The organism is Streptomyces hesseae, from assembly GCF_031845785.1.
Lineage (GTDB): Bacteria > Actinomycetota > Actinomycetes > Streptomycetales > Streptomycetaceae > Streptomyces > Streptomyces hesseae.
Genome location: NZ_JAVRFI010000038.1, coordinates 1 through 43,892, shown reverse-complemented (window position 1 = coordinate 43,892; position 43,892 = coordinate 1). Strand labels below are relative to the sequence as shown.

General features: G+C 70.2%; 35 protein-coding genes. 10 read left to right on the top strand and 25 right to left on the bottom strand.

The genetic code is table 11. From position 1 onward, the window contains the following. Positions 1 to 113: 113 nt before the first annotated feature. The 14 genes from RM609_RS32990 to hemA form a co-directional block, all read right to left on the bottom strand. The gene (locus RM609_RS32990) at positions 114 to 899 is read right to left on the bottom strand and encodes a 2OG-Fe dioxygenase family protein (protein ID WP_311616118.1); all 786 of its coding nucleotides are present in this window, start codon (positions 897 to 899) and stop codon (positions 114 to 116) included. A gap of 306 nt (positions 900 to 1,205) precedes the next feature. Then, on the bottom strand, positions 1,206 to 2,354 hold the full coding sequence (locus RM609_RS32985) for an ABC transporter ATP-binding protein (RefSeq protein ID WP_311616116.1): 1,149 nt from the start codon (positions 2,352 to 2,354) through the stop codon (positions 1,206 to 1,208). Continuing rightward, the gene (locus tag RM609_RS32980; RefSeq protein WP_311616114.1) at positions 2,347 to 3,405 is read right to left on the bottom strand and encodes an ABC transporter ATP-binding protein; all 1,059 of its coding nucleotides are present in this window, start codon (positions 3,403 to 3,405) and stop codon (positions 2,347 to 2,349) included. The genes RM609_RS32985 and RM609_RS32980 overlap by 8 nt, the downstream gene beginning before the upstream one ends. 11 nt (positions 3,406 to 3,416) lie before the next feature. Then, on the bottom strand, positions 3,417 to 4,379 hold the full coding sequence (locus tag RM609_RS32975) for an ABC transporter permease (RefSeq protein WP_311616113.1): 963 nt from the start codon (positions 4,377 to 4,379) through the stop codon (positions 3,417 to 3,419). Beyond that, positions 4,372 to 5,298 carry an ABC transporter permease gene (locus RM609_RS32970; protein WP_311616111.1) on the bottom strand — a complete coding sequence of 309 codons (927 nt, stop codon included), beginning with the start codon at positions 5,296 to 5,298 and terminating at the stop codon, positions 4,372 to 4,374. Before RM609_RS32970 ends, RM609_RS32975 begins: the two co-directional genes overlap by 8 nt. Positions 5,299 to 5,463: 165 nt before the next feature. Then, entirely contained in the window at positions 5,464 to 7,107 is a 1,644-nt protein-coding gene (locus tag RM609_RS32965; RefSeq protein WP_311616109.1) for a peptide ABC transporter substrate-binding protein, read from the bottom strand. Between the two features lie 347 nt (positions 7,108 to 7,454). Continuing rightward, a complete protein-coding gene (locus RM609_RS32960) occupies positions 7,455 to 8,192 on the bottom strand; it encodes a hypothetical protein (RefSeq protein ID WP_311616107.1) in 738 nt (245 codons plus the stop codon). A gap of 24 nt (positions 8,193 to 8,216) precedes the next feature. Then, positions 8,217 to 9,218: an NADP-dependent oxidoreductase gene (locus RM609_RS32955; protein WP_311616105.1), complete on the bottom strand. Its 1,002-nt coding sequence runs from the start codon at positions 9,216 to 9,218 to the stop codon at positions 8,217 to 8,219. A gap of 10 nt (positions 9,219 to 9,228) precedes the next feature. Next, entirely contained in the window at positions 9,229 to 10,830 is a 1,602-nt protein-coding gene (locus RM609_RS32950) for a peptide ABC transporter substrate-binding protein (RefSeq protein WP_311616103.1), read from the bottom strand. 57 nt (positions 10,831 to 10,887) lie between these two features. Next, the gene (locus RM609_RS32945) at positions 10,888 to 12,111 is read right to left on the bottom strand and encodes an MFS transporter (protein WP_311616100.1); all 1,224 of its coding nucleotides are present in this window, start codon (positions 12,109 to 12,111) and stop codon (positions 10,888 to 10,890) included. A gap of 1 nt (position 12,112) precedes the next feature. Continuing rightward, a complete protein-coding gene (locus RM609_RS32940) occupies positions 12,113 to 13,342 on the bottom strand; it encodes an ATP-grasp domain-containing protein (RefSeq protein WP_311616099.1) in 1,230 nt (409 codons plus the stop codon). After that, positions 13,339 to 14,298, bottom strand: a complete 960-nt coding sequence (locus RM609_RS32935; protein WP_311616097.1) for a 3-oxoacyl-ACP synthase III family protein — start codon at positions 14,296 to 14,298, stop codon at positions 13,339 to 13,341. Before RM609_RS32935 ends, RM609_RS32940 begins: the two co-directional genes overlap by 4 nt. A gap of 3 nt (positions 14,299 to 14,301) precedes the next feature. Next, positions 14,302 to 15,144 (bottom strand): TauD/TfdA dioxygenase family protein, encoded by an 843-nt coding sequence (locus tag RM609_RS32930; RefSeq protein WP_311616096.1) that lies wholly within the window; start codon positions 15,142 to 15,144, stop codon positions 14,302 to 14,304. Positions 15,145 to 15,154: 10 nt separating this feature from the next. Continuing rightward, entirely contained in the window at positions 15,155 to 16,330 is a 1,176-nt protein-coding gene (gene hemA, locus RM609_RS32925) for a 5-aminolevulinate synthase (RefSeq protein WP_311616094.1), read from the bottom strand. Positions 16,331 to 16,701: 371 nt separating this feature from the next. On the opposite strand from hemA, the gene RM609_RS32920 reads away from it, so the two are divergent. After that, the gene (locus RM609_RS32920; RefSeq protein ID WP_311616091.1) at positions 16,702 to 17,727 is read left to right on the top strand and encodes a helix-turn-helix transcriptional regulator; all 1,026 of its coding nucleotides are present in this window, start codon (positions 16,702 to 16,704) and stop codon (positions 17,725 to 17,727) included. Positions 17,728 to 17,788: 61 nt separating this feature from the next. Here RM609_RS32920 and typA read toward each other — a convergent pair whose 3' ends face one another. Then, positions 17,789 to 19,696, bottom strand: a complete 1,908-nt coding sequence (typA, locus tag RM609_RS32915) for a translational GTPase TypA (RefSeq protein WP_311616089.1) — start codon at positions 19,694 to 19,696, stop codon at positions 17,789 to 17,791. A 186-nt stretch (positions 19,697 to 19,882) separates the two neighbouring features. Beyond that, positions 19,883 to 22,045: an ABC transporter family substrate-binding protein gene (locus RM609_RS32910; protein WP_311616087.1), complete on the bottom strand. Its 2,163-nt coding sequence runs from the start codon at positions 22,043 to 22,045 to the stop codon at positions 19,883 to 19,885. 302 nt (positions 22,046 to 22,347) lie between these two features. Here RM609_RS32910 and RM609_RS32905 point away from each other — a divergent pair, with 302 nt between their 5' ends. The 5 genes from RM609_RS32905 (at position 22,348) to RM609_RS32885 (ending at position 28,438) form a co-directional block, all read left to right on the top strand. Then, the gene (locus RM609_RS32905) at positions 22,348 to 22,650 is read left to right on the top strand and encodes an Rv0250c family protein (protein WP_311616086.1); all 303 of its coding nucleotides are present in this window, start codon (positions 22,348 to 22,350) and stop codon (positions 22,648 to 22,650) included. A 51-nt stretch (positions 22,651 to 22,701) separates the two neighbouring features. Then, positions 22,702 to 23,553 carry a succinate dehydrogenase subunit SdhC gene (sdhC, locus tag RM609_RS32900; protein ID WP_438828594.1) on the top strand — a complete coding sequence of 284 codons (852 nt, stop codon included), beginning with the start codon at positions 22,702 to 22,704 and terminating at the stop codon, positions 23,551 to 23,553. 72 nt (positions 23,554 to 23,625) lie between these two features. Further along, positions 23,626 to 25,575, top strand: coding sequence for a fumarate reductase/succinate dehydrogenase flavoprotein subunit (locus RM609_RS32895; protein ID WP_311616084.1), 1,950 nt, complete (start codon positions 23,626 to 23,628; stop codon positions 25,573 to 25,575). Beyond that, the gene (locus RM609_RS32890) at positions 25,572 to 26,339 is read left to right on the top strand and encodes a succinate dehydrogenase/fumarate reductase iron-sulfur subunit (protein ID WP_311616082.1); all 768 of its coding nucleotides are present in this window, start codon (positions 25,572 to 25,574) and stop codon (positions 26,337 to 26,339) included. Before RM609_RS32895 ends, RM609_RS32890 begins: the two co-directional genes overlap by 4 nt. Positions 26,340 to 26,527: 188 nt before the next feature. Further along, positions 26,528 to 28,438: a TPM domain-containing protein gene (locus tag RM609_RS32885; protein WP_311616080.1), complete on the top strand. Its 1,911-nt coding sequence runs from the start codon at positions 26,528 to 26,530 to the stop codon at positions 28,436 to 28,438. 80 nt (positions 28,439 to 28,518) lie between these two features. Here the strand turns inward: RM609_RS32885 and RM609_RS32880 are convergent, their stop codons facing one another. From RM609_RS32880 to RM609_RS32855, 6 genes are all read right to left on the bottom strand, one after another. Further along, positions 28,519 to 31,041: a SpoIIE family protein phosphatase gene (locus tag RM609_RS32880; protein WP_311616121.1), complete on the bottom strand. Its 2,523-nt coding sequence runs from the start codon at positions 31,039 to 31,041 to the stop codon at positions 28,519 to 28,521. A gap of 188 nt (positions 31,042 to 31,229) precedes the next feature. Further along, positions 31,230 to 31,649 carry an ATP-binding protein gene (locus RM609_RS32875; protein ID WP_311616078.1) on the bottom strand — a complete coding sequence of 140 codons (420 nt, stop codon included), beginning with the start codon at positions 31,647 to 31,649 and terminating at the stop codon, positions 31,230 to 31,232. Positions 31,650 to 31,771: 122 nt separating this feature from the next. Next, entirely contained in the window at positions 31,772 to 32,179 is a 408-nt protein-coding gene (locus tag RM609_RS32870; protein WP_311616076.1) for a (deoxy)nucleoside triphosphate pyrophosphohydrolase, read from the bottom strand. Between the two features lie 76 nt (positions 32,180 to 32,255). Then, positions 32,256 to 32,435: an SPOR domain-containing protein gene (locus RM609_RS32865; protein WP_311616074.1), complete on the bottom strand. Its 180-nt coding sequence runs from the start codon at positions 32,433 to 32,435 to the stop codon at positions 32,256 to 32,258. A 165-nt stretch (positions 32,436 to 32,600) separates the two neighbouring features. Next, a complete protein-coding gene (locus RM609_RS32860; RefSeq protein ID WP_311616072.1) occupies positions 32,601 to 34,244 on the bottom strand; it encodes an APC family permease in 1,644 nt (547 codons plus the stop codon). A gap of 269 nt (positions 34,245 to 34,513) precedes the next feature. Next, entirely contained in the window at positions 34,514 to 35,266 is a 753-nt protein-coding gene (locus RM609_RS32855; RefSeq protein WP_311616119.1) for a GntR family transcriptional regulator, read from the bottom strand. 256 nt (positions 35,267 to 35,522) lie between these two features. Here RM609_RS32855 and RM609_RS32850 point away from each other — a divergent pair, with 256 nt between their 5' ends. After that, positions 35,523 to 38,141, top strand: coding sequence for a DUF6185 family protein (locus RM609_RS32850; protein WP_311616069.1), 2,619 nt, complete (start codon positions 35,523 to 35,525; stop codon positions 38,139 to 38,141). A gap of 100 nt (positions 38,142 to 38,241) precedes the next feature. After that, entirely contained in the window at positions 38,242 to 38,823 is a 582-nt protein-coding gene (locus RM609_RS32845; protein ID WP_311616067.1) for a Uma2 family endonuclease, read from the top strand. A 77-nt stretch (positions 38,824 to 38,900) separates the two neighbouring features. On the opposite strand, the gene ychF is transcribed toward RM609_RS32845, so the two are convergent. Next, on the bottom strand, positions 38,901 to 39,989 hold the full coding sequence (gene ychF / locus RM609_RS32840; RefSeq protein ID WP_311616065.1) for a redox-regulated ATPase YchF: 1,089 nt from the start codon (positions 39,987 to 39,989) through the stop codon (positions 38,901 to 38,903). A 185-nt stretch (positions 39,990 to 40,174) separates the two neighbouring features. Between ychF and RM609_RS32835 the strand changes: the two genes are divergently transcribed. Next, entirely contained in the window at positions 40,175 to 40,774 is a 600-nt protein-coding gene (locus tag RM609_RS32835) for a DUF6542 domain-containing protein (RefSeq protein WP_311616063.1), read from the top strand. Here RM609_RS32835 and ppgK read toward each other — a convergent pair. Continuing rightward, on the bottom strand, positions 40,671 to 41,435 hold the full coding sequence (ppgK, locus tag RM609_RS32830; protein WP_311616060.1) for a polyphosphate--glucose phosphotransferase: 765 nt from the start codon (positions 41,433 to 41,435) through the stop codon (positions 40,671 to 40,673). The two genes, RM609_RS32835 and ppgK, sit on opposite strands and share 104 nt — an antisense overlap. 56 nt (positions 41,436 to 41,491) lie before the next feature. Then, positions 41,492 to 42,481 (bottom strand): 4-hydroxy-3-methylbut-2-enyl diphosphate reductase, encoded by a 990-nt coding sequence (locus RM609_RS32825; RefSeq protein ID WP_438828593.1) that lies wholly within the window; start codon positions 42,479 to 42,481, stop codon positions 41,492 to 41,494. A 67-nt stretch (positions 42,482 to 42,548) separates the two neighbouring features. Between RM609_RS32825 and RM609_RS32820 the strand changes: the two genes are divergently transcribed. Further along, positions 42,549 to 43,892, top strand: a 1,344-nt coding sequence (locus RM609_RS32820; protein ID WP_311616056.1) for an APC family permease, incomplete at its 3' end; no start/stop codon positions are given.

The window sequence follows — 43,892 nt, the reverse complement described above, 5'->3', positions numbered from 1 at the left end:
GTGTGTCGGGCGACGGCTCGATGTTCGGCATTGGCGCCATTTCGGGGGGGTTGGGGGGGGGGCCGTGGCGTGGTGGGGCCGTCGTGACCGGTCACGACGGCCCCACCGGCGGCTCACGGCTTGTGGCGGTAGGTGATCACCAGGACGTCCCGGACGGCGGGCCGGCCGCTGTCCAGCTGCTCGATGGGGCTGACGCCGTGGAAGACACGCTCGTCATTCACGATCGCCATGTCGAGCGGCTGGTCGAGGGTGAACTTCTCCAGCGGGTTCTTTTCGAGGTTGTAGATCGTGCTTTCGCCGTTGACCGTGTTGCTGCGCTTGGCCATCAGCATCATCACGAACGTCACACCGTCGCGGTGCACGCCCTCGGGGGTCGGCTTGCCGACCTCCCGCGCGTCGGCGCCGGTGCCGGTGACCTCGATACGGAACTGGTGGGCCTCGATGTGCCACGCCGAGTAGGGCGCGAGCCGGCCGAAGAGGTCGCCGCCGAGGGTCAGCAGGCCGGTCATGGTGGGGCCGTGCAGCACCGACTCCTGGATGGGCTCGTAGTGGCGCGCGACGCCACCGTTGAGCGTGTTGTAGTCGACGGTCTGATAGTGCGGCTGGTGGGCCTCGACCTGGAAGGAGCCGCCGCCACGGGGCGCGCTCAGTGTGGCGTGACGCCGCCGCCGATAGCGACCGCCGTCGGCCATATAGCCGTCCAGCGGCATGCCGTCCCAGCCGCTCTGGAAGTCCTGGAAATCCCGCAGGGCATTGTCGTCACGACGGTGGAGCAGTTCGCTCACACGCGCGCCCGGCATAAAGAAGTAGCTCTTGCTCGAAACGGCTTCACAAATTTCTTCGACACCGGCGGAGTAGGTCGGAATGGCCGAGTCCCCCGCGGTCTGTGCGCTGACCATGCTCGATAATTCCATCTCGTTGATCACTACAAGTACCCGAGAAAGCATGCGGGACTTGACCTGACATCGTCAAGATCAGTAAGAATTCAAAACAAGCCAGTTTTATAGCCGATGGCCGGAATCATTCGGTGGACATTCTGCGCGCAATCACCCTTGCCATTACTTTGTGTAGGTTACATAGAAAATGTGGGTTACATAGAAAATAAGGAAGGGCTGGGACGGACAGGCGCGCATACGAAAGCGCCCGGGCCGATCGGTGATCGATCGACCCGGGCGCTCGACAGCGAGCAGACGAACAGACAGCGGCTACGCCGCGCCCACCACGTCCTTCTCCTCCGCGAAGTGGCACGCCGACTCATGCGCCGCCGGCGTCGACTTGCCCGCGAAGACCTCCGGCACCGCCAGCAGCGGCACCTCCTCCGCGCACTTGTCCTGCGCCTTCCAGCAGCGCGTACGGAAGCGGCAGCCCGACGGCGGGTTGGCCGGGGACGGCACGTCGCCCGTCAGGATGATCCGCTCGCGGCGCTCGCGCGCCTCCGGGTCCGGGACCGGGACGGCGGAGAGCAGCGCCTGGGTGTAGGGGTGCGTCGGGTGGTCGTAGATCTCGGTGTCCGTGCCGATCTCCGCCATCTTGCCCAGGTACATCACGCCCACGCGGTCCGAGATGTGCCGGACGATGGACAGGTCGTGGGCGATGAAGAGGTAGGAGAGGTTGAACTCGTCCTGGAGCTTCTCCATCAGGTTGATGACCTGCGCCTGCACCGAGACGTCCAGCGCCGAGACGGGCTCGTCGCAGATGATGATCTCGGGGTTGAGGGCCAGGCCGCGCGCGATGCCGATGCGCTGGCGCTGGCCGCCCGAGAACTGGTGCGGATAGCGGTTGATGTACTCGGGGTTGAGGCCCACGACGTCCAGGAGCTCCTGGACCCGCTTGCGGCGGTCGCCCTTGGGGGCCACCTCGGGGTGGATCTCGAAGGGCTCCCCGATGATGTCGCCCACCGTCATACGCGGGTTGAGCGAGGTGTACGGGTCCTGGAAGACCATCTGGATGTTGCGGCGGACCGCCTTCAGCGCGCGCCCGGACAGCTTGGTGATGTCCTGGCCCTTGTAGAAGACCTCGCCGGAGGTGGCCGTCTCCAGTGTCATCAGCAGCTTGGCGACGGTGGACTTGCCACAGCCGGACTCGCCGACGATGCCGAGGGTCTCGCCCTGGTAGAGGTCGAAGGAGATCCCGTCGACGGCCTTGACCGCGCCGACCTGCTTCTTGAAGAGGATGCCCTGGGTCAGCGGGAAGTGCTTGACCAGGTTGCGCACCTGGAGGATCGGCTCACCGCGCTCGACGGGGGCGTCGAGGACGGCCTCCACCTCCTGGGTCGTGGACGCGTCGCTGACGTGCACCTCGGAGACGTTCGGGGTCGCGTCCGCGGCCTCGTCCTTCTTACCGGTCTCAGCCATGGATCGTCTCCTTCCAGAAGTGGCACGCGCTGCCGCGGCCGGCGAGCTCCGCGCCGTCCCGCTCGGTCACCTGGTGGAGGACCGGGACGTCCGTGCGGCAGGCGTCCTGCGCCATGGGGCAGCGCGGGTTGAACGCGCAACCGGCGGGGATGCGCAGCAGGTTGGGCGGCAGGCCCTTGATCGCGTAGAGCTCCTGGCCCTTCTGGTCCAGGCGCGGGATGGAGTCGAGCAGGCCCTTGGTGTACGGGTGGGCCGGGCGCTTGTAGAGCTCGTGGACCGGGGCGGTCTCGACGATCCGGCCCGCGTACATCACCGCGATCTTGTCGGCGACGTCGGCGACGACTCCCAGGTCATGGGTGATCAGGATCAGGCCCATGTTGAACTCCTGCTGGAGCTCCGCCAGCAGGTCCATCACCTGGGCCTGGACGGTGACGTCCAGGGCGGTGGTCGGCTCGTCGGCGATGATCAGGTCCGGCTCCAGGGCCAGCGCCATCGCGATCATGATGCGCTGACGCATACCGCCCGAGAACTGGTGGGGGTAGTCGTCGACGCGCTGCTTGGCGGCCGGGATGCGGACCCGGTCCATCAGCTCGATGGCCTTGGCCTTGGCCTCCTTCTTGGAAAGGCCCTGGTGCACCCGGTACATCTCGCCGAGCTGGTAGCCGACGCTGAGGACGGGGTTCAGCGAGGACAGGGCGTCCTGGAAGATCATGGCGATCTTCCGGCCGCGGATCTTCCGCCGCTCGTCGGCGGACATGGCGAGCATGTCCTGGCCGCGGAAGAGGATCTGGCCCTGCGGGATCTTACCGGGGGGCATGTCGAGGATGCCCATGATGGCCTGCGCGGTCACGGACTTGCCGGAACCGGACTCGCCGAGCACGGCGAGGGTCTCACCGGCGTCGACGGTGTAGTTGACGCCGTTGACGGCCTTGGCGACGCCCTCGCGGGTGTGGAACTCCACATGGAGGTCGCGCACTTCGAGCAGCGGGGTGCTCTTGTCGCCGTCGGTCCCCTGCTCGGGAACGTTCGCGGTCTTATCGGTCGTGGTCACGTACGCCTCCCTCAGCGCAGCTTGGGGTCGAGGGCGTCGCGCACCGCGTCGCCGAGCATGATGAACGCGAGCACGGTGACGCAGAGCATGCCGGCGGGGAAGAACATCACATGCGGGTTGTCCCGGATGGAGTCCTTGGCGTCCGAGATGTCGATGCCCCACGAGATCGTCGGCTCGGAGAGGCCGAGACCGAGGTAGGACAGCGTGGCCTCGGCCGCGATGTAGCCACCGAGGGCGATCGTGGCGACGACGATGACGGGCGCGATGGCGTTCGGCAGGATGTGCCGGAACATGATGCGCCCGGTGCCCGCGCCCAGCGCCCGGGCGGCGGTGACGTAGTCGGACTGCTTGGTGGTGATCACCGAACCGCGCATCACGCGGGCGATCTGGGTCCAGCCCAGGAAGGCCATGGCGGCGGCCACGACCCACACCTTCCGGTCGGAGAAGCTCACCAGGATGACCATCGAGCCGAGGAAGAAGGGGATGCCGAAGAAGATGTCGGTGACGCGGGAGAGCAGCGAGTCGACCCAGCCGCCGTAGTAGCCGGCGATCATGCCGACCAGGCCGCCGAGGAGCGTCACGGCGATGGTGACGAGCACACCGACGCTGATCGAGGCGCGGGCGCCGTAGACGACACGCGCGTAGATGCTGCGGCCCTGCTTGTCGTAGCCGAACCAGTCGGCCGAGAAGACGTCGCCGTACTCCGGCTTGGTGAGGAAGTGGTGCGTGAGGTCGCCGTTGCGCGGGTTGGTGCTGGTGAACAGCGACGGCCAGACGGCCATCACCAGCAGCATCACGATCAGCAGCGCGGAGATCACGAAGAACGGGTTGCGGCGCAGGTCGCGCCAGGCGTCGCTCCACAGGCTGCGGGGCTTGCCGGCGGCCGCGGGGGCGGTGACGAGGGCCGCGACGGCGGCTCCGTCCTCGGCGGTGCCGGACGCCGCCGTACCGGGGGTCTTGGTCACGTCAGGCATACCGGATCCTCGGGTCCAGGACCGCGTAGAGCAGGTCGACGATCAGGCTGGTGAACAGGAAGACGAGGACCAGGACGGTGACGATTCCGACGGTGGTCGTGCCCTCGCCCTGATTGACGGCCCGGTAGAGCTGCTGGCCGACGCCCTGGACGTTGAAGATGCCCTCGGTCACGATCGCGCCGCCCATGAGGGCGCCGATGTCGGTGCCGAGGAAGGTCACCACGGGGATCAGCGAGTTGCGCAGCAGGTGGACACCGACGATCCGGCGCCGGGGCAGGCCCTTGGCGAGCGCGGTGCGCATGTAGTCGGAGCGCAGGTTCTCGCTGATGGTGGTGCGGGTCAGCCGCGCCACGTACGCCAGCGACAGCGAGCCGAGCACGGCGCCCGGCAGGATCAGCTGGCTGATGTCCTCGGAATCCTTGACGTTGGGGGTGACCCAGCCGAGCTCGACTCCGAAGACGGTCTGGAAGATGTAGCCGAGGACGAAGACCGGGACCGAGATCACCAGCAGGGTGAAGAGCAGTACGGCGGTGTCCAGCGCCTTGCCGGCCTTGAGGCCCGCGAAGACGCCGAGGGTGATGCCGAGGACGACCTCGAAGACGAACGCGACGATCGCCAGCCGGATCGTGACCGGGAACGCCTCGCCCATCACATCGGAGACCTGCCGGCCGCCGAAGGTCTCACCGAACTGGCCCTGGACGAGATCGACCATGTAGTTCCAGTACTGGTGCCACAGCGGCAGGTCGAAGCCGTACTTGTGGCGCAGCGCCTCGACCTGGGCCGGGTCGGGCACCTTGTCGCCCCACAGCGCCCTGATGGGGTCGCCGGGGAGCCAGTGCACCATCAGGAAAATCAGTAGCGTGGTCCCGATGAAAACCGGGATCATCTGGAGCAGTCGCCGCGCGACGTAACGCCCCATCATGCCTCCAAGTCAGTCGCAGCCCGCGACGCCGGACAGCCTGACTTCCCTTGCGTGTGGGGGGAATTGCGGTGCCGGGGATGTGCGGGAGCGCCGGTGCCGCCGACGGGGCGGCGGCACCGGCCTTGCGGGTGTACGAGTACCTGGGCGTTGTCGCCCTTGGTGTTACTTCTGCTTGACCTGGATGGCCCAGAAGAGGGGCTCGCCGTCCTGGCCGTACTTGATCTTGTCGTACACCTTGGTGGACTGACCGGAGTTCACGGCGTAGTACCACAGCGGGATGACGGGAAGCTTCTTGGTGAGGACCTTCTCGGCGTCCTGGTAGAGCTTCACCGACTCGTCGAGGGAGTTGACGTTGTCCGCCTTGGCGGCGAGCTCGTCGAACTCCTTGTTCTCGTAACCGCCCTGGTTGCCGTCGGCCTTGGAGCCGTAGAGGTCACGCAGGAAGTTGGCGTTGACCGGGTAGTCGAGGTTCCAGCCCGATCGGTACAGCGACTTGACCTGCTTCTTCTCACGGACGTCGAGGTCCGCCTTGAAGTTGGGCTTGCTGTCGCCGACGCAGTCCACACCGGTGCTGGTGCGGATGCTGTTGCAGACCGCGTCGACCCACGGCTTGTGGTTCAGGTCGGCGTTGTACTGGATGAAGATCTTGTTGCCCGGAACGCCGCCGCCCTCCTTGATGAGCTGCTTGGCCTTCTCCGGGTTGAAGGTGCAGGCCTCGCCGCAGGAGTTGGCCTGGTAGCCCAGCACGCCCTTGGCGACGAAGCTGTTCGCCGGGACACGGGTGCCGTGGAGGGTGTTCTTGGTGATCGTCTCGCGGTCGACCGCCATCGACAGGCCCTGGACGACCTTGTTGTCGATGCTCTTGAACTGGTCGGAGTAGTACGCGATGGCGACGTCCTGGATCGCGGAGTACTCGACGGTGGCGGCGCGGTCGCCCAGGTCCTGCTTGTAGGTCGTGAGCGAGGTGTCCGGGATCTGCTCGATCCAGTCGAGGTTGTCCGAGCGGAGGTCGTTGTAGGCGGCGTCGGCGGTGGTGTAGTTCTTGAAGGTGATGCCGCCGTTCTTGGCCTTGTTCGGACCCGTGTAGCCGTCGAAGCGCTTCACGACGATCTTGTCGTTGTGCGCCCACGAGTCGAACTTGTAGGGGCCGTTGCCGACCGGCTTCTCACCGAAGCCCTTGGGGTCCTTGAAGAAGGCCGTGGGCAGCGGCGCCCAGACGATGTACCCCAGCTTGTAGTTGAAGTACGGGACCTTGTTCTTGAGCGAGACCGTGAACTCGTTGTCGTTGACGACCTTCAGGCCCGACATCTTGTCCGACTTGGGCTCCGCGCCCTTCTCCGCCGGGTGGACGTCGTCGAAGCCCTCGATGTCGCTGAACCAGTTCGAGTTGATCTGGTTGTTCTTGGTGTTGGCCGACCAGTTCCAGGAGTCCACGTAGGACTGCGCGGTCACGGTCTCGCCGTTGTGGAACTTCCAGCCCGGCTTGAGCTTGACCGTCCAGTGCTGGGCGTCCGAGGACGTCACCGACTCGGCGTTGACGTTCACGATCTTGGCAGTGCCCGATTCGTACGTCACCAGCGTCGAGAACAGGGTGTTCAGCACCCGGTGTCCCTGCTGCTCCTTGGCGTTCGCCGGCTGGAGCGCGTTCTGCGGCTCGCCCGTGTGAACGGTGATCGTCCCGTTCGGGTCGACCTTTCCGTCCGTCAGACCGCCACCGCTGTCGCTCTTGTCACCGCCACAGGCCGTCGCGGCCAGAGCCACGACTATCGCGCACGTGACCCACTTGGCGCTCCTGGCACCGCGCATGGGTTTGCCTCCTCAAGAGTCCACTTTTCGCTACAAGTGAGGCGCCGGTCCCCCGCTGACACCCCTGACAGCGAAAGACGGAACCGGCACCTCGAGTGTGCTCGTGAGTCGGCGCTCCCCACAGCGCGTGACCCATTGACCCGAGCTCAGTGAACCCAACTATTGAGTACGACCGCCCTTTAAACCACACTTACAGGGTCTCGCTTTGGTCACATCGATCTTCGCCGACACCGGTAAATCCGGACAAAGCAACTACAGACAGACACGCCTGAAACGGACTGTTAACACAACATCCGGACGTGGGGGACCGACTTCCGGACAACCTCTCCCGCCACGGCGGTCCGTCCTCAGTACGCGCCGTAGTCGCGCCCCGCGCGCATCCGGAACCATTCCGGCCCGACATACGCGTCGACGGTCCACTCCAGTTGCCCCGCCCCGAGGGCCTGCCGGGCAAGCAGCGGAAGCCGTCCGGCGATTCCCGGCCGGACGCCCATCAGCCGCGGCCCGTCCGGGGTGCTTCGGAAGACGCAGTGCGCCGGGCCGGTACGTAATCGAAGGACGTCGAGCGCGGCGAAGGCGGCGTCCGCGAGCCGGTCCTGCCGCTCCCCCCGCCGGGGGAGCAGTTCCACGTCGCCCGCCGGGTCCCAGAGGTCGGCGCCCGGGGGCCGCGGCGCCCACCAGATGTCGCAGATGTGGTGCCGGCCGTCCAGGCTGACCGTATTGACATGAAACGTACCCTCCACGGGCCCCTCCCCCGGCAGGGGCCCGGCGTCGCGGGCCGCGCTCAGCCCGGTGCCGTTGCCGGCCAGCCCGAGCCCCTCGGAGAGGAGGTCCGCGAGCCCCGCCCCGCTCGGGGCGCCGGTGAGCACGGCGACAGGGCGGTGCGCGGCGACGGCCCCGAGGAGTTCCTCGGGGCGTTCGGAGCAGACGAGCTCGGCGGCGGGGTCACCGTCGTCGGGCTCGTGCGGGGGCGCCTCGGGGCCGCGTACGAGCAGCAGCGCGTAGCCGCGCTCCCGGAGGAGCGGGCCGAGGTGACGGGCGGTGCCATACGCGTCGACGACGGCGACGACGGGATTCCGGGACATCTCGGCCTCCTCCTCCGACCGGGCCTATACCCCGGCGACCCTGACGATCATCTTTCCGGTGTTCTCCCCGCGCAGCATGCCGAGGAACGCGTCGACGACCCGGCCGAAGCCGTCGGCCACCGTCTCGTCCGGCACCAGCCGCCCGGAGCGGATGTGGGGTATCAGCGCCTCCTCCATCTCCTCCTGCACGTGGGGGTACTCACGGACCAGGAAGCCCTCCAGGCGGAGGCTCTTGCCGACCACCTCGTAGAGGTTGCGCGGCGCGGCCGGGGGGTGCTCGGGGTCGTTGTACGTGGAGACCGCGCCGCACCACACGATGCGGCCGTGGGGGCGGACGACGTCGATGGCGGCCTCCAGGTGGTCGCCGCCGACGTTCTCCAGGCAGGCATCCACGCCGTCGGGCGCGGCCTCGCGCAGGAGGCCGGCGACCGGCCCGTCGTGGTAGTCGAAGGCGGCGTCGAAGCCGAGGTCCTCGACGAGGTGGCGCACCTTGGCCGGCGACCCGGCGCTGCCGATCACGCGCCCGGCGCCCAGGATCCGGGCGAGCTGCCCGGCGGCGGTGCCGACGCCGCCCGCGGCGGCGGAGATGAACAGGGACTCGCCCTCCTGGAGCCGGGCGATCCGGGTGAGTGCCACATAGCCGCTGAGCCCGGTGCCGCCCAGCACGCTGAGGTAGGCGCTGAGGGGGACGCCCTCGGCCTGCCGGATCACCCGTGCCTCGTCGGCGGTGATCAGCGCGTGGGTGCGCCAGCCCTGCCGGTGGAAGACCAGGTCCCCGACGGCCAGCCGGGGATCCTCGGAGGCGAGGACCCGTCCGACGGAGCGGCCCTCCAGGGGGGCGTTCAGCTCCCAGACCCCGTTCATGCACTCGCGCATATAGGGGTCGACGGACAGATAGAGGTTCTCGACCAGGGCCTGGCCCGCCGCCGGGTCGGGCAGGGTGCCCGACGCGGTGGCGAAGTCGTCCGCCGTCGGCATCCCCTTGGGCGCGGCGACCTGGTGTACGGCGTGGAATGCGGTGGGCATGGCGGTGTCCTTACTTCTTCCGGGTGGTGGCGGCCGGGGTGACGTCGGCGAGGATGGGCTCCCCGCCCACGGGGTTGACGACGACGCCGCTGACCTTCGACGAGTGGAGCGTCGAGCCCTTGACGTACCAGACGGGCATGGCGGGCATGTCCTCGGCGACCAGGTCCTCGGCCTTCTGGTAGAAGGCGATGGCCTCGTCCTGGTTCGCCGCCCGGTTCCCCTGCGCGACGAGCTCGTCGAAGCGGGGGTCGGTCCAGCCGGTGACGGCGGTCGAACCGTTCTTGCCGTAGAGCGGGTTGAGGAAGTTCTCCATGCTCGGGTAGTCGGAGTTCCAGCCGCTGCGGAACATCCCGGTCATGCTATTGGTGTGGATCTTGTCCACGTACTGCGAGTAGGGCAGATCGGCCTTGACGACGTAGTCGATGCCCAGGTTCTTCTTGAGCTGCTCGCCGAGCGCGGCCATCCACACCTGGTGGTCGGCGCCGGAGTTGGTCCACAGCTCCAGCTTGCCGCCCTGCCAGCCGCCCGCCTCCGCCAGCAGCTTCCGCGCCCGCTCGGGGTCGTACACGCAGTAGCCGCAGGAGTTCCGGGCGCCGGGGAAGACCGGGGAGACGAAGCCCTGGGCGGGCACATGCGCGCCCTGGTAGAGGTCGTCGACGAGGGCCTTGCGGTCGACGGCCATGGACAGCGCCTGACGCACCCGCTTGTCCTTGAAGCGCGCGTCGTAGGTGGGGAAGGCGATCCGCTGGAGGGAGGCCATGGGGACTTCGATGAGGCCGTCCGCGTGCTTCTGGCGGGCGTCGCGCAGCTTGTCGCCGGGCAGCAGCTTGCGGATCACGTCGAGCTCGCCGCGCTCGAAGGCCGCGTAGCCGTCCGAGACGTTGTCCATCAGCTTGAACGTGATGCGCTTGGACTTGCCCTTGGGGCCCTTGTAGCCGTCGAAGCGGACGGTCCGGATGACCTTGTTGTGCTCCCACGACTCCATCCGGTAGGGGCCGTTGCCGATCGGTTTCTCGTCGCAGGCCTTGACGTCGGCCAGGCACGCCTTGGCAAGCGGGTGGAAGCCGATGTAGCCGAGCATGGTCCGAAAGCCGCTGTAGGGCTCGGAGAGGGTGACCGTGAACGTCCGGCGGTCGGTCTTCTTCAGGCCGGAGAGGCTCTTCGCCTTGCCCTGCTGGAGATCGGGGTAGCCCTGGATGCTGTGGAAGAAGTCGTTGTTGGCCTGCTGGTTGGGGCCGTAGGCGGTGTAGTTCCAGGCCCTGATGTAGGCGTCGGCGTCGACGGGCTCGCCGTTGTGGAAGGTCAGGCCCTTCTTGAGCTTGACGGTCCAGACCTTCTGGTCGGCGGACGGAGTGATGGATTCCGCCTGGACGTTGACCGGCTGGAGGGTCTTGGGGTCGTAGCGCACCAGCCCGCTGTAGAGCACCGAGTCGACGATGAGGCTCTCGCTCTGGTCGACGTTGCCGGGCATCAGATGGCCCGGCTCCTCGGCGAAGACGCGCAGCTCCCCGCCGCCGGGGCCGGTGGCGCCGGCGGGCGCGGTGGTGCTCACGAGGGCGCATGCGGTGGCCGCGCAGACGGCCAGTCTGGCGAGCGTGGATCTGGTCGACATCAGTAATCCCTGGCGATAGCGATGGAGTGGGGGGATGGAACAAATGGGGGGACGGGCTCAGCCCACGGCCACCCGGGGCCGGAAGCGCGCGGCCACCCAGACGCCGCACACCGCGAAGGCGAGCATGATCGCGGCCACCCCGGCATAGCCGGTGCCGAGCGAGATCTTCGCCGCCCGGCCCACGGCCGGCATCAGCAGTACGGAGCCCAGGCCGATGGCCAGCAGCCGCAGCGAGGCCATCTTGGCCTTGTCGCCCTCGCCCGCGTGCTGCTGAAGCGAAGCCAGCAGCCATACAAGGCTGTTGAGGTTGGCGAAGCCGCCCAGCAGGAAGGCCAGGAAGTGCACGGCCGGGGTCCCGCTGACGGACAGCAGCAGCGCGATCGCCGCCTGCGCCGCCAGCCAGAACGGCAGCAGCCGCTGTTTCGCGGTGCGGGAGGTGAAGAAGGAGGCGGTGACCATGCCCACGCCGAAGGTGGCCTCCAGCGCGGAGACGTACCAGCTCCTGCCCTCGTAGAAGCGGTCGACCAGCGGGACGACCAGGGTGCTCATGCTGTTGGCGAAGAGGAAGTCGGCGGCGCAGATCACCACCATGGCGAAGACGACGGCCTCGCCCTGGTAGCGGCGGAACATCTGCCCCCAGTCCCCCAGCATGCCCGTCAGCGCGGCACGCAGCAGGGCCGGGGACAGCGGCCGGGTGTTCTCCGCTTTCGCCGGCCGGACGCCCGAGGCCACCTTCGCGCACAGGGCGGAGGCGACCACGCTCACCAGCAGCGCCCTGGCGGGCGTGCCGAAGGCGAGGACGACGCCGAGCAGCGCCATCCCGATCACCACACCGACCTGGAAGGCCATGCCGGTGACGGCGTTGAACCGCACCACCAGGCCCCGGTCGATGTGGTGCGCCGTGAACTTGAAGAGCGCGGCGCGCTCGATGTTGTCGAAGACGGCCAGCAGGACGGCCGCCGCCATGATGAACGGCACCGGGTCGCCGACGGGCGCGGCGGCGAAGCCCGCGATGGCCAGTACGCAGACGGCCTTGCCGAGGGCCGCCGTCACATAGACCCGGGTGGAGCGCAGCGCGTCCACGACCGGCCCGCAGAAGGGCAGGACGCAGATCGCGCCGATCCCCTGCGAGGCCAGGACGGTGACGAACGCGCCGGTGCTGCCGGTGAGTTCGAAGAGGAGCTGGCCGAGCGCGAGGATGTTCAGGCCGAAGCCGAGGCTGGACATCAGGATCGCGCCGAGCATGCGGCGTGCTCTCGGGTCCTGCCAGACGGTTCTCATCTCATCCACCGGCCTTGGTGAGCCCACCGGCCTTTACGAGCCCACCGGCCTTGGCGGGCTCGACGCGGATCGACCGGGCGCACTCCCGCAGGAACGCCCCGAGCTCCTCCGGGTCGTCGTGGGAGGCCTCGATGAAGACGGGCACCAGCCACTCGTGGTACGTGACGTGGTCGGGCAGCGGCCGTTCGCGGTCGAGGACGTACAGCGCGTCCACGGCGGGGTGGTCCCGCAGCTCCGGGGGCACGTGGATGGTGTGGCCCGGGGCGGGGTCGAGGTGGTGGCCGGGGACGGCCAGCCAGCCGTGGTGGCGGCCGCTGGGCTCGGCGGGGGCCGGCCGTTCCAGGCCCAGCCGGATGGCGATCTCGTGGGAGGGCAGGTGCACCCCCGTGTGACGCAGGTGGGCGTCCACGACACCGGCGCCGCCCATGCGGTTGGCGACCTCCAGGAAGACGAGCTCGCCCTCCTCGGTCTCGAAGAGCTCCAGGTGGACGGTGCCGGCCTCGATCTCCAGCGCCTTGACCACGCGCTCGGCGAAGTCCCGGTAGCGGCCGTGGCGGTCGGGGACCTGGTGGGAGGCCAGCGGCGCGCCGCCCAGGTAGTCGACGGGCTTGTTGACGTACCGGCTGACCGCGAGCTCGACGAGCGTGCCGCCGCTCACCAGGCCGTCGGCGTGGAGGATCGCGCCGTCGATGTACTCCTCCAGCTGGAAGTCCGGCCGGTTGTCCAGCTTCCAGTAGGCGGTCAGCGCCTCACGAGCGGTGTCGTGGACGGTGACGCCCTCGCTGGAGGCCCCCTGCCGCGGCTTGATGACGGTCCGGCCCGTCCAGGGCAGGGCGTCACAGGGCGCGGGGGCGGCCTCGAAGCGGGGGTAGCGGATGCCGGAGTCGGCCAGGGCCCGCTTCATGCTGACCTTGTCGCGGACCCGTTCGAGGTGTTCCAGCGAGGGCCCGGTAAGGCCCAGGTGGCGGCGGATGTGCCAGGACTCCAGCATGCCGAACTCGGAGAGGGACAGCATCCCCTCATAGCCGTCGGCCCGGGAGACGCGGGCGGTGACGCCCGCCACCAGCTCCTCGCCGTCGGCGAGTTCGATCCGCCGGCAGCGCAGGTCCGCGGGGAGGTCCGCCATGCGGTCGGGGTGCCCGATGTAGGTGACCTCGTGCCGTTCGTGGTCGAGGCCGAGATGGTAGGAAATCTTGCGGTACGGGACCTGGTGGATAACCAGAATCTTCATGCGTGAAACTCCAAGGCCGTGATCCCCCAGCTGAAGCCCATGGCGCTGCTGGCCAGCAGCACCAGGTCGCCGCGCGCCAGCTTCTTGTCCGTGAGCAGGCCCTGGAGGGCGATCAGGGTGTCGGCTCCGCCCATGTGGCCCAGCCGGTGGTAGTTGAAGACGCTCTTCTCCCGCGGCAGGCCGATGGTCTCCAGCAGCCGCTCGTGCATGTCCTTGTCGCCGTGGTTGATCAGGAAGTAGGCGACGTCCGTCAGCTCCTTGCCCAGGGCCCCCAGGGTCTCCTCCACGAGCGCGCCGAAGTTCTCGACGTAGGCGTCGGCGAGGCCGGCGCGGTGCGGGGCCCGCCGGATGACGACCCGGTTGTCCCGGTGCTCGCCGTAGTAGTAGTCCGACCAGGAGGGGTCGGTGCGCATCGCCGAGTGGAGCAGGGAGAAGGACAGGTCGCCGCCGGAGAGGAGCACGGCGGCCGCCGCGTCCCCGAAGTTGAACAGCGCCTTCGAGCCGGGGTCGGTGTGGTCGACCATGCGGCTGAGCCGGTCCCCGATGAGCACCAGGGTGTATCCGGTCCGGCCCAGTTCGATGGCGTCGGTCGCGATCCGCAGCGCGGTCATGCCGGCGTTGCAGAAGTTGGCGACCTCGAAGGCGTGCGCCCCCTCGATGCCGAGCGCGTCGGCCACCCGGGCCGCCGGCGACCAGAACGGCTTGTCCCAGTCGCCGGAGCCCGCGTAGATGACCTGTCCGATGTCGGCGGGGCGGACGGCGGTGCGGGCCAGTACGGCCCGCGCCGCCTCGGCCGCGAGTTCCCACGCCTGCTCCCGCTCGCCGAGGACGGGAAAGCCCTCGCCGTGGGTGATCCGGCGGATGCCGTCCTCGGGCACGCCCGAGGAGGCGGACATCTCCCGTACGCTCAAGGAAGACGCGGGGAAGCGGACGTCGAAGTCGACTATGCCGCCCACGGCTCACTCACCCGCGTCGATGCTGACCCGGTGGACGGTCCGGGAGACGCCCGGCTCGACGGCGGTGGCCTGGTGGAAGGTCGTCCTGGTCTTCCACACCACGAGGTCCTTCGGGGTCCAGCGGTGGGTGTAGACGTGGTCCTCGTCGGCGAGCAGCTCGTCGACGAGCGAGAAGAACTCCTCGTTCTCGTTGTGGTCGAAGCCCGGCACCGAGTCCATGTACTCGCGGGAGCCGTAGAGGTACGGCCGCCCGGTGAACGGGTCGGTGGGCACCAGCGGGTGCTCCACCTTGGGGTGCTCGATGTCGATGAGCGCGCGGAACTCGGCGACCGACAGGCCGACGTGCTCGGGGCGGATCCGCAGCCGCTTGCCGACGGTGTGGACGCCGGTGCGCCCGGCGAGCTTGTCCTTCCACTCCTGCGGCAGCCGGTCGTAGAGGTCCAGCGCGCTGGCGTAGAGGGTGTGGCCGCTGGTCTGCGGCACGTTGACGCCGTGGAGCATCGTGTACGGCGCCGGGTCCGCGACGAAGGTGGAGTCCTGGTGCCAGAAGTTGCCGACGCGGGCGACGCCGAGCGGCTTCTCGTTCTTGACCTCGTTGGACGAGATCATGATCTCGGGGTACTCGGGGTGGCGGTACTTCTGGATGACGAACGGCACCGGCCGGCCGAGGCGCGCGGCCAGGGAGATCTGCTGCTCGGGGGTGATGTCCAGCTCGCGTACGACTACGAGCTCATGGCGGTGGAGCCGGTCCACGAGCTCCTGGAACACCTCGGGACGGGTCAGGTCCTCGTAGGTGACACCGGTGAACTCGGCGCCGATGAACGGGGTGATCTCACGGATCTTCACGGTGTCTCTCTCAGTCCTCTGCCAGGCACTGCTTCAGCGCGCCGACGAATCGATCGATCTGCTCATGGGTGCGGTAGGGCGGAGCGGTGACGCGGAAGCGCTCGCCACCCCGGGGCACCGAGGGGAAGTTGATGGGCTGGACGTAGATCCCGAACTCCGCGAAGAGGCGCTGGGAGATCCGCCGGACGCGGTCGCTGCCCGGGACCATCACGGGCACCAGGTGGCTCTCGGCGTCGATGAAGTCGATGTTCTCGGCCCGCAGCCGGGCCTTGAGGTACTCCGCGTTGGCCATCAGGTCGCGGCGCAGGTCATTGCCGGTCTGGACGAGCTCCAGGCCCCGGAGGGTGGCGTCCATGCTGGCCTTGGGCAGCGCGGTGGTGAAGATGAAGCCGGGGGCGGTGGAGCGTACATAGTCCATCGCGACGTCGGGGCCCACGACATAGCCGCCGACGGTGCCGATCGCCTTGCCGAACACGCCCTGGATGAAGGTGGCCCGGTGGTCGCCGAGCTGCTCGGAGAGCCCGGCGCCCGTGGCGCCCATGATGCCGATGGCGTGGGTCTCGTCGAGGAACGTCAGCGCGTTGTGGCGCTCGGCCAGGTCGAGGATTTCCGTCAGGGGCGAGCAGTCGCCGTCCATGGAGTACACGGACTCGAAGACGATCAGCTTCGGGCGGTCGGGGCCGTAGGCGGCGAGGGCCGTCTCCAGCGCCTCGACGTCGTTGTGGGGGAAGACGACCTTCTCGCAGCCGCTGCGGACGATGCCCTCGATCAGCGAGCGGTGGTTGAGGGCGTCCGAGAAGACGACCAGGTCCGGGACCGCCGCGATCAGGGTGCTCAGCGTCTCGAAGTTGGCCACATAGCCGCTGGAGAAGATGAGGGCGCGCTCCTTGCCGTGCCAGTCGGCCAGCCTGGCCTCCAGCTCGACATGGGTGGAGCTGGTGCCGGCGATGTTGCGCGAGCCGCCGTTGCCGGTGCCGTGGAGGGCGGTCGACTCGGACTGGATCTTGATGAGGTCCTGGTGCTGGCTCATACCGAGGTAGTCGTTGCTGCACCAGACCTGCACCCGGCGCCCGTGGTGGAGCGTCTGACCGGGGTCCTCGGCGAGATGGCCGCACGGAATGAATTCCCGGTAGAGGCCGTCGCTCTTCAGCTGGTCTATCTTCCGTCGATACACATCGAATACCACGCCGGATTCCATGGCGCGCACAGCCGTCGTCACTTCTTTGTCTCCGATTTCGTCAGCGGTTTACGGACCCGGGGATTCCGCCCGTCAGCCCCAGGCCGAATCGCCCGGAACTGCCGGGGTCGGCGCGGGTTGCGTGGCCTGAGCGACCTCTCCCGCCGCCACCGGTGCCGTGGCCCCGCCCGTCGGAGCCAGCGCGCCAAGTCCCACCGCAAGAGCGACCGTGAACGCGCCAATAAATTTCCGCAAAGAATTCGTGAGCCGCATGGCTCCCGTCCCCCTATTCACCGGCGGGGCGTGATCGCCCTCGCTTCGATAAATCGATCCTGCCCGAGGAACCGAATCGGAAGACAGCCGTCACTGGCATCATGATCATGCAATTGAGGAACCTGAAGGGGGAGCAGATGTGCACAAAGGGGAGTAATCCCGGTGTAGTCGACCTCGTCGAGGTGTGCCCGGCGGGCCTGGACGCCTACCGGCAGGCCCTGGAGGAGGGCGGGATCGAGGGCGAGGTGCCCGGATGTCTCACCACTCTGGGGCTGCTCAAACCCGTGCCCGGTGAGGTCGGCCGGTTTCTGCCCGTGGCCCCGGACGTCGTGGCGGCCGCGCTGGCCCGGCCCGTCGAACAGGCCCTCCTGGACCACCAGCAGGCCCTGGCCGCCATCCGGGCCTCGGTCGCCGCCGCGGAGGCCGTCCACCGCGCCGCGCGCCCCTGCGGGGACCGGTCCGTCCGGCTGCTCCAGGGGAAGGAGGCGATCAGCACCGCCCTGGAGCGGGCCGTGAGCGCCTGCCGCGAGGAGATGCTCACGGCCCAGCCCGGCGGCGGCCGGGCGCCGGAGCTGCTGGAGGAGGCGCTCCCCCGCGACCTGGGGCTCAGCGCACGCGGCGTACGGCAGCGGACGCTGTACCAGCACACCGTGCGCACCCACGGCCCGACCCTCGCCTACATCGAGCGGATGTCGGCGGCGGGCGCCGAACTGCGCACCCTCAACGAGGTCTTCGACCGGCTGATCGTCTGCGACCGGACGATCGCCTTCATCCCCGACCACCGCTACGAGCGGAGCGGCGCGGCCCTGGCCGTCGAGCACCCGGGGATCATCCGCTTCCTGGTCACCGCCTTCGAGAACGTCTGGGCCCGCGCCGAGCCCATCGTCTACACGCCCAGCCACCAGCGCCCGCAGCTGCTCACCAACGAGACCCGCCGGACGGTCCTGAGCCTGATGGTCAGCGGTTACACCGACGACGCCATCGCCGGCCGCCTGGGCCTGAGCACCCGCACGGTGGCCACCCACATCAAGAAGACCGCCGAGGCCCTGGGCAGCCGCAGCAGGGCGCAGCTCGCCTATCTCGTGGCGCGCTCGGGGCTGCTGGAGGAGGACGAGCCGCCGGTGTCCGGATAGGCCGACGGCCCGGTCCCCCGCGGTGTGCGGGGGCCGGGCCGTCGGTGGGAGACGAGGATCGTCAGCCGTTCTTGGCGCGCGAGGCCGTGCGGCCGCGCTCCTTCTGGTCCAGGACGACCTTGCGGATGCGGACCGCCTCCGGGGTCACCTCGACGCACTCGTCGTCGCGGCAGAACTCCAGGGACTGCTCCAGCGACAGCTTGCGCGGCGGGACGATCGCCTCGAAGGAGTCGGCGGAGGAGGAGCGCATGTTGGTGAGCTTCTTCTCCTTGGTGATGTTGACGTCCATGTCGTCGGCGCGGGAGTTCTCGCCGACGATCATGCCCTCGTAGACCTCGGTGCCCGGGTCGGTGAAGAGCACGCCGCGCTCCTGGAGGTTCGTCATCGCGAAGGCGGTGACGGCACCGGCGCGGTCGGCGACCAGGGAACCGTTGTTACGGGTCTGGAGGTTGCCGAACCACGGCTCGTGGCCCTCGTGGATGGAGTGGGCGATACCGGTGCCGCGGGTGTTCGTCAGGAACTCCGTACGGAAGCCGATCAGGCCGCGGGACGGGACGACGAACTCCATGCGGACCCAGCCGGAGCCGTGGTTGGACATGTTGTCCATGCGGCCCTTGCGGACACCCATCAGCTGGGTGACGGCGCCCATGTGCTCCTCGGGCACGTCGATCGTCATGCGCTCGACGGGCTCGTAGGTCTTGCCGTCGACCTCCTTGGTGACGACCTGCGGCTTGCCGATCGTCATCTCGAAGCCCTCGCGGCGCATCTGCTCGACCAGGATGGCCAGCGCCAGCTCACCGCGGCCCTGCACCTCCCAGGCGTCGGGGCGCTCGGTGTCCAGGACGCGCAGCGAGACGTTACCGATCAGCTCGCGGTCCAGACGGTCCTTGACCTGGCGGGCGGTGACCTTGCGGTCCTTGACGGCCGCCTTGGCGTCCGCGCCCTTGCCGGTGCCGCCACGGCCGACCAGCGGGGAGGTGTTGGTGCCGATGGTCATGGAGATCGCCGGCTCGTCGACCGTGATCAGGGGCAGCGCGACCGGGTTCTCCGGGTCGGCCAGGGTCTCACCGATCATGATCTCGGGGATACCGGCGACGGCGCAGATGTCACCGGGGCCCGCCACCTCGGCCGGCTTGCGGGTGAGCGCCTCGGTCATCATCAGCTCGGTGATGCGGACGTTCTGCACCGAGCCGTCGCGCTTGATCCAGGCCACGGTCTGGCCCTTGCGCAGCTCGCCCTGCTCCACGCGGAGCAGCGCGATGCGGCCGAGGAAGTTGTCGGCGTCGAGGTTGGTGACGTGCGCCTGGAGGGGGGCCTCCTCCTCGAACGTCGGGGCCGGGACGTGCGCCAGGATGGTGGAGAAGAACGGCTCCAGGCTGTCGCTGTCGGCGGGGACGGTGCCGTCCTCCGGCTTGGTCAGCGAGGCGATGCCGTCACGGCCGCAGGCGTAGACGATCGGGAACTCGATCTGGTCCTCGTCGGCGTCCAGGTCGAGGAAGAGGTCGTACGTCTCGTTGACGACCTCGTCGATCCGGGAGTCCGGGCGGTCCGTCTTGTTGATGCACAGGATGACGGGCTTCCGCTGCTGGAGCGCCTTGCGGAGCACGAAGCGGGTCTGGGGCAGCGGGCCCTCGGAGGCGTCGACGAGCAGGACGACCGCGTCGACCATCGACAGACCGCGCTCGACCTCGCCACCGAAGTCGGCGTGGCCGGGGGTGTCGATGATGTTGATCGTGATCGGGGCCCCGCCGTCCTTGGGGTGATACTTCACCGCCGTGTTCTTGGCGAGGATCGTGATGCCCTTCTCACGCTCCAGGTCGTTCGAGTCCATGACGCGGTCGTCGACGGACTCGAGCTGGTGGGCGGCGAAGGCGCCGGCCTGCTTGAGCATGGCGTCGACGATGGTCGTCTTGCCGTGGTCGACGTGGGCGACGATGGCGACGTTACGAATGTCGTGGCGCGTGGGCATACTGGCGGCGCTTCTCCCGGAATCGTGGATGGCGGCGCGTACGGTCCGGTACGCGTGCCTTGCCGGGCAGATCACGCCACGGCCTCACTCCATGGTACGGGGCGCCGCCGCGATTGGCTTTCCGGGACCATGGTCATCCCACCTGACCTGCAATTTTATATGCCGCAGACAGGGGTCCGGGGGCCTTTACCGCTCGAAGCCGATGTCCTGGTAGCGCGGACTGGCCAGTCCGAAGGCGCCGGCGTTCACCACGGTTCTGCGGGCCCCCACCAGCTCCGGCCGCTGGTACAGCGGGAGCGCCGCCGCCACCGCCCAGATCCGCGCGTCCACCCGGCCCACCAGATCGCGTGCCGCGTCCGCGTCGAGTTCCGTCGAGGCCTCCTCGAAGAGGCGGTCGATCTGGTCGGTGCCGACGCGGGTGTAGTTCTGCTCGACGACCAGGGAGCCGTCGGCCGCGGGCTGGGGCTTGGCGAAGATGGGGCGGGCCTCGGTGGCCGGGAAGGGGCCGGTGGGCCAGCCGTAGAGGGCCAGGTCGAAGTCGCCGGAGGCGATGTGGTCCTTGAAGAAGCCGCCGTCGTCGACGGCGACGAGCTCCGTGCGGACCCCGATGGCGTCGAGCTGGCGGGCGATCCGCTCGCCCACGGCCCGCAGCGGCTCGGCGCCGCTGCCCTTGGGGAGGAGGAGGCGCAGGACGAGCTTCTTGCCGTCCTTGAAGCGGGCGGGGGCGTCCCCGGCCTTGCCCCCGTTGTCGTACGCGGTGTCATGACCGGCCTTGCCGTCGGCGACGGCGTCCGCGTTGCTCTGGTCGTCACCGCCGTCGCCGTCGTCATCGTCCCCGTCGTCGCCCTTCCCGTTGCCCAGGCCGGACACGCCACCGCCGCCGTCGGCCTTCTTCGCGGGGCCGGCGCCGTGCCCCTCCTTCCAGCCCGCGTCGGTGAGGAGGGCCATGGCGGCGTGGGGGTCGACGGAGCCGACGGCGTCGCTGTTGTCCTCGTAGCCCGGCTGCCCGGGCACCAGGAGGTGGCTGCCGGGCGGCACGGCGGGCAGGCCCAGCGGGGTCAGGACGTATTCGGCGAGGGCCTTGCGGTCGACGGCCCGGGCGATGGCGCGGCGGACGCGCTCGTCCGCGAGCGGCCCGGAGGCGGCGTTGAGGGCGAGCTGGGTGTAGGCGGGCTCCAGGGACTTGCGGACGACCAGGCCGCGCAGGGCGGTCACATCGGCGGCGGCGGGCTTGTTCGCCCCGTCCAGCCGGGAGCCGTCGGGGCGGGCCCGGCCGCCCGGCGCGGAGGGGCTGCCGACGACGGAGGGGTGGCCCGCCGGCGGGGTCACGGGGGTGCGGCTCCCGGTGAGCCCCGGTGACCGGCCGTCCTTGTCGGACTTCTCCTTCGGCGCGGCGGTGACCTTCATGATGCGTTCGGCGGCGGCCGGGGTGAGCTCGGCGAGGTCGGCCTTGCCGCTCGCCAGCGCCTCCACGCGCTGCTCGCGCGGCACGGCCCGGAACACCAGCTTCTCCAGCCGGGCCCGGTCGCCCCACCAGCGGGGGTTGCGGGCGAGGGTGAGGGTGCCCTGCTTGTCGTCCCGGGCCGCGATCTGGAAGGGGCCCGCGGCCTGGGGCGCCTCCTTGCGGAGGGAGTCGTTGAAGCCGGCGCCGCCGGCCATGACCGACTTCGGGTAGAGGGGGGTGAAGAGCGCGGGCCAGTCGGCGAGGCTCTTGGCGAAGGTGACCTTGACCTCGCGGTCGTTGGCCCCGCGCTCGACGCGGTCGATGCGGTCGTAGCCGGCGTTGTGGGCCGCCCAGAAGGCGCTGTCCTTGCCGCGCAGGGCCTTCCACTGGGCCTCGAAGTCGGCGGCGGTGATCGCGTTGCCGTCGCCCCAGACGGCCTTGGGGTTGAGCTTGTAGACGACGACCTGCCGGGGGCGGCGCTGGGTGACGGCGGCGGAGACCAGATAGTCCGGGTCCCGCTGCGGGCGGCCCCGCTCGTCGAGGGTGAAGAGGGTGGGCAGCACCGCCCCGGCGACCCGCTGGGTGGCCGCGTCCGCGTCGGCCTGGAAGGCGTTGTAGGTGGCGGGCAGCGCGTCGACGGCCCAGGTCAGGGTGGACCGGTCGGCGACCTTGGCGCGGGGGACGGTCGCGATGTCCCGGGGGGCGGGCGGGCCCTCGGCGTCGTCCTCCTCGCCACCGCCGCCGGAGCAGCCCGCGAGCAGCGGCAGGGGCAGCAGCACGGCGGCCACGAGCAGGACGGCCCCCCTGCGCGGACGGCGGGGACGACGCGCACGGCGGGGGCGGTCGGCGTCACCGGCCCCGGGCGGGGGCGACGGCGGGGACGACATGGGCGCCACGCGTGGCATGGGTGCTCCCTCCGCCGGACCGGTCCGGGATCGTTCGCGGCCGGCGCGGTGGCGCCGCGCCGGGGCGTCTGCTGCCGCCCACTGAAAGCGACGGCCCGTTCGAAGCCGTGCCGACACGTCGCCGCCCCGGCCGAGGCCACCCACCCGGCCGAACGATTCGGCAGCCAAAGGGGGTCGGGGTGAACGCGTTCCGCCATTGGCGCGATCGCGGCGGCTATCTTCCCCTCAAGGGGTGTGACGCGCGACACTCTCTGTCGCATGACCGGGCGCCACCCGCCATCACCGAAGCGGAAGGCCACATCATGTCCGTCAACGATGACTTGAACGCGATCCAGCGCAGCCTGGACGAGCTGGGCCGCACGGTGGACCGGCTGGAGCGGCAGCTGGGCAAGGGCGGGCTGGAGGTGCGCCGGCTGCGCACCCACTCGGAGCATCTGCGTGACGATCTGGCCCTGCTGCGGGACAGCGCGGGGCGGCCCGGGCGGCAGCAGCCGGCCCAGCAGATCCAGCAGATGGTGCAGGTCCCCGACGCCCCGTACGACGCGTCGCTGTGGCGGGACGCGGACGAGGAGGGGCTCGGCTCCCGGGTCCGGCGCGCGCCCTAGCGGCTCCCGCACAGCGGAGAGTCCACCGTCCACTCCTGACCGGAGTCCCCCTTGGCCACTGGTATCGACCCCGAAACCACCACCACCGCCGCCGCGGGCCGGGCGCCCGCGCGCGGCGGCGTCCACCACTCCTCGCGCGCGGCGATCCCGGCTCCCCATCTGCGCGCCGACCGCTGGTGGCTGTCGCCCGCCGTCACGGCCGCCGGGCTGCTCGCCTTCGTCGTGTACTCCACCTGGCGCGCCTTCGCGGGCGCCGACTACTACGCGGCCCCCTATGTCTCGCCGTTCTACTCCCCCTGTCTCGCGGACAACTGCGTGCCGATGAAGGGCGGGGCGGACTGGGGGGTCGTCGGCTCGTGGTGGCAGCTGTCACCCGCCCTGCTGGTGCTGATCTTCCCGCTGGGCTTCCGGCTGACCTGCTACTACTACCGCAAGGCGTACTACCGGGGGTTCTGGGCCTCTCCCCCGGCCTGCGCGGTGCCCGAGCCGCACAAGAAGTACTCCGGCGAGACGCGCTTCCCGCTGATCCTCCAGAACGTCCACCGCTACTTCTTCTACTTCGCGGTGATCGTCGCGGGAATCCTCACCTATGACGCGATCCTGGGCTTCCGCGACGCGGACGGCGCCTGGGGCCATATGGGCCTCGGCACGCTCGTCCTGCTCGCCAACATCGGGCTGATCTGGGCGTACACCCTGTCCTGCCACTCCTGCCGGCACATCGTCGGCGGCCGGCTGCGCAACTTCTCCAAGCACCCCGTGCGCTACCGCATGTGGGGCTGGGTGAGCGCGCTCAACGCCCGCCACATGCAGCTGGCCTGGGCGTCCCTGGTGAGCGTGGCGGTGGCGGACCTCTACGTCTATCTGGTCGCGAGCGGCGCCTTCAGCGACCCGCGCTTCTTCTGAGCGCGCACCTTCCGACGCGCGCTTCTCGACGCGCGCTTCCTCTGACAAACGAACAAAGGGACCTTCTTTCACATGACTCGGGTGGACCGGCAGTCCTGGGACGTGGTCGTGGTGGGCGCGGGGGGCGCCGGGCTGCGGGCGGCGATCGAGGCACGCGAGCAGGGGCTGCGCTGCGCGGTGATCTGCAAGTCGCTGTTCGGCAAGGCGCACACGGTGATGGCGGAGGGCGGCATCGCCGCCTCCATGGCCAACGTCAACCACAACGACAACTGGCAGGTGCACTTCCGTGACACCATGCGCGGCGGCAAGTTCCTCAACAACTGGCGGATGGCCGAGCTCCACGCCCAGGAGGCCCCCGACCGGGTGTGGGAGCTGGAGACCTGGGGCGCGGTCTTCGACCGCACCCCGGACGGGCGGATCTCCCAGCGGAACTTCGGCGGCCACGAGTACCCGCGCCTGGCGCACGTCGGCGACCGTACGGGCCTGGAGCTGATCCGCACCCTCCAGCAGAAGATCGTCTCCCTCCAGCAGGAGGACAAACGGGAGTACGGGGACTACGAGGCGCGGCTGAAGATCTTCCAGGAGTGCACGGTCACGCGGGTCCTGAAAGAGGACCGGAGAGTCTCCGGTGTCTTCGGCTACGAACGCGAGTCCGGCCGTTTCTTCGTCATCGAGGCGCCGGCGGTGGTGCTGGCGACCGGCGGCATCGGCAAGTCCTTCAAGGTGACCTCGAACTCCTGGGAGTACACCGGCGACGGGCACGCGCTGGCGCTGCTGGCGGGGGCGCGGCTGGTGAACATGGAGTTCGTGCAGTTCCACCCGACGGGGATGGTCTGGCCGCCGTCGGTGAAGGGCATCCTGGTCACCGAGTCGGTGCGCGGCGACGGCGGGGTGCTGCGCAACAGCGACGGCAAGCGCTTCATGTTCGACTACGTCCCGGACGTGTTCAAGGAGAAGTACGCCGAGTCCGAGGCCGAGGGCGACCGCTGGTACACCGACCCGGACAACAACCGCCGCCCGCCCGAGCTGCTCCCCCGCGACGAGGTGGCGCGTGCCATCAACGCCGAGGTCAAGGCGGGGCGGGGCTCCCCGCACGGCGGGGTGTTCCTGGACGTTTCGACGCGGATGCCGGCCGAGGCGATCAAGCGGAAACTGCCGTCCATGCACCACCAGTTCAAGGAGCTGGCGGACGTGGACATCACGGCCGAGCCCATGGAGGTCGGCCCGACCTGTCACTACGTCATGGGCGGCGTGGAGGTGGAACCGGACACCGCGGGCGCGATGGGCGTGCCGGGCCTCTTCGCGGCGGGCGAGGTCGCGGGCGGGATGCACGGCTCCAACCGGCTCGGCGGCAACTCCCTCTCCGACCTGCTGGTCTTCGGGCGGCGCGCGGGGCTGCACGCGGCGCGGTACGCGGCCGGGTTCGCCACGGAGGCGGCGCCCGTCGTGTCGGACGCCGATGTGGAGCTGGCGGAGGCGGAGGCGCTGCGGCCGTTCGGGGCGGAGAGCCCACGGGGCGCCGGGCAGGTCCCGGAGGGCGCGGCCGAGAACCCGTACACCCTCCACCAGGAGCTCCAGCAGGCCATGAGCGACCTGGTCGGCATCATCCGCCGGTCCGGGGAGATGGAGGAGGCGCTGCACCGGCTGTCCGGGCTGCGGGCGCGGGCGCGGCGGGCCGGGGTGGAGGGGCACCGGCAGTTCAACCCGGGCTGGCACCTGGCTCTGGACCTGCGGAACATGCTGCTGGTCAGCGAGTGTGTGGCCCGGGCGGCGCTGGAGCGCGAGGAGAGCCGGGGCGGGCACACCCGGGACGACCATCCGGGGATGGACCGGCGGTGGCGGCGGATCAATCTGGTCTGCCGGCTGGCCGACGAGTCGGCCGAGCCGGCGGCGGCGGATTCCGCGCTGGGGCTGGTCCGGCTGGAGCGGCAGGAGGCCCCGCCGATCCGGCCGGATCTGCTGGAGCTCTTCGAGAAGGAAGAACTGGCGAAGTACCTGACCGACGAGGAGCTCACCTCATGAGTTATCAGGCCCGCTTCAAGGTGTGGCGGGGCGATGCGGACGGGGGCGGCCTCACCGACTTCGAGGTGACCGTCAACGAGGGCGAGGTCGTCCTCGACGTCGTCCACCGCCTCCAGGCGACCGCGGCGCCGGATCTCGCGGTGCGCTGGAACTGCAAGGCGGGCAAGTGCGGCTCGTGCAGCGCGGAGATCAACGGCCGGCCCCGGCTGTTGTGCATGACCCGGATGTCGGTGTTCGACCCGGCGGAGACGGTCACGATCACCCCGCTGCGGGCCTTCCCGGTGCTGCGGGACCTGGTCACGGACGTGTCGTACAACTACGCCAAGGCGCGCGAGGTCCCCTCCTTCGTCCCGCCCGCGGAGCTGGGGCCCGGGCAGTACCGGATGAAGCAGGAGGACGTGAACCGCGTCCAGGAGTTCCGCAAGTGCATCGAGTGCTTCCTGTGCCAGAACACCTGCCATGTGGTCCGGGACCACGAGGAGAACAAGCAGGCGTTCGCCGGGCCGCGCTTCCTGATGCGCGTCGCCGAGCTGGACATGCATCCCCTGGACGCGGCCGCCGAGGCCGGGGTCGACCGCAGGAAGGGCGCCCGGGAGGACCACGGCCTGGGCTACTGCAACATCACCAAGTGCTGCACCGAGGTCTGTCCCGAGCACATCAAGATCACGGACAATGCCCTGATCCCGCTGAAGGAACGGGTCGTCGACCGCTCGTACGACCCACTGGTGTGGCTGGGGAACAAAATCGGGCGCCGGAAGGGCTAACGCCCCCGGTTCCCTCTCACTCCACCATCCGGCGTAGCCGGAGTACGCCCGAGCGGGCGCACAACACCCGGCGCGCAACGGCGGCGTGCGTGACGGCGGAGGCGCCCGCACATGGGCGTGAACACCCTCCGTATAACCTCGCACGCCCCCGGTAGCGGGTCGGCCAATCCGGTCATACGCTCCAAAACGTGACGCGGCTTTCGTGGGGTTACGGGCCGAGGGCGCCGGGCTGGGCCATGATCTGCGCCCTCGTCGCACTGTGCGCCCTGCTCCTGCCGACCGTGCCCGCCTCGCGCGCCGACACCCCGCTCGACCTGGACGCCGCCGGCCGGATCACCGACACGGTCGGGGCGCTGGGCAAACGGCGCACCCAGGTCGAGGCGGCCCTGGAAAGGCTGCACACCGACCACCACGTCCAGCTCTACGTCACCTACGTCCATGACTTCTCCGGCCGCGCGGCCCACGCCTGGGCCGACGCCACGGCCGACCGCAACGGCTTCGGCCCCCACGACATCCTGCTGGCCATCGCCACCCACGGCGGCCAGTACGCCGTCTCGGCCGACAAGACGTCCGGCTTCCGCAAGGACCAGCTGGAACAGGTCGCCACCGCCGCCATCGCCCCCGCCCTCAGGGAGCACGACTGGGCCGGGGCCGCCATCGGCGCCGCCGACGGCTACCGGTCGGTGCTCCGGGGCGAGCCGGTCCACGCCCCCGTCATCAAGCCCGGCACCAGCGACCCGGGCGGCGACGGCCTGCTCCCCGGCGATCGCGCGGTCTGGGTGCCCATCGCGGGCGGCGCCCTCGTCCTCCTCACCGGCCTCGCCCTGCGCTCCCGGCGCGCCCGCGCCGCCCGCCGCCGCCCCGGGACGGCCCGCACCCGCCCGACCGTCGCCACCAGCACCGAACCGGGCCTGGCCCGGCTGGCACAGCCGCTCACCGCGCTGCCCGACCTGGACGCCGAGGCGTCGGCGAACCTCGTCGACACCGACGACGCGGTCCGCACCAGCGCCGAGGAGCTCCGCTTCGCCACCGCCCAGCTGGGCACGGCCGCCACCCGGCCGTTCGCCGAGGCCGTGGCCTACGCCCGGGGCGAGCTGGCCGACGCCTTCCGGCTCCGCCAGCACCTGGACGACGCCCCCTACGAGGAGGAACGGATCCGCCGGCACGCCCTGGACGAGATCTGCTCCCGCTGCACCAGCGCCAACCGGCGGCTGGATGCCGAATCCGAGGCCTTCGACCGGCTGCGGGGCCTGAAGGCCAACGCCGCCGCCATCGTCGACCGCGCCGAGGCCACCGCCCGCGGCCTCACCCCCCGCGTCGCGACCGCCGAGGCGGCGCTCGCCGCGCTCGCCCACTGCCGCGCCCGCAAGGCCCTCGCCCCCGTCGCGGACCACCCCGGCGAGGCCCGCGACCGGCTCTCCTTCGCCGACACCGCGCTCGCCGAGGCCCGTACGGCACTCCTGGTCGCCGACCCCGACCACGCCGCGGTCTCCGTGCGCGCCGCCGAGGCCGCCCTCTCCCAGGCCGCCACCCTCACCGCCGCCGTGCTGCGCCACACCCACGCCCTCACCGCCGCCACGACCCGGCTCCACGCCGTCCTGGCCGAGGCCTCCGGCCGGCCCGAGGCGGCCCCGGCGCTGAAGGCCGCCCGCCGGGCGATGGCCCACGGCCCCTACGACCCCCGGGAGGTCCTGCGCCTCCTCGACGAGGCCGTGACCGGCGAGGCCCGCGCCGCGCGCACGGTCCTCACGGCCCGCGCGGAGGTCTCGGCGGCCCGCGACTACATCAGCACCCACCGAGGCGCGATCGGCTGCCGCGCGCGGACCCGGCTGACGGAGGCCGAGCGGCACATCGGCCTGTGCGGGGGCCACGACGTGGCGACGACCGTCGCGGAGGCGACGCGTGCGATGGCGCTCGCGCAGCAGGCGCGGGCGCTGGCGGAGGACGACGTGCTGACGTACGGCACGTCGTACCCCGACGACGACGCGCCACCGCCGGCGCGGGCGCTCGGCGGGGCGCTGCTCGGAGGGATCATCCTGGCGGGGTTGCTACCGGCGACGTTCGGTGGCGGTGCCACCAGGGGGCGGCTGGCGGGGTGAACGGGGTGCGGCCCGGTGGGCCGGTTTGTGCCCACCCGTTCCGCCCTGCGGAACGATTGCCCACAAACCGGCGCACCCGGTCAGTACAGGCTCAGCAAGGCCTCCACCGCATCCGGCGCCGGCGAATCCCCATCGGGGAGCCCGAGCTCGAACCACACCGTCTTCCCGTGGGGGATCCGCCGGCTGCCCCACGCCGCACTGAGCAAGCCGACGAGCTGCAACCCTCTCCCCCCCTCGTCCGTATCCCGCGCCCGCCGCCGCCGCGGCTGCACATGCCCGCTGTCCCAGACCTCGCAGACCAGCGTGCGGTCCAGCAGCAGCCGCAGCCGGATCTCGCCCTCGCCGTACCGCAGGGCGTTGGTGACCAGCTCGCTGACCAGCAGTTCCGTGGTGTCGACCAGATCGCCCAGCTCCCAGCCCTCCAGCTGCCGGCGGGCGAGCTCCCGGGCGCGGGCGACCGAGCGGGGCTCGGGCGGGAGGGTCCAGTCGCCGACGCAGCCGGGGCGCAGGCCGCGCAGCCGGGCCATCAGCAGGGCAATGTCGTCCTCGCCGTGGTGGGTGTCCAGGGCGCTGAGGACGTGGTCGCAGACGTCCTCCAGGGGCCGCTCGGGGTCGGCGAGGGCCTCGCGGAAGGCGTGGAGGCCCTCGTCGAGGGGGTGGTCGCGGGACTCGACGAGACCGTCGGTGTAGAGGGCGAGCAGCGCCCCGTCGGGGAGCTCGATCTCGGTCTCCTCGAAGGGCTCGCCGCCCACGCCCAGCGGCATGCCGGGCGGCACCTCCAGGAGCATCGCGGGCTCGCCGGCCTCGACGAGGACCGGCGGGAGGTGGCCGGCGTTGGCGACCGTGCAGCGCCGGGTGACCGGGTCGTAGACGGCGTAGACGCACGTCGCGAGGTAGACCTCGGAGAGGTCGGCGGGACGGACGCTGCCGCGCACGCCGCGCGAGGCGGACTGTTTGCCGCCGGGGCGGCCGAGGCCGTGGGCGATCTCGTCGAGCGCGGAGAGCACCTCGGCCGGCTCCAGGTCGAGCATGGCCAGGGTGCGGACGGCCGTGCGCAGCTCGCCCATGGCGACGGCGGCGCGCAGTCCGCGGCCCATGACGTCGCCGACGACGAGGGCCGTGCGGTGCCCGGGCAGCTCGATGACGTCGAACCAGTCGCCTCCGACCTCGGTGGCGGCGTTGCCGGGCAGATAGCGGCAGGCGATCTCGACGCCGGCGGCCTCCGGGTCGCCGGGGGGCAGCAGGCTGCGCTGGAGGATGAGGGCGCGCTCGTGCTCGCGGCGGTAGAGGCGGGCGTTGTCGATACAGACGGCGGCGCGGGCGGCGAGCTCGACGGCGAGGGCCGTGTCCCGCTCGCCGAAGGGCTCGCTGCCCTTCGTACGGGAGAACTGGGCGATGCCCAGCACCGCGTCCCGGGCGACCATCGGCACGGCGAGGGTGGACTGCACGACGGCGCCGAGCCCCCCGTCGCCGTCCTCGCTCTCACGGCCGGGCACGACCTGGACGTGGGCGGTGCGCAGGGCCTGGGCGCACGGCGAGTGGAACGCGTAGCGGTGGACCTCGCCGACCTGAACGGGCTTGGGGCCGGACCCGGTGACGGGCGCCCCGGAGACGGCGCTGGAGTAGGCCACGCGGCGCAGCTCGGCGCTGCCGTCGGCGAGGCCCGGCGGGGCCTCGTCACCGGCGAGCAGGCCCTGGTAGAGGTCGACGGAGGCCAGGTCGCAGAACTGGGGTACGGCCACGTCGAGGAGCTCGCGGGCGGTCTTCTCCAGGTCGAGGGAGTTGCCGATGCGGGCGCCGGCCTCGTTGAGGAGGGCCAGGTTGCGGCGGACGCCTGCGGCCTCGCGCTCGGCGCGGCGGCGTCCGGTGACGTCGGTGGCGATCGCGGCGACCCCGATGGGGCGGCCGCTGCCGCTGTGCAGCCGGTAGAGCGAGACGGACCAGCGGCGGCGTTCATTGTGGCCGGGCACGGGGCCGACGAGCTGGATGTCCGCCACCGGTTTGCCGGTGTCGAGGACCTGGCGGAGCGCGGCGGTGAGCCGGTCGGCCTCGGTACGGGGCAGGAAGTCGTGGGGGGTGCGGCCGCGGTGCCAGGCGGCGGGGCGGCCGAAAGTCTGGGCGAAACTCTCGTTGACGCGCAGCAGCCTCAGGTCCGTGCCGAAGAAGAAGAAGCCGAGCGGAGATTGGCCGAAAACGGCTTCCGAGGCGGCGATGTCCGTCTCTATTCCGCGCAGCGCCCGGACGTCGACGGCGACGCAGAGCGCGGCACGGTCGCCCCGGCCGTTCTCACTGGGCATCACATAGATCTCGGCGAGGCCTTCCTGGCGGTCGCCGTCCCGCTGATAGGGCACCAGGCCCGTCCAGGCCCGGCCGTCGAGGCCGCCCTCGGTGAGGAAGGGCGCGGCGGGGTGGCGACGGCGCCGGCCGTCCGCCACGGGGGCCAGGATCTCCAGGGGGTCCCGGCCGACGGCCTGCCGGGCACCTATTCCGAAGAGCTCGGCGGCGCGCTCGCTCCACTGGTCGATCCGGCCGTCCGGGCCGAGGGAGAACGACGCCACGCGGATGTGGTCGTACAGGGAGCCGGGCGGACTGTTCTGCCACATCGCCGTGGCGTCCCTGCTCTCTGGCCTGCCCGCCGTACCCGCTGGCTTTTCGCTCACGTGCCCGTCCCCTCCGGCTCTCGTGCTCGCACCGGCATCAGAAGGCCGAGTATCCAGCACAGGGGGCCTTCGGAACACGGACTTCACGATCACAGCACGGTCTCAACCCGCTATGTCTTCCCACCGGGTTACTAACCAGGCAGGGACAGCTCGAACCACACCGTCTTCCCGGTGTTTCCCGGGCGGGTGCCCCAGCGCCGGGAGGCCAGGGCGACGAGCTGGAGTCCGCGGCCGCCCTCGTCGTCCGGTTCGGCGACGCGTTCGCGGGGCAGGTCGGGCAGCGGGTCGGAGACTTCCACCAGAAGGGTGGGTCCCGCGTGGGAATACATGCGCACCCCGATGGGGCCGCTGGCGTAGCGCAGGGAGTTGGTGACGAGCTCGCTGACCAGGAGGACCGTCACATCGGTGACGGAGTCCAGGCCCCATTCGCGCAAGGTGTCGCGCACCAGCGTGCGCGCGGTGCGCACGGCCGTGGCGTCGGCGGGAAAGCTCCACTCGGCGAAACCAGGCGTATGCGCCACGGTCCCCGTGCTGTCGCCCACGCCGACCACTTCCCAGGCTGCTCCGGCATGTCCCCCTTTGGGGCCAATAATCAGCACATACCCGGTATAGGGGTCGGGCTATCTTCTTCACCCCGGTCCATGGGCACCGGTTGCCGCATTCGGCGTAGCGCTTACGCGTCCGCCCCGGCGCGCAGCCGGGCCGCGGCCTCGGCGACGGCGGGACGGTCCTGCTCCAGCCAGTCGACCTCGCCGACGTTCTCGGGGGCGAGCCAGCGCAGCTCGTCGTGGTCCTCCAGGGGGCGGGGCTCGCCCTCCAGCAGCCGGGCCGTCCACACCTGGAGGACGTAGCCGGGCTTCAGGGGCCATTCTCCGGCGATGCGGTCGACCGGCTCGGCCTCGATGCCGAGTTCCTCGCGGAGCTCCCGTACGAGCGCCTCAGGGGCGCTCTCGCCGGGCTCCAGCTTGCCGCCCGGCAGTTCCCAGCGTCCGGCGAGCTCGGGCGGGGCGCTGCGCCGCGCGGCCAGCAGCCGCCCCTCGTGAAACACCGCTCCAGCCACCACCACGCGCACCGTCGTCATGGGGGTAAAGCGTAGACGCCGGGTGGTACTGATCTCTCAGTACCACCCGGCGTCCGGGAGGTCGTGGGCCCAGGGCCTAGGTGACCGTGTGGCCGACTCGTTCGACGACGTAGAGCCTTCGGTCGCCCTCCATGTCGAGCCGGTCGGCGACGCGCTCCGCTTCCGTTCTGGTGGCGTAGCGGCCGACACGGTAGCGGTTGCCGTTCTCGTCCTGGCGGATCACCAGCCAGGGCAGGACCGGTCCGGTGTCAGTCATCGCTCCTGCCCTCCCGTCCCCGCGCGCACCGGCGCACGCCCTTCGGTGACTCCTCCGGGGGTTCCCGGAGAAACCGCAGTACGCATATGCCCGAGCCTACGCCCGACCTTTACGCACCGGATACGGGTTTTCACGAAGAGGTACGCATTCGGCCACCCGTGCGGGCTACTTGGTCTTGGCGAGCTCCGGCTCCTCGGGAGCCTCGGCCACCTCGGCCGCCATGATTTCCTTCTCGACCTGCTCAAGGGTCGGGTTGCGCCACGCGCTGCGCACACCCCACACGTAGAAGACCAGCGCGATCAGGACAACGACGACGATGTCGACACCCTGCGGCAGGTAGCCCTTGCCACCGAACTCGGTGCCGCCGGCGTACGAGACCACCGCCATGACCAGCAGGTAGGTCACCATCCAGGAGCCGGCCTTCAGGTGCGGCTTGAGCTCGGCCCACGGCTTGCGCAGCTCGTACCAGGCCCAGATCGGCAGACCGATGGCCATGATGAAGATGACCTTGCCCGTCAGCGGCCAGCGGGCCCAGTACATGACCAGCGAGCCGAAGATCATCGCGACGGGGGCGATGACCGGCATGGCCTTCAGCTTGACCGGGCGCTTCATGTCCGGGGCGATGCGGCGCAGCGACATCACGGCGACGGGGCCGGTGATGTACGAGATGACGGTGGCGACACCGACGATCTCGGCGATCGAGCCCCAGCCGCGGAAGACGGCCAGGAAGACGAAGGAGATCGCGAGGTTGAGCAGCAGGGCCGGCTTCGGGACACCGGTCTTGGGGTCGACCTTGCCGAAGACCTTCGGCAGGTGGCCGTTCTCCTGGACGCCGTTGATCATGCGCGAGGTGGTGGCCGCGTAGATCATGCCGGTGCCCGACGGGGAGATGAAGGCGTCCGCGTAGAGCAGCAGGGCGAGCCAGTTCAGGCCCCAGGTGATGGAGAGGTCCGCCAGCGGGGACTTGTAGGCCAGCGTGTTCCAGCCACCGGAGAGGTCCGCGGCCGGGACGGCCATCAGGAAGGCGACCTGGAGCGCGATGTAGATGACCAGGGCGATCAGGATGGAGCCGATGACGGCCTTCGGCAGCGACTTGCCGGGGTTACGGGCCTCGGCGGCCATGTTCAGCGGCGACTGGAAGCCGTTGAAGGCCCAGACGATGCCCGCGACGGCGACGGCGCTGAAGACGGCGCTCCAGCCGTTGGGGGCGAAGCCGCCGTGGGCGGAGCCGATGTTGCTGGTGTCGAAGTGGGCGAAGACCAGGGCACCCGCGGTGAGCACCGGCACGACGACCTTGAACACGGTGATCGCGTTGTTCGTCTTGGCGAACAGGGTGATCGCGAACCAGTTCAGGAAGAAGTAGAAGACCACCAGGACGCTGGCGGCCGCGAGGCCGGTGCCGGTGAGCTCCTTGCCGTCGAAGAGGTGCTCGGCCCAGCTGAACTTCCACGAGCTCATGTACTGGATCGAGGCGGTGGCCTCACCCGGGATCACGGAGACGATCGCGATCCAGTTGGCCCAGGCGGCCATGTAGCCGGCCAGCGAGCCGTGCGAGAACTGCCCGTACCGCACCATGCCGCCCGCCTTGGGGAACATCGAGCCGAGCTCGGTGTAGGTGAGGGCGATGGTCAGCGCCACGACGGCGCCTATGACCCAGGCGAAGATGGCGGCCGGCCCGGCGAGCACGGCTGCGCGCTCGGCACCGAACAGCCAGCCGGAGCCGATGATCGACCCGAGGCCGACGGCGGTCAGCGCCGTCGTGCCGAGGGTCCGGCGGTAATTCGAGTGGGAACCCTGTTCGGTGCTCAAACCCCGGATCTCCTTTTCTTTCTACTCCCCCATGGCAGGACACAAACCGCGCCATCGTACGAGCGATTTGGCCGAGTTGGTTCTGCCAAAAGGCCCTGACCTGGGCCTATGTGAGTTTTGCAACATCGGAAGCCCCCCCTTCACATCAGGATCAACCTGGACATAGAGGGGCAGTTCCTACCGGTCGGTACGGTCCGGGGAGCAGGGTTTCCCAAGATCATGAACTGACTTGAAAGTCAGTAGAGGAATGCTTCACACACCGTTCACGCCTACTTCACTGGCAGGTGGTAGGCGACCCGGTACCGCTCGGCGAGCATCACGACGTCGGCCGTCTCGACGGGACAGCCGCCCGCGAAGTACGTCCGCGAGACGACCACCACGCAGTGGCCGGGCACCCCGCCGAGGGCGAGCGTCTCCCCGGCCAGCCCGGGGCGCGCGCTGACCTCCTCGGTGACGTTGTCCACGACGACGTCGATGGCGGCCATCCGCTCCACCACCCCCCGGCCCGCCAGCGGCCCCTCCTCGGGCAGCATCACGGGGGTGCGCCCGGTGATGGCCAGGGGCTCCCAGGAGACCGAGAGCATGCACGGCTCGCCCCCGGAGCGGAAGAGGTAGTCCGTGCGCATCACACGGTCACCCGGGCCGATCCGCAGCCGCCGGGCGATCCCCGGCTCGGCCGCGATCTGCTCGCTGCGGGACTCCCAGGTGCCCTTGACCCGGTCGTCACCCTGCTCCTGCCGGAACGGCGTGGACTCCCCGGCCGCCCGGTACCCCGTACGCACCACGGGGCGCGAGACGGGTTGCTCGCGGACGTACGTCCCGGAGCCGGAGCGGCCCTCGACCAGCCCCTCGGCCATCAGGACCTTGCGGGCCTCCAGGGCAACGGTGTCGGAGACGCCGTACTGCTCCCGGATGCGCGCCTGGGAGGGGAGCCGGGTGTGCGGAGGCAGCTCACCGGCGACGATTTTCTGCCGCAGATCACCGGCGACTCGAAGGTATGCGGGCTGGTCACCGAAGGCCACGTCCACTCCCAAGGGGTTGACAGTCCGCAACAGCTTGGCAACCGTAGGTTGCGATCCGCAACCTTAACCCAGAGATTCACAGGAAGTAGCGAAGTCCAGCTCAGCGACGCCGAGTTGAGACCTCCGGGCACATGCGGAGAGCACTCACCCGCGGCATTTCCGCAACTATGCGCAAACCCTCCCTCCCGTTGCGGGGGTACATACGGCCACTTAGCGTGATCTTGCGATGCTCTCGGTCATCACTGCTGGAGGTGCGGTGATCCCTCGGAAGGCGGGACGCCCCGGGTGGCGGTGGGCCGTACTCGCGGTCGCGGCGTTCGCGGCCTTCGCGGCCTTCGGGTGGTGGATGGCGCTACCGGCGCAGGCGCAGACGCAGGCCCACGCACGGGCCACCGAAGCGACCGACTGCCCGCCGATCCGGCAACCCGAGAAGATCGATCTCCGCTACAAGCTCACCTTCGACCAGCACCACATCGACTTCGCCGAGGTGCGACAGCTCACGAGCATCGACATTCCGGCAGGACAGTGGCCACTCTCGAACGACCTGACGCTCAGCACGGACAGCCCCAAGTACCGGAACGCCATGCGCTGCCTCCTGCACGAGAAAAGGGCGACGGAGAAGTTCGGCGAGTGGCACCCGGAGTGGCGCAACGTTTCGGAGGCGACCGAGCAGCAGGGCGTGGTCGCGGTGCGGTACGAGTCGTGGAACCTGGTCGGCAACAGCGCCGGTCAGTTCGAAGTGGGACCGTGGACGGTCGACGCCGAACCGGACAAGAACTGGAAAGTCGCCCTCCACTCGCCGGAGGTCCTGCGCGGGGTCTCCCGGCGGACGGTCGAGATCGACCCCGGCGGCCTGGAGATCGGCGACGCCCCCGGAGCGTCGAGCGCGAACGAGACCCGCCGGGTATGGACCCCACCCGGCCCGGACACCGAGGCCTCCATCATGCGGCCGAAGCAGCTCACCCCCCTGAGCCGCCGCGATTCCTTGATCGCTTACCTGGGCGTCACCTCGTGGTGGGTCTTCGGCTCGGCCTTGATCGCCCTGTCGGCGTGGCCCTTCCGCAAGAAGAACGGAAAAAACGACAAGGCCGCTGCCAGAACTCTGGCCGACACGGCCCTTCAGTGGGCCGGACTGAGCGCGGCCCTCGCCCTGACATTGGCTCTGTTGCTCCAGCTCTACCCCGCCACAAGCCGTTGGCGCGCCTTCATCGGCATCTCATCGGGACTTGCCCTTGTCCTCCTCGCGCAACCATGGCTTCCCCTCGTGGAACGCTCCGGCGACGGCAGGAAAGTGCTGACGAGACGCACGGTGCTCGTCACCACCTTCGCGGCCGCAGCGATCGGCCTGCTGGTGATCCTGTCTCCTCAGCTTTTCGGCCTCTCGTCGAAGCTCATGCCGACGGCCCCGGCTCCGCCCCTGGCCATCGCCGGATTGGCCCTGCTGGAAACATCCATGCTGTGGCTGTGGTTCACCGCGATGGCCGCATGGGCCTGGCGTTTCGCACGGGAAGGAAAACTGGGCGGCTCCTCGACCGGAGACGGCCGGAACCAAGCCGGACGGCACCTCCGCCGGGTCACGGCGACCGGAGCCGCACTCGCCGTGGTCGCGGCCCTGGTGGTGCTCTGCCATGTGCTGTCCTTCGAATCCAGATGGCGGCGTGCCAACTGGCTGGGGGAAGCCGATTCGCTCTTCGGCAACGACCACACGGGCATCCTGGGCCGGCAACTGGCGGAATTCCCGTCCTTCGGCCCCCTGTGGACGTACACCCACACGTCCGTGCTGACGGCGATCGCGCTTGTGGCATTGCTCCGTCTCAGCTCCCGGGCCCGTTCCGGAGCCAAGTCCCTCGGACCGAAGGGATGGGACCTCCTGCTGGTGGCCGCCATCTTCGCCGTCGTCCTCGCATTGCGGGTGGCGAAGTTCGCGGGAAGCGCGGCGAATCTGTACGGCCTCTGGCTGCCTCTGAACATGCTCGCGCTCTACGCACTGGTGAAGGCAGGCCGTAGATGGTCGACTTTGGGTCGAGTGGACCGAAAAGCAGAGAAATGCTTCGCGGCGAACGCGGCGAAAGGCGAAAGCCGCGTCGCGGCGGAGCTGACCACCCCGGCGGGATACCGGCGAATGATGGGCGATGCCCGCCGCTGCCGTGACCTGCTCCACCGGCTGCATCTCGTCGATCACGGGCACCCGGAGAGCGCCCAAAGACGAACACTGGAGAACCAGCTCAGCGCATTGCACCACTGGCGGCCGGCCAAATGCAGCCGCGACTGCCTGCCGGATCCCGTATCCGTGGTCGACGTCGCCCTCTGCTGGGGCCCGCGTCGGCGCTGGTGGCGCAATGCCCTCAACGCCGCGCGCTGGGCCGCCGTCTTCGGCGTTCTCCCGAGTGTGGTCACCGTCTGGTACGAGAACGCCTACGACCCGGACCAGTGGGCGCTCACGCTCGACCTGCCCACAGGCATCCCGGATGTCGTCTGGAGGTTCCTGACCCAGGAGATCTCCTTCGCCGGCGCGGGGCTGGTCCTGGGGGCGTTGTGGCGCGTACTGCCCGGGGAGCGCGGCCCGATGCGGGCCCTGAGCCTGTTCGTCGCCTGGCTCGTCCCCATCGGCGTGGTCGCCGCCTTCAGCCACGGCATCGACCGCAAGGCCCTGGGCCTGGCTCTCCTGAACATCGTCCTGATGCTCATGGTGCTGACCCTGACGAGCATGTGGATGGACACCGACACGTTCAGCCGTGAGCGGCCCTACTGGACGAAGCGCCTGAGCCTCCTGGCGTCGATCTACCAGATGCACGGCCTCTCCGGGCAGGTCGCCTTCCTGGTCATGCAGGCGGCGGCCGCGGTGACGATCTGGCGGCAGATCGCGACCGGATAGCGAAGGGGACCAGCCCTGGCGGGACCGGCCCCTCGTCCATGGTTCGCTGCGAGTTGGCGGTCTCGCGCCCCGGATCGGTCCGACTCGCTAGGGTTGTCCCATGACCGCACTGCCCGACTGGATGCGCCCGCCGCGCGCGGAAGGCTGGTTCGCGGAGGACCTGGACCGCCTCCCCGAGGCACCACGCCACACCGAGCTGATCGACGGAGCCCTCGTCTTCATGATGTCGCCCCAGCGGTCCTGGCATGGCCGCCTCGTCACCGCCCTGACTACCACGCTCATGGCGCAGGCACCGGCCGGCTTCGAGGTCGAGCGCGAAATGACGATCCGCCTGGATGCCCGCAACCGCCCCGAGCCAGACCTCCTGCTGACGGGCCTGCCCTATGACCCCGACCGCACCTGGTACGCCCCGGAGGACGTGAAACTCGTCATCGAGGTCGTGTCCCCCGAGTCCGCCCACCGCGATCGCACCGTGAAACTCCACAAGTACGCCAAGGCCGGCATCCCGCACTACTGGTGTATCGAGGACGAGGACGGGGCGCCCGTCGTGCACGTCTACGAGCTCGACGAGCCGACCGGCGCATACGCGCCCGCCGGCATCTTCCGGGGCGCCCTCCGGCGCCCGGTGCCCTTCGAGATCAGCCTGGACCTCGACAAGCTCACACCTCGCCGAAGCGGCTGAAAAGTCGGCGCCATGCCGGCGCGGGAACGCGGAAGGGGGCGGACCCGTCAGCGTCCGCCCCCTTCCGACCTGCATATTTAGACGTTGAAGCGGAACTCCACCACGTCGCCGTCCACCATCACGTACTCCTTGCCCTCCATGCGGGCCTTGCCGACGGCGCGGGCCTCGGCGACGGAGCCGGTGGCGACGAGGTCCTCGAAGGAGATGACCTCGGCCTTGATGAAGCCCTTCTGGAAGTCGGTGTGGATGACACCGGCCGCCTCGGGGGCCGTGGCGCCCTTCTTGATGGTCCAGGCGCGGGATTCCTTGGGGCCGGCCGTCAGATAGGTCTGGAGGCCGAGGGTGTTGAAGCCGACTCGGGCCAGCGTGGCCAGGCCCGGCTCCTCGGCGCCGACGGACTGGAGGAGCTCCATGGCGTCCTCCTCGTCCAGCTCGGCGAGGTCCGCCTCCAGCTTGGCGTTGAGGAAGATGGCCTCGGCCGGGGCGACCAGGGCGCGCTGCTCGTCCTTGAAGGCCTCGTCGGTCAGCTCGTCCTCGTCGACGTTGAAGACGTAGAGGAACGGCTTCGTGGTCAGCAGGTGGAGATCGTGGAGGAGCTCCGCCTTCTCGGAGCCCTGGACGATGCCGGCGGAGAACAGCGTCTCGCCCTTCTCCAGGATCTCCTTGACCGCCTCGACGGCCGCGACCTTCGGGGCGACGTCCTTCTTGATCCGCGACTCCCTCTGGAGGCGCGGCAGGACCTTCTCGATGGTCTGGAGGTCGGCGAGGATCAGCTCGGTGTTGATGGTCTCGATGTCGTCCTTCGGCGAGACCTTGCCGTCGACGTGGACGACGTTCTCGTCCTTGAAGGCGCGGATGACCTGGCAGATCGCGTCCGACTCGCGGATGTTCGCCAGGAACTTGTTGCCCAGGCCCTCGCCCTCCGAGGCGCCGCGCACGATGCCGGCGATGTCGACGAAGTCGACGGTGGCGGGGAGGATCTTCTGGGAGCCGAAGATCTCCGCGAGCTTGGTGAGGCGCGCGTCCGGCACGCCGACGACGCCCACGTTGGGCTCGATGGTGGCGAACGGGTAGTTGGCCGCCAGTACGTCGTTCTTGGTCAGGGCGTTGAACAGGGTCGACTTGCCGACATTCGGCAGACCGACGATTCCGATCGTGAGCGACACGTGACGACTTCCCGTTGTTCCCGTAGTGAAGGCTTCCGCGCCCCGTGACGCGGCCGATCCACCAGTCTACGGGTCCGGGCCGCGAACCCGCCCCGGACGGAGGATTCCTCGAACACACGCCCAAGGTGGCGCAAACGGCGTGTCCAACCTGGGATTCCCTGGGGCCGCCTGCCTAGTTTGGTCGCGTGGAGCAACCGAGCACGCGCATCCCCCAGGGCAAGGTCCGCCGCGGCTCCCCCGTGCCCCGGCCCGCCGCACCCCCCGGCCAGCGGCGGGGCGCCACCGCGCGGGGACCCGCCGCCGGGCGCTCCCCCTCCGCGCTGGACCGCCTGCCGGCCGCCCGGCTGACCGGGCTCGGCAGCGGCCTGCTCACGGCGCTGGGCATGCTCACCATCGGCGGGCTGGACGCGCTGGTGGGCGGCTCGCCCCGGATCTACGGCGTGTTCTTCCTGCTCGGCAGCGCGGCCTGCGCGCTGTGGGTGCGCCCGGCGGAGCTGATGACCGCGCCCGTGAGCGTGCCCATCGCCTTCGCGGTGGGGGCGCTGCCGCTGAGCGACGGCACGGGGGGCCTCGGCGGCCGGGTGATGAGCCTGGTGACCCTGCTGTCGCTGAACGCCGCCTGGCTCTACTCCGGCACCCTGCTGGCCGCGCTGATCGCGCTCGTCCGCCGGGTCTTCCTGGTCAGGCTGCGGCAGCGGGAACGACTCCGGCAGCGGCAGCGGCCATCGCGGCCCCCACGATCCCCGCGTTGTTCTGGAGCTGAGCGGGCACGACCTCGGCGCTGACGCCCTCCAGCAGCGGCAGGAACTTCTCCGCCTTGCGGCTGACCCCACCGCCGATCACGAACAGCTCGGGCGAGAAGAGCATCTCCACATGGGCGAGATAGCGGCTCACCCGCTTGGCCCAGCGGCCCCAGCTGAGGTCCTCTTCCTCCTTGACCCGCGTGGACGCCCGTGTCTCCGCGTCGTGCCCGTGCAGCTCCAGATGCCCGAGCTCGGTATTGGGCACCAGGCTCCCGCCGGTGAAGACCGCGCTGCCGATGCCCGTGCCGAAGGTCAGCACGATCACCGTGCCCGTACGCCCCCGGCCCGCGCCATGGGCCATCTCCGCGAGCCCGGCGGCGTCGGCGTCGTTGAGCACGGTCACGGGCGCGCCGACGCGCTCGCCGAGCAGCCCGGCGGCGTCCTGGCCGATCCAGCTCTTGTCGACGTTCGCGGCCGTACGGGTCGTCCCCCCGGCCACCACGCCGGGGAAGGTCACGCCGACCGGCCCGACCGGCAGCCCGAAGTGGCGGACCACCTGCCGGACGCAGTCGGCGACGGCGTCCGGCGTGGACGGCTTCGGCGTGAGCACTTTGAAGCGCTCTTCCGAGAGCTCACCGCGCGCCAGGTCCACCGGTGCGCCCTTGATGCCCGATCCGCCGATGTCCACGCCGAATACGTCCATGCCCAGCAGCGTAGGCGTGGACGGGAGGGTTCACCCCTCGACGTCGTCCCTCGACGTCACCCCTCGACGGCGGCCTTGGCCTCGGCCCGCAGGTCGCGGCGGAGCTCCTTGGGGAGGGAGAAGGTGATGGACTCCTCTGCGGCCTTCACCGTCTCGACGTCCTCGAAACCGCGGGCGGCGAGCCACTCCAGGACGCCTTCGACGAGGATCTCGGGCACGGAGGCGCCGGAAGTGACACCGACCGTGTTCACGCCCTCCAGCCAGGCCTCGTCGATCTCCTCGGCGTAATCCACCAGGTGCGAGTCCCGCGCGCCGGCACCGAGGGCGACCTCGACCAGCCGCACGGAGTTCGAGGAGTTCTTCGACCCCACCACGATCACCAGGTCCGCCTCGGCGCCCATCTGCTTGACGGCGATCTGGCGGTTCTGCGTGGCGTAGCAGATGTCGTCGCTGGGCGGCGACAGCAGATTCGGGAACCGGCCCTTCAGGGCGTCCACCGTCTCCATGGTCTCGTCGACCGAAAGCGTGGTCTGCGACAGCCACACGACCTTGTCGGCGTCGCGCACCTCGACGTTGGCCACGTCCTCGGGCCCGTCGACGAGCGTGATGTGATCCGGCGCCTCGCCGCTGGTCCCGATGACCTCCTCGTGGCCCTCGTGACCGATGAGGAGGATGTCGTAGTCCTCCTTGGCGTACCGGATGGCCTCCTTGTGGACCTTGGTCACCAGGGGGCACGTGGCGTCGATGGTGGCGAGCTTGCCGCGCTCGGCCTCCTCGTGGACCACGGGGGCAACGCCGTGCGCGGAGAAGATGACGATGTTGCCCTCGGGCACCTCGACCGTCTCGTCGACGAAGATCGCGCCCTTCTTCTCCAGGGTCTTCACCACGTACTTGTTGTGCACGATCTCGTGCCGCACATAGACGGGGGCGCCGTACTGCTCCAGCGCCTTCTCGACGGCGATCACGGCACGGTCCACGCCCGCGCAGTAGCCACGGGGGGCGGCGAGCAGAACCTTGCGGGCGGGGGTAGCTGTCATGCGGTCCATCGTAAGGGCCCGCCCCCACCGGCGTGGCCGGGCCACCGCCCGGCCGGGACGCCCGAATACTGACCCCATGGCCACCCCTCCCCCCTTCGCCGACGAGGGCACGCTCCACCGCACCCTCACCTTTCGCGACCTCGTGGTCTACGGCCTGCTGTTCATCGCTCCCATGGCACCGGTGGGCGTCTTCGGCACGCTGTCGGCGAAGTCGCACGGGGCGGTGGCGCTGGTCTACGTCGTGGCGACGGTCGCGATGGCCTTCACGGCCCACTCGTACGCGGTCATGGTGCGCGTCGCCCCGCAGGCGGGCTCGGTCTACACGTACGCGCGCGTGGGGCTCGGCGAGGGCCCGGGGTTCATCGCGGGCTGGATGGCGATGCTGGACTACCTGCTGGTCCCGGCGGTCGCCTATCTCTTCTCGGGCATCGCGATGCACGCGCTGGTGCCGTCCGTCCCCTCATGGGTCTGGACCGCGATCGCGGTGGTCGTGACGACGGCCCTGAACCTGTGGGGGGTCAGGGCGGCGGCGGCCGTGGGCTTCGTCGTCCTGGCGATGGAGCTGGCCGTGCTGGCGGTCTTCGTGGTCACCGCCGCCATCGCCCTGGCCCAGGACGGCCCGCGCCGGGGCTGGCTGACCCCCCTCACGGGCGAGGGCGGGTTCGACGCGGGGGCGGTGGGGGCGGTGCTGTCGGCGGTATCGGTGGCGGTCCTGTCCTACCTGGGCTTCGACGCGATCGCCTCCTTCGCGGAGGAGGCCGCGGGCGGCTCGCCGAAGGTGGCACGGGCGGTCATCACCTGCCTGGTCGTGGCGGGCGCCCTCTTCGTCCTCCAGGGCTATCTGGCGGCCCTGCTCGCGCCCGCGCCCGTCTCCCCGGCGGAACTGGCGGCACGGCCGGCGCGCCAGGGCGCGGCGTTCTACGCCACGGTCGACGCGGCGACGGGCCTGTGGCTGCACCACCTGGTGGCGGCGAGCAAGGCGGTCGGCGCGGCCTTCGCCGCGCTGGCGGGCCAGGCGGCGGCGGGCCGCCTCCTCTTCGCGATGGCCCGCGACCGCCGCCTCCCCGGCCGCCTCGCGGAGGTCGACCGTGGCTCCGGCGTGCCCCGGCTCGCCGTCCTCGGCGCGGCGTCGGTGACGCTGCTCGCGGCGGTGTGGGCGGCCCTGCGGGCGGACGGGCTGGACCGGCTGGTGTCGGTGGTGGACGTGGGGGCGCTCGTGGCTTTCGGCTTGCTGCACGTTTCTGTGATCGGGTGGTCCGTACGGCGACGCGCGGAGCGCGTTTTGGTTCGGCGCGTGGTGGTGCCTCTGCTGGGGCTGGTCGTCGTGATCGCGGTGATCGCGACGGCGGCGACGGCCGCGCAGGTGGTGGGGGCGGTTTGGCGGGGGGTGGGCCTGTTGGTCCTGGCCTGCCAGGGGGTG

Excerpts from the sequence above, each read along its gene's own strand:
- RM609_RS32890 (WP_311616082.1), top strand. The coding sequence starts at position 25,572 with ATGAGTTATCAGGCCCGCTTCAAGGTGTGGCGGGGCGATGCGGACGGG.
- RM609_RS32955 (WP_311616105.1), bottom strand. The coding sequence starts at position 9,218 with ATGCCCACCGCATTCCACGCCGTACACCAGGTCGCCGCGCCCAAGGGG.
- ppgK (WP_311616060.1), bottom strand. The coding sequence starts at position 41,435 with ATGGACGTATTCGGCGTGGACATCGGCGGATCGGGCATCAAGGGCGCA.
- RM609_RS32920 (WP_311616091.1), top strand. The coding sequence starts at position 16,702 with ATGCAATTGAGGAACCTGAAGGGGGAGCAGATGTGCACAAAGGGGAGT.
- RM609_RS32985 (WP_311616116.1), bottom strand. The coding sequence starts at position 2,354 with ATGGCTGAGACCGGTAAGAAGGACGAGGCCGCGGACGCGACCCCGAAC.
- RM609_RS32970 (WP_311616111.1), bottom strand. The coding sequence starts at position 5,298 with ATGGGGCGTTACGTCGCGCGGCGACTGCTCCAGATGATCCCGGTTTTC.
- RM609_RS32870 (WP_311616076.1), bottom strand. The coding sequence starts at position 32,179 with ATGACGACGGTGCGCGTGGTGGTGGCTGGAGCGGTGTTTCACGAGGGG.
- RM609_RS32940 (WP_311616099.1), bottom strand. The coding sequence starts at position 13,342 with ATGAAGATTCTGGTTATCCACCAGGTCCCGTACCGCAAGATTTCCTAC.
- RM609_RS32865 (WP_311616074.1), bottom strand. The coding sequence starts at position 32,435 with ATGACTGACACCGGACCGGTCCTGCCCTGGCTGGTGATCCGCCAGGAC.
- RM609_RS32895 (WP_311616084.1), top strand. The coding sequence starts at position 23,626 with ATGACTCGGGTGGACCGGCAGTCCTGGGACGTGGTCGTGGTGGGCGCG.
- RM609_RS32945 (WP_311616100.1), bottom strand. The coding sequence starts at position 12,111 with ATGAGAACCGTCTGGCAGGACCCGAGAGCACGCCGCATGCTCGGCGCG.
- RM609_RS32965 (WP_311616109.1), bottom strand. The coding sequence starts at position 7,107 with ATGCGCGGTGCCAGGAGCGCCAAGTGGGTCACGTGCGCGATAGTCGTG.
- typA (WP_311616089.1), bottom strand. The coding sequence starts at position 19,696 with ATGCCCACGCGCCACGACATTCGTAACGTCGCCATCGTCGCCCACGTC.
- RM609_RS32910 (WP_311616087.1), bottom strand. The coding sequence starts at position 22,045 with ATGCCACGCGTGGCGCCCATGTCGTCCCCGCCGTCGCCCCCGCCCGGG.
- RM609_RS32975 (WP_311616113.1), bottom strand. The coding sequence starts at position 4,379 with ATGCCTGACGTGACCAAGACCCCCGGTACGGCGGCGTCCGGCACCGCC.
- RM609_RS32845 (WP_311616067.1), top strand. The coding sequence starts at position 38,242 with ATGACCGCACTGCCCGACTGGATGCGCCCGCCGCGCGCGGAAGGCTGG.
- RM609_RS32990 (WP_311616118.1), bottom strand. The coding sequence starts at position 899 with ATGGTCAGCGCACAGACCGCGGGGGACTCGGCCATTCCGACCTACTCC.
- RM609_RS32960 (WP_311616107.1), bottom strand. The coding sequence starts at position 8,192 with ATGTCCCGGAATCCCGTCGTCGCCGTCGTCGACGCGTATGGCACCGCC.
- RM609_RS32825 (WP_438828593.1), bottom strand. The coding sequence starts at position 42,481 with ATGGACCGCATGACAGCTACCCCCGCCCGCAAGGTTCTGCTCGCCGCC.
- RM609_RS32905 (WP_311616086.1), top strand. The coding sequence starts at position 22,348 with ATGTCCGTCAACGATGACTTGAACGCGATCCAGCGCAGCCTGGACGAG.
- RM609_RS32950 (WP_311616103.1), bottom strand. The coding sequence starts at position 10,830 with ATGTCGACCAGATCCACGCTCGCCAGACTGGCCGTCTGCGCGGCCACC.
- RM609_RS32880 (WP_311616121.1), bottom strand. The coding sequence starts at position 31,041 with ATGTGGCAGAACAGTCCGCCCGGCTCCCTGTACGACCACATCCGCGTG.